This window comes from Streptomyces noursei ATCC 11455 (assembly GCF_001704275.1).
Taxonomy (GTDB): domain Bacteria; phylum Actinomycetota; class Actinomycetes; order Streptomycetales; family Streptomycetaceae; genus Streptomyces; species Streptomyces noursei.
Genome location: NZ_CP011533.1, coordinates 5978627 through 6036297, shown reverse-complemented (window position 1 = coordinate 6036297; position 57671 = coordinate 5978627). Strand labels below are relative to the sequence as shown.

Annotated in this window: 40 protein-coding genes (2 of these 40 running past the window's edge); 19 read left to right on the top strand and 21 right to left on the bottom strand. The window is 72.8% G+C overall.

What is annotated here, in order from left to right; translation table 11 throughout:
• Nucleotides 1-416, bottom strand: the 5' end (the start) of a protein-coding gene (locus SNOUR_RS25600) for an FUSC family protein (RefSeq protein ID WP_067351390.1). 1651 nt of this gene lie to the left of the window's left edge; the window shows 416 of its 2067 coding nt (coding positions 1-416); it begins with the start codon at nt 414-416; the stop codon falls past the left edge of the window.
• A 413-nt stretch (nt 417-829) separates the two neighbouring features.
• Here SNOUR_RS25600 and SNOUR_RS25595 point away from each other — a divergent pair, with 413 nt between their 5' ends.
• Entirely contained in the window at nt 830-1852 is a 1023-nt protein-coding gene (locus tag SNOUR_RS25595) for an alpha/beta hydrolase (protein ID WP_067351385.1), read from the top strand.
• A 79-nt stretch (nt 1853-1931) separates the two neighbouring features.
• Here the strand turns inward: SNOUR_RS25595 and SNOUR_RS25590 are convergent, their stop codons facing one another.
• From SNOUR_RS25590 to iolC, 9 genes are all read right to left on the bottom strand, one after another.
• Complete coding sequence (locus tag SNOUR_RS25590) at nt 1932-2369, bottom strand: hypothetical protein (protein ID WP_067351383.1); 438 nt, start codon at nt 2367-2369, stop codon at nt 1932-1934.
• A 148-nt stretch (nt 2370-2517) separates the two neighbouring features.
• Nucleotides 2518-3378 carry an ABC transporter permease gene (locus SNOUR_RS25585; RefSeq protein ID WP_067351380.1) on the bottom strand — a complete coding sequence of 287 codons (861 nt, stop codon included), beginning with the start codon at nt 3376-3378 and terminating at the stop codon, nt 2518-2520.
• Nucleotides 3375-6155: a CocE/NonD family hydrolase gene (locus tag SNOUR_RS25580; RefSeq protein ID WP_067351377.1), complete on the bottom strand. Its 2781-nt coding sequence runs from the start codon at nt 6153-6155 to the stop codon at nt 3375-3377. Before SNOUR_RS25580 ends, SNOUR_RS25585 begins: the two co-directional genes overlap by 4 nt.
• A 138-nt stretch (nt 6156-6293) precedes the next feature.
• Nucleotides 6294-7421 (bottom strand): hypothetical protein, encoded by a 1128-nt coding sequence (locus SNOUR_RS25575; RefSeq protein WP_312633657.1) that lies wholly within the window; start codon nt 7419-7421, stop codon nt 6294-6296.
• A gap of 205 nt (nt 7422-7626) precedes the next feature.
• On the bottom strand, nt 7627-9120 hold the full coding sequence (locus SNOUR_RS25570) for a CoA-acylating methylmalonate-semialdehyde dehydrogenase (protein WP_067351372.1): 1494 nt from the start codon (nt 9118-9120) through the stop codon (nt 7627-7629).
• Between the two features lie 36 nt (nt 9121-9156).
• Nucleotides 9157-11205, bottom strand: a complete 2049-nt coding sequence (gene iolD / locus SNOUR_RS25565) for a 3D-(3,5/4)-trihydroxycyclohexane-1,2-dione acylhydrolase (decyclizing) (RefSeq protein ID WP_312633655.1) — start codon at nt 11203-11205, stop codon at nt 9157-9159.
• Nucleotides 11202-12335 (bottom strand): 5-deoxy-glucuronate isomerase, encoded by a 1134-nt coding sequence (gene iolB / locus SNOUR_RS25560; protein WP_376738547.1) that lies wholly within the window; start codon nt 12333-12335, stop codon nt 11202-11204. Before iolB ends, iolD begins: the two co-directional genes overlap by 4 nt.
• 75 nt (nt 12336-12410) lie before the next feature.
• The gene (locus SNOUR_RS25555) at nt 12411-13298 is read right to left on the bottom strand and encodes a Cgl0159 family (beta/alpha)8-fold protein (RefSeq protein WP_067351366.1); all 888 of its coding nucleotides are present in this window, start codon (nt 13296-13298) and stop codon (nt 12411-12413) included.
• Between the two features lie 90 nt (nt 13299-13388).
• The gene (gene iolC, locus SNOUR_RS25550) at nt 13389-14381 is read right to left on the bottom strand and encodes a 5-dehydro-2-deoxygluconokinase (RefSeq protein ID WP_067351364.1); all 993 of its coding nucleotides are present in this window, start codon (nt 14379-14381) and stop codon (nt 13389-13391) included.
• Nucleotides 14382-14824: 443 nt separating this feature from the next.
• Between iolC and SNOUR_RS25545 the strand changes: the two genes are divergently transcribed.
• From SNOUR_RS25545 to SNOUR_RS25525, 5 genes are all read left to right on the top strand, one after another.
• Entirely contained in the window at nt 14825-15745 is a 921-nt protein-coding gene (locus tag SNOUR_RS25545; RefSeq protein ID WP_067351361.1) for a sugar phosphate isomerase/epimerase family protein, read from the top strand.
• A gap of 204 nt (nt 15746-15949) precedes the next feature.
• Nucleotides 15950-16987 (top strand): Gfo/Idh/MocA family protein, encoded by a 1038-nt coding sequence (locus tag SNOUR_RS25540; RefSeq protein ID WP_079143545.1) that lies wholly within the window; start codon nt 15950-15952, stop codon nt 16985-16987.
• A 580-nt stretch (nt 16988-17567) separates the two neighbouring features.
• The gene (locus SNOUR_RS25535) at nt 17568-19082 is read left to right on the top strand and encodes a sugar porter family MFS transporter (protein WP_312633653.1); all 1515 of its coding nucleotides are present in this window, start codon (nt 17568-17570) and stop codon (nt 19080-19082) included.
• Nucleotides 19083-19353: 271 nt separating this feature from the next.
• Complete coding sequence (locus SNOUR_RS25530; protein ID WP_312633652.1) at nt 19354-19833, top strand: peptidoglycan-binding domain-containing protein; 480 nt, start codon at nt 19354-19356, stop codon at nt 19831-19833.
• A 363-nt stretch (nt 19834-20196) separates the two neighbouring features.
• Nucleotides 20197-20391, top strand: a complete 195-nt coding sequence (locus tag SNOUR_RS25525; protein WP_067351358.1) for a MerR family transcriptional regulator — start codon at nt 20197-20199, stop codon at nt 20389-20391.
• A gap of 90 nt (nt 20392-20481) precedes the next feature.
• Here the strand turns inward: SNOUR_RS25525 and SNOUR_RS25520 are convergent, their stop codons facing one another.
• Nucleotides 20482-21564 carry a LacI family DNA-binding transcriptional regulator gene (locus tag SNOUR_RS25520; protein ID WP_067351355.1) on the bottom strand — a complete coding sequence of 361 codons (1083 nt, stop codon included), beginning with the start codon at nt 21562-21564 and terminating at the stop codon, nt 20482-20484.
• Nucleotides 21565-22084: 520 nt separating this feature from the next.
• On the opposite strand from SNOUR_RS25520, the gene SNOUR_RS25515 reads away from it, so the two are divergent.
• Both SNOUR_RS25515 and SNOUR_RS25510 read left to right on the top strand, forming a co-directional pair.
• Nucleotides 22085-23119, top strand: coding sequence for a Gfo/Idh/MocA family protein (locus SNOUR_RS25515; RefSeq protein WP_067351352.1), 1035 nt, complete (start codon nt 22085-22087; stop codon nt 23117-23119).
• Nucleotides 23120-23133: 14 nt separating this feature from the next.
• On the top strand, nt 23134-23985 hold the full coding sequence (locus SNOUR_RS25510; RefSeq protein WP_067358752.1) for a TSUP family transporter: 852 nt from the start codon (nt 23134-23136) through the stop codon (nt 23983-23985).
• A 131-nt stretch (nt 23986-24116) separates the two neighbouring features.
• On the opposite strand, the gene SNOUR_RS25505 is transcribed toward SNOUR_RS25510, so the two are convergent.
• Nucleotides 24117-24686, bottom strand: a complete 570-nt coding sequence (locus tag SNOUR_RS25505; RefSeq protein WP_067351349.1) for a GNAT family N-acetyltransferase — start codon at nt 24684-24686, stop codon at nt 24117-24119.
• 30 nt (nt 24687-24716) lie between these two features.
• On the bottom strand, nt 24717-25397 hold the full coding sequence (locus SNOUR_RS25500) for a DedA family protein (RefSeq protein ID WP_067351348.1): 681 nt from the start codon (nt 25395-25397) through the stop codon (nt 24717-24719).
• A gap of 254 nt (nt 25398-25651) precedes the next feature.
• Between SNOUR_RS25500 and SNOUR_RS25495 the strand changes: the two genes are divergently transcribed.
• Complete coding sequence (locus SNOUR_RS25495) at nt 25652-25939, top strand: heavy-metal-associated domain-containing protein (protein WP_067351346.1); 288 nt, start codon at nt 25652-25654, stop codon at nt 25937-25939.
• Between the two features lie 703 nt (nt 25940-26642).
• Here SNOUR_RS25495 and SNOUR_RS25490 read toward each other — a convergent pair.
• From SNOUR_RS25490 to SNOUR_RS25470, 5 genes are all read right to left on the bottom strand, one after another.
• A complete protein-coding gene (locus SNOUR_RS25490; RefSeq protein WP_067351343.1) occupies nt 26643-27932 on the bottom strand; it encodes a citrate synthase in 1290 nt (429 codons plus the stop codon).
• Nucleotides 27933-28108: 176 nt separating this feature from the next.
• The gene (recD2, locus tag SNOUR_RS25485) at nt 28109-30334 is read right to left on the bottom strand and encodes an SF1B family DNA helicase RecD2 (RefSeq protein ID WP_067351341.1); all 2226 of its coding nucleotides are present in this window, start codon (nt 30332-30334) and stop codon (nt 28109-28111) included.
• 70 nt (nt 30335-30404) lie between these two features.
• The gene (locus SNOUR_RS25480) at nt 30405-31280 is read right to left on the bottom strand and encodes a sugar phosphate isomerase/epimerase family protein (protein ID WP_067351338.1); all 876 of its coding nucleotides are present in this window, start codon (nt 31278-31280) and stop codon (nt 30405-30407) included.
• Nucleotides 31277-32404 (bottom strand): dihydrodipicolinate synthase family protein, encoded by a 1128-nt coding sequence (locus SNOUR_RS25475; protein WP_067351335.1) that lies wholly within the window; start codon nt 32402-32404, stop codon nt 31277-31279. Before SNOUR_RS25475 ends, SNOUR_RS25480 begins: the two co-directional genes overlap by 4 nt.
• Nucleotides 32401-33549: a Gfo/Idh/MocA family protein gene (locus SNOUR_RS25470; RefSeq protein WP_067351332.1), complete on the bottom strand. Its 1149-nt coding sequence runs from the start codon at nt 33547-33549 to the stop codon at nt 32401-32403. Before SNOUR_RS25470 ends, SNOUR_RS25475 begins: the two co-directional genes overlap by 4 nt.
• Nucleotides 33550-33758: 209 nt before the next feature.
• On the opposite strand from SNOUR_RS25470, the gene SNOUR_RS25465 reads away from it, so the two are divergent.
• Together SNOUR_RS25465 and SNOUR_RS25460 are read left to right on the top strand one after the other, a co-directional pair.
• Entirely contained in the window at nt 33759-34610 is an 852-nt protein-coding gene (locus tag SNOUR_RS25465; protein ID WP_067358750.1) for a sugar phosphate isomerase/epimerase family protein, read from the top strand.
• Nucleotides 34611-34835: 225 nt separating this feature from the next.
• Nucleotides 34836-36656, top strand: a complete 1821-nt coding sequence (locus tag SNOUR_RS25460) for a glycoside hydrolase family 3 protein (protein WP_067351329.1) — start codon at nt 34836-34838, stop codon at nt 36654-36656.
• 109 nt (nt 36657-36765) lie between these two features.
• Here SNOUR_RS25460 and SNOUR_RS25455 read toward each other — a convergent pair whose 3' ends face one another.
• Nucleotides 36766-38184 (bottom strand): S28 family serine protease, encoded by a 1419-nt coding sequence (locus SNOUR_RS25455; RefSeq protein ID WP_067351325.1) that lies wholly within the window; start codon nt 38182-38184, stop codon nt 36766-36768.
• Between the two features lie 676 nt (nt 38185-38860).
• Between SNOUR_RS25455 and SNOUR_RS25450 the strand changes: the two genes are divergently transcribed.
• Nucleotides 38861-40495 (top strand): ABC-F family ATP-binding cassette domain-containing protein, encoded by a 1635-nt coding sequence (locus tag SNOUR_RS25450; RefSeq protein WP_067351322.1) that lies wholly within the window; start codon nt 38861-38863, stop codon nt 40493-40495.
• 257 nt (nt 40496-40752) lie between these two features.
• Nucleotides 40753-41310: a CGNR zinc finger domain-containing protein gene (locus SNOUR_RS25445; protein WP_067351319.1), complete on the top strand. Its 558-nt coding sequence runs from the start codon at nt 40753-40755 to the stop codon at nt 41308-41310.
• A 33-nt stretch (nt 41311-41343) separates the two neighbouring features.
• Here the strand turns inward: SNOUR_RS25445 and SNOUR_RS25440 are convergent, their stop codons facing one another.
• Nucleotides 41344-45501: an ABC transporter ATP-binding protein gene (locus SNOUR_RS25440; RefSeq protein WP_312633644.1), complete on the bottom strand. Its 4158-nt coding sequence runs from the start codon at nt 45499-45501 to the stop codon at nt 41344-41346.
• A 120-nt stretch (nt 45502-45621) separates the two neighbouring features.
• The gene (locus tag SNOUR_RS25435; RefSeq protein WP_067351313.1) at nt 45622-48480 is read right to left on the bottom strand and encodes a discoidin domain-containing protein; all 2859 of its coding nucleotides are present in this window, start codon (nt 48478-48480) and stop codon (nt 45622-45624) included.
• A gap of 236 nt (nt 48481-48716) precedes the next feature.
• On the opposite strand from SNOUR_RS25435, the gene SNOUR_RS25430 reads away from it, so the two are divergent.
• The 6 genes from SNOUR_RS25430 to SNOUR_RS25405 all read left to right on the top strand — a co-directional run.
• A complete protein-coding gene (locus SNOUR_RS25430; RefSeq protein WP_067351309.1) occupies nt 48717-49475 on the top strand; it encodes an ATP-binding cassette domain-containing protein in 759 nt (252 codons plus the stop codon).
• A complete protein-coding gene (locus tag SNOUR_RS25425) occupies nt 49447-51774 on the top strand; it encodes a YhgE/Pip domain-containing protein (protein WP_067351306.1) in 2328 nt (775 codons plus the stop codon). The genes SNOUR_RS25430 and SNOUR_RS25425 overlap by 29 nt, the downstream gene beginning before the upstream one ends.
• Entirely contained in the window at nt 51771-52427 is a 657-nt protein-coding gene (locus SNOUR_RS25420; RefSeq protein ID WP_067351303.1) for a TetR/AcrR family transcriptional regulator, read from the top strand. The genes SNOUR_RS25425 and SNOUR_RS25420 overlap by 4 nt, the downstream gene beginning before the upstream one ends.
• A 205-nt stretch (nt 52428-52632) precedes the next feature.
• The gene (locus SNOUR_RS48480; protein WP_312633641.1) at nt 52633-53085 is read left to right on the top strand and encodes an SUKH-4 family immunity protein; all 453 of its coding nucleotides are present in this window, start codon (nt 52633-52635) and stop codon (nt 53083-53085) included.
• A gap of 216 nt (nt 53086-53301) precedes the next feature.
• Nucleotides 53302-53685 (top strand): WXG100 family type VII secretion target, encoded by a 384-nt coding sequence (locus tag SNOUR_RS25410; protein WP_067351300.1) that lies wholly within the window; start codon nt 53302-53304, stop codon nt 53683-53685.
• Nucleotides 53686-53888: 203 nt separating this feature from the next.
• On the top strand, nt 53889-57671 hold the 5' portion of the coding sequence (locus SNOUR_RS25405) for a toxin glutamine deamidase domain-containing protein (protein WP_067351297.1). 2109 nt of this gene lie beyond the right edge of the window; 3783 of the gene's 5892 nt are visible here — the first part of the coding sequence; its start codon is at nt 53889-53891; the stop codon falls past the right edge of the window.

Below are 57671 nucleotides of genomic sequence, written 5' to 3'. Positions count from 1 at the left end.
GGGAGGGTGACGGTGATCAGCATGATCGCCACGGTCTGGGTGCCGACGAGGCCGGAGACCGGCCCGATCGCCCAGGCCATGCCCGCCAGGAGGGTCCAGCCGGTGAGCAGCAGGACGAACCAGACGACGTGGGCGGCGGCCAGGTAGCCGAGGAAGGTGGAGATCGCCAGCGCGCCGGCGACGGCCAGTGCCAGGACCGGGCGGGGCCGCATGCTGCGCTGGAAGGTGACGATGCCGGCGGAGAAGGCACCGAAGGCGGAGGAGACCGCGAGGGCGGGGTTGCCGCGCCACAGGCACAGGCCGAGGACGACGGCCACGCCGACCGTGCCGCGGATCGCGATCAGCGGGGTGAGCTTGGCGCGTTCGATGGTCAGCCCGGAGCGGGTGGCTTCCTTCAGCGCACGCGACCAGGTCATAGCGAGAGGATACGGGCCGGGAGCGGGGGCGGCGGGGTGCCGGGCGACGGGTGCGGGAGGGCGACCCGGATGCCTTCGCGGCGCGTTCCCGAGGGGTCGCCGCGGACCCTCGAAGGGGCGTGCGGAGGGGTGCCGGAGGCGGCGGCCGGCGCCGGGGCGCGGACGCACGCCCGGTGTGCCGGAAGGGGGCGCGCGGGGGTCCGTCGGGCGCCCGCGTTGCGCCTCCACCAGGAAAATCACGGTAAACCGGATCTCCGTTGCGCGTAAACACCACAGGTCAGAGCCGGTCGGCGAGTTTCGTTCCCGAGAGTGCGAGCAAGCAGACACTCCGGGAGGGAAACCTGTGCCGGCCCCGCCCCCTCTTGTTGGCCGGTCGGGACAACTCCCGGCCCGTTCGCCAAGGAGAAGGACCCGTGCGCAAATCCCTTTTCAAACCGGTGATCGCCTTGATCGCCCTGACCGTACTCGGCACCACGGCCGGCTGTGGGACGAGCGACGACTCCCAGGGCGCGCCCGTACGGTTCAGCGGTCCGCGGTCGGGTGCCGCCATGCAGACCGCGCCGGCCGACAAGAACTCGCTGGTGCAGATGCCCACCCATCCGATCAACTTCCAGGAGACCAGCAAGGTCGGTGGGGCCGGTGGGAACACCCCGATAGCCGTGACCACCTACCACGGGAAGAAGTCCGGCTTCACGGGGAAGGTGTGGGTCTGGGCGCCGCCGGAGTACTACGAGAAGCAGAACGCGAACAAGGGCTTCCCGGTCATGGAGGCGCTGCCCGGCGCCTACGGCTACCCGGTCAACTACTGGATCGGCTCCGACCTCAAGCTGGAGGAGAGCCTCGCCACCTGGTCGAAGGCCGGCAAGAGCCTGCCGTTCATCGTGGTGATGCCGGTGCTCAACCCCAACGACAAGCAGTACTACGACGGCAGTGACATCCCGGGCCAGCCGAAGATCGGCACCTGGCTGAGCAAGGACGTCCCCGATCTCGTCCGGGAGAACTTCCGCACCCTGAAGACCCGCAACGCCTGGTGCATCATGGGCTCCTCGTCGGGCGGCTTCTCGGCGCTGAAGAACGTGCTGCAGAACCCGAACGACTTCAAGGTGGCGATCCCCAACGGGCCGGACATCGTCCCGGACTCGCCGCTGTGGCGGGGCCACCTCAAGGAGATGCGCGAGAACAACCCCGAGGTGCTGGCGCACCGGCTGATCGCCCGCGGGGGGCCGGAGGTCTACCTGGCCTTCCAGGACGGCTCCCGGGAGAACACCGTGCTGCCGAAGGTGCGGAAGTTCATCGCGCAGTACGGCCACGGGCCGGTGCGGACGCGGCTGCAGATCGTGCCGAACGGCACGCACAGCGGCCAGACCTACGTCACGGGCCTGGGCATGGGCACGATGCAGTGGGTCAGCGCCCACATGCAGGGGCCGACCGGCTGAGCACGGGCCGGCCGGCGGGCGGTCGCGGCGGACATCCGGTCCGCGGCGACCGCCCTCGTCGTATGTCGGGGCGGGCGGTTCACTGACCGCAGTCGACGTCCTGGAGCGTGATCGGGTGCGACTCCAGGCCGACGTAGGCGGTGAAGCTGCGGGTGGCGCCGCCGCCCCAGCCGGTGGTGACGGTGGCCCAACCGACGCCCGCGGACTGGGCGGTGGTGACCGTGCCGACGGTGATCGTCCGCGGGGTGTTCTGGGCGCAGAGCAGCAGCTCGTAGCCGTCGGTGTGGGCGGCGCGGTCCTTGAGGTAGGCGGAGACCTGGTGCGCGCGCTGGTGCGAGGTGGGGCCCTGCTGGCCGTAGAAGCCGGTCAGGAAGCGGTGGATCTCGGCGGCGGTGTGGCGGCCGGCGGGGTCGCTGCGGACGGTGGCGGCGGCGGGTGCGGTGGCGGCGAGGGTCAGGCCGAGGGCCGCGGCACAGGCGGCGACGGCGGTGACGGGACGCGATGCGGTACGGGACATGGCAGGTCCTCACCTTCAGGGCGTGTGACTGCGTAGACACACCGGTCCGGCGCATGGTTGCGGCGCCGGACAACCCGAACGAACGGGGACGGGTGTCCGCATCCGGCCGCGCCGCCCGGCGGCCCCGCGGCCCCTGTCCCCGCCCCGGTCAGGACACCACGTCCTTGCGGGCGAAGCCGCGGAAGGCCAGTGCGACGAGCACCAGCGCGTAGGACACCGACACCGAGGCGCCCTGGAGCATCCCGGACCATTCCAGCTGGGGTTGGAGGGCGTCTGCCCAGGAGTACTGCCAGTGCGCGGGCAGCACCGCGCGCCAGTCGCCGAGCGCGGTGACCTGGTCGAGGACGTTGCCGACGATGGTCAGTCCGACGGCGCCGCCGACCGCGCCCAGCGGCGCGTCGGTCACCGTGGACAGCCAGAACGCCAGCGCCGCGGTGACCAGTTGGCTGACGAAGACATAGCCGGTCACCAGCGCCAGCCGCAGCACCGCGTCGCCCGGGGCGAGCGCGCCCCCGGTGGGCAGTTGCAGCGGGCCCCAGCCGTACGCGGCGGTGCCCACCGCCAGCGCGACCAGCGGCAGCAGCAGCATCGCGGCGGCGCTGAACACCAGCCCCACGGTCAGCTTGCTCAGCAGCAGCCGGGCCCGCGGCACCGGTGCGGCCAACAGATAGCGCAGCGACGCCCAGCTCGCCTCCGAAGCCACGGTGTCCCCGCAGAACAGCGCGACCGGCACCACCAGCAGGAAGCCGGCGGAGACGAACAGCGCGGTGGCGGCGAAGTTGGCGCCGGAAGCGGTGGCGGTGGTCATCAGACTGATCCGGCCGGTGTTCCGGGTGCTGGGATCGCCTCCGATCGCGAACGCCGCGACCAGGACGAACGGCAGCAGCGTCAGGATCGCGCCGATCACCAGGGTGCGGCGACGGCGCAGCTGGCGGCGGGCCTCGACGCGCAGCGGCAGGGTGCGGCGGGCGCGGTAGCCGGGCGCCGCCGCCGGGGTGGTCGCGGTCATCGTCCGTCTCCTCCGATCAGGGTGAGGAAGGCGTCCTCCAGGCGGCGGTGCGGGCCGACGCGGTGCACCGGGACCTCCAGCCGGACGAGTTCAGCCAGCAGGTGCGGGGTGCCGTCCGGCGCGGCCAGCCGGACCAGCAGGCCCTCGTCGGCGCGGACCGCCGAGACCACACCGGGCAGCGCGTCGACCTTCTCCACCACCGCGTCGGACAGCGGCGCGGCGGCGCCGACGTCGATCAGCACGGTGTCGCCGGAGCCCACGATCTCGCCGACCGGGCCGGCCTGGACCAGCCGGCCGCGGTCCATCACGACCAGGTGGGTGCAGCTCTGCTCGACCTCGGACAGCAGATGGCTGGAGACGATGACGGTGCGCCCGGCCGCGGCGTAACGGATCATCACCTCGCGCATCTCGCGGATCTGCGGCGGGTCCAGGCCGTTGGTCGGCTCGTCGAGGATCAGCAGGTCCGGCAGGCCGAGCATGGCCTGGGCCAGGGCCAGGCGCTGCCGCATGCCCTGCGAGTAGGTGCGCACCGCGCGCTCCAGGGCGTCGCCCAGGCCGGCGATCTCCAGCGCCTCCTCGGTGTGCGCGTCGGCGGCGGGCCGGCCGGTCGCCTGCCAGTACAGGTCGAGGTTGGCCCGGCCGGACAGGTGCGGCAGGAAGCCGGCACCCTCGACGAACGCGCCGACCCGGGACAGCACCGGCGCGCCCGGCCGGACCGCCTGGCCGAACACCCGGACCTCCCCGCCGTCCGGGCGGATCAGCCCCATCAGCATCCGCAGGGTGGTGGTCTTGCCGGCGCCGTTGGGTCCCAGCAGGCCCAGCACCTGGCCGCGCTCGACCCGGAAGGTGAGGTCGCGGACGGCGTACCGGTCGGTGGACCCGGCGTAGCGCTTGCTCAGCTCGGTGATCTGCAGCGGGACGTCGGCCAGGGCCGGGTCGGGGGCGGGTGCCGCGGTCCGGCGGCGGGCGGTGAGCAGCAGCAGCGCGGCCACCACCGCGGCGACCGCGGGCAGCGCCCAGGTCCAGGCGGGCAGCGGGGCGGCGGCGCCGCGCACCTCGGGTGCGGTGGGCACGGTCAGCTCGCCCGTCGTGGCGGCGCTGCCGCCCCCGCCGCCGGCCAGGGAGACGGTGTAGGTGGCGGGCTCGACGGGGGTGGCGTAGCCCAGGTCGGTGGCGGAGAGCACCAGGCGCAGCCGGTGCCCGGCCGCGAAGTCATGGTCGACGGCCGGGAGTTGGAGCCGCACCGTGCGGCCCTCGCCGGCCCCTTCGATGCGGTACGGCGTGACCAGTTGGGACGGCAGCAGTTGGCGGCGGCCGTCCGGGGCGACGTCGTAGAGCTTGGCGAAGACCACCGCGTCCGGGGAGCTGGAGCGGATCCGCACGGTGGCGGTGGGACTGCCGGTGAGGTGGACGGCGGTGCGCAGCGGCGCCGAGTCGAAGTGCGCGTACTGGCCGGGGAAGTCCAGGGAGAGGCCGCCGCCGAGCGCGGAGAGGCTGCCGAGGGCGCCGGCGCCGGGGACCGCGGAGATCGCCGGCGGGGTGGCGCCGGCGGGGTTGGCGAAGCGCTGTTCCCGGCCGGTCAGCGGGATGTGGCGGGGGTCGCTGTCCAGGCCCGGGTAGTCGGCGGCGCCGGCGCCGCGCAGCCGTACGGTGCCGTCGGTGGAGTTCACTCCCCCGCTGCGGCTGATCCGGAACGCCGGCCCGGTGTCGGCGTGCGGGTCGCCCTTGAGATAGCGGTCGAACCACGCCGCCGTGCGGGCCGTGAGCCGGGGGGTCTCGCGGTCGCCGCCGTCGTGCCCTCCGGCGATCCAGTCGACGGCGACGGGCGCGCCGTTGTGGCGGAGGGCCCGCGCCATGGCGTCGGCCTGGCCGAGCGGGAACAGCGAGTCGGTCTGGCCCTGCATGAGCAGGGCGGGCACCTTGATGCGGTCGGCGACGGCGGAGGGGCTGCGGGCCGCCAGCAGTTGGCGGGCCGCGGCGTCCGGTGTGCCGCTGACCGCGACCCGTTCGTACATCGCGCACAGGGCGGGTTGGAACCGTCCGCAGCCGCCGGACGCGGCGGACGGGTCGGACGGACCCGATGCGTCGGACGAGGCAGAAGCGGCCGAAGGGGTCGAGGGGGCGGTCGGGGCGCCGGTGGCGGAACCGGCCGTGCCCGTGGTGAAGAAGATGCCGGCCCACAGCTTCTTGAACACCCCGTTGGGGAACAGGGCGTCGGCGAGGTTCCAGTAGGTGATCTGCGGGGCGATGGCGTCCACGCGCGGATCGTGCCCGGCGGCCAGCAGCGCGATCGCGCCGCCGTACGAGGCGCCGGCGATGCCCACGCGCGGGTCGCCGGGCTTGTCGAGCCGCACCTCGGGGCGCTTGGCGAGCCAGTCGATCAGCCGGCTGACGTCGGCGACCTCGCCGGTCGGGTCGTTCAGCCCGATCTTGCCGGTGGACTTGCCGAAGCCGCGCGCCGACCACGTCAGCACCGCGTAGCCGTCCCGGGCCAACTGCTCGGCCTCGGCGCGGACATCGGACTTGCTGCCGCCGAAGCCGTGGCCGAGGAGGACCGCGGGCCGGCGGCCGGCGGCGCCCTGGGCGGTGAAGAAGGAGGTGTCGATCCGCACCGTGCCCGGGCCGCCGGGCGTCTCGGGCATCGTCAGGAAGTGGTCCTCGCGGTGCACGGAGGGTGGGGCGTCCGAGGCGGCGGCCACCCAGGTGCCGCCTCCTATGAGGAGGGCCAGCGCGCCCACGGCGGCATGGAGCCGGCGCCCGCGCAGTCGGAGATCCATGGCTGAATCCTAGGTACCGGCCCGGGCGGGCGACCCGTCCCCGGGGCGGACCCGGGTGCCCTCCTCATGGAGTAGCGCCGTTCGGGCCCGTACCGCGTCCGTGGTACGGGCCCGAACGGCGCTGCGTCCCCGCCGCGGTCAGTACTGCGGCGGGCCGAAACCGCTCTGCGGGGGGTGCGGGGGCTGCGGCACGCCGGGCGGCATGGGCGGGCCGCCGACCGGGGGCATCGGCGGCGGGCCGGGCTGCTGCCAGCCGGCCTGCGGCGGGACCACGGGGCCCGGGACGAACCCGGGGGCGGCGAAGGCGAGGGCCGGGGACGGCGGTTGCCAGGCCGGCGCGACCGGCTCGCCGCGGACCGTCAGCGCGACCAGCGCCAGCGAGCCGAACAGATCGAGCGCCAGCTGGACGTAGATGATGATGCTCAGGCCCGGCATCGTCCTGCTCATCTCCAGGAACGTGCCGGAGGCGAGGAACGAGACGACCGTCAGCACCGCGTTGGGCAGCAGGGCGACGGCCAGGCCGAGGGCGAGACCGCGGGCCGCGCAGCCGCGGGTCAGGCAGTTCAGGCCGGCGATCGCGGTCAGCAGGAAGAACACCACCGCGTACCAGCCGGGCGCGAGCGCCAGCAGCGAGGACAGCACGCCCTTGCCCAGGTAGAGCATGGTGAAGGTCTCGGAGCCGCCCTGCACCAGCATGTAGACCTGGTAGACGACGTAGCACAGCGCCATCGCGCCGAGCACCAGACCGCCGAGCACACCGCCGGCCTGGCCCGGGCGGGCCGGCGGCCGGCTGGGGGCCGGGCGCGGCCAGGAACGCATCCCGGCGAGCAGCACGACGCCGGCGACCAGGGTCAGTAGGAACAGCGGCAGGCTGCTGAGGAAGACCCCGTCGAAGGTGGCGGTGCCGGTCTGGGCGGCGCGGAACCAGCGCTCGTCGCTGGTGTGGTTGCCCACGCTGACCAGGGCCTGGAGGGCGGTGGCGAAGGTGACGGTGGTGGCCACGGCCAGCAGTCCGCCGGCCGACCGGCGGCCGGTGAACGCCGCGCCCGCGGCGACCAGTTGGAGCAGTCCGAAGCCGAGTTGGACGGGGTTGGTGACCTCGTTGACGCCCGGTCCGCGGGCGCCGATCCAGCCGTCCCAGACGCCGGCCACGCCGAACGCGCCGATGTCGACGGCGAGCCAGTACGCCGTCCACAGGAAGAACAGCAGGCTGAGGATGCCCCCGGTGATCCGTGCGCCCTTGGCCAGCGCCATGCCTTGTGCCATCTCATCCCCCGTCGTGTCGGTGCCGCGCCGCCGGCCTCCGGCGGCGCGAGGAGCACCGTAGCAACGCCCGTCCGCACGGTCTCCCCCTGGGCGGCGGCCCGTTGGCCGGGGGCGGGGGACTCCCTGCCGGCGGGGGTCCGGCAGGGAGTCCGGACGGGAGCGCCCGTGAGGGGGGCGCCCCGCCGGCCGGGGTCCTGGGTGCCGCTCAGTGGTTGCGCGGGAAGCCCAGGTTGATGCCGCCGTCGGACGGGTCGGGCCAGCGGGTGGTGACGACCTTGCCGCGGGTGTAGAAGTGCACGCCGTCGTTGCCGTAGATGTGGTGGTCGCCGAAGAGCGAGTCCTTCCAGCCGCCGAAGGAGTGGTAGCCCACCGGGACCGGGATCGGCACGTTCACGCCGACCATGCCGGCCTCGACCTCCAGCTGGAAGCGGCGGGCCGCGCCGCCGTCCCGGGTGAAGATCGCGGTGCCGTTGCCCCACGGCGAGGAGTTCATCAGCTCGATGGCCTGCTCGTAGGTCTCGACGCGGACGACCGAGAGCACCGGGCCGAAGATCTCGTCGCGGTAGGCGTCCATCTCCGGCGTGACGTTGTCCAGCAGCGAGACACCGATCCAGTGGCCGTCCTCGTAGCCCTCGACGGTGTAGCCGGTGCCGTCGATGACGACGTCGGCGCCCTGGGCGGCGGCGCCGGTGACATAGGAGGCGACCTTGTCGCGGTGCACCTTGGTGATCAGCGGGCCCATCTCGGAGGCCGGGTCGTCGCCGGGGCCGATGCGCAGCTTGTCGGCGCGCTCCTTGATCTTGCCGATCAGCGGGTCGGCGGTGTCGCCGACGGCCACCACCACGGAGATCGCCATGCAGCGCTCGCCGGCCGAGCCGTACGCGGCGTTGATCGCGGAGTCGGCGGCCAGGTCGAGGTCGGCGTCCGGGAGGACCAGCATGTGGTTCTTGGCGCCGCCCAGCGCCTGCACGCGCTTGCCGTTGGCGGTGCCGGTGGTGTGGATGTAGCGGGCGATGGGGGTGGAGCCCACGAAGGAGACGGCGGCGACGTCCGGGTGCGCGAGGAGGGCGTCGACGGCCACCTTGTCGCCGTTGACGATGTTCAGCACGCCGTCGGGCAGGCCCGCCTCGGCGGCCAGCTCGGCGAGCTTGAACGCGGCGCTGGGCACCTTCTCGCTCGGCTTCAGGACGAAGGTGTTGCCGCACGCGATGGCGATCGGGAACATCCACATCGGCACCATGGCCGGGAAGTTGAACGGCGTGATGCCGGCGACCACGCCCAGCGACTGCCGGATCGAGGCCACGTCCACCCGCGTCGAGACCTGGGTGGACAGCTCGCCCTTGAGCTTCTCCGGGATGCCGCAGGCCAGCTCGACGATCTCCAGGCCGCGGGCGACCTCGCCGAGCGCGTCGGAGTGCACCTTGCCGTGCTCCGCGGTGATCAGCCGGGCCAGCTCGTCGCGGTGCGCGTCCACCAGCTCGCGGTACTTGAACAGCACCGAGGTGCGCTTGGCCAGCGAGCTCGTGCCCCAGCTGCGGAACGCCTCCTTGGCGGTGCGGACCGCGGCGTCCACCTCCTCGACGGAGGCGAAGGCGACCTGCTTCTCCTGGGCGCCGGTGGCCGGGTTGTAGACCGGCCCGAAGTTGCCCGAGACGCCCTCGACGGGCTTCCCGCCGATCCAGTGGTTGATGGTCTTCATGCGAGGGGCCTTTCGTACGGTGCGGCAGAGCGGATGTCAGAGGTGGCGGCGGCGCGCGGCGGCGTGCTCGTCGTACGCCTTGCGGGCCGCGACCGCCGCCGGACGCGTCGCGGTCTCGGCAACGGGTACATCCCACCAGGCCTGTGCCGGCGGCGCGCCCGGCACAGTGTCAGTCGTTTTGGTCTCGACGTAGACACATGTGGGCGCTTTTGCGTCACGCGCCTCGGCGAGCGCGGTGCGCAGCTCGGCGACCGTCGCGGCACGCAGCACCCGCATGCCCAGCGAGGCGGCGTTGGCGGCGAGATCGACGGGCAGCGGAGCGCCGGTGTACGTGCCGTCCGCGGCGCGGAAGCGGTAGTCCGTGCCGAAGCGCTCGCCGCCGGTCTCCTGGGAGAGACCGCCGATGGAGGCATAGCCGTGGTTCTGGATGAGGACGAGGGTGATGTTGATGCCCTCCTGGACCGCGGTGACGATTTCAGTGGGGTTCATCAGGTATGTACCGTCGCCGACGAGCGCCCACACCGGCCGGTCCGGAGCGGCCATCCGGACGCCGATCGCGGCCGGGATCTCATAGCCCATACAGGAGTAGCCGTACTCCAGGTGGTACTGCCTGCGGGACCGGGCGCGCCAGAGTTTGTGCAGGTCACCGGGGAGGGAACCGGCCGCGTTGAGGATGATGTCGGACGCGTCGACGACCGCGTCCAGCGCGCCGAGGACCTGGGTCTGCGACGGCTGCGCCGACGGGTCGGGGGCCTCGTAGGCGGCATCCACCCGCCGCTCCCAGTCCGCCTTCGCGGCGGCGTACTCCGCCTCGTAGGCCGCCGCGACCCGGTGGCCGGCAAGGGCCCCGCGGAGCGCGTCGAGCCCGGCGCGGGCGTCGGCCACCAGGGCCAGGGCGCCGAGCTTGTGGGAGTCGAACGCGGCGATGTTGAGGTTGACGAAGCGGACCCCGGGCTCGGCGAAGAGAGTGGCCGAGGCGGTGGTGAAGTCGGTGTAGCGGGTGCCGACACCGATCACCAGGTCGGCCCGCCGGGCCAGCCCGTCGGAGGTGGCGGTGCCGGTGTGCCCGATGCCGCCGACGTCCGCCGGGTGGTCGTGGTCCAACGAGCCCTTGCCCGCCTGGGTGGACGCCACGGGGATGCCGGTCGCCTCGACGAACGCCCGCAGCGCCTCCTCCGCCTCGCTGTGGTGGACGCCGCCGCCCGCGACGATCAGCGGTCGGCTGGCCGCCCGGACGGCCCGGACGGCGTCCGCCAGGGCGTCGGCGTCCGGCGCCGGGCGGGGCACCCGCCACACCCGGTCGGCGAAGAACTCCACCGGCCAGTCGTACGCCTCGGCCTGCACGTCCTGCGGCAGCGCGAGGGTGACCGCGCCGGTGTCGACCGGGTCGGCGAGCACCCGCATCGCCTGGAGGGCCGCCGGGATCAGCGCCTCGGGGCGGGTGATCCGGTCGAAGTAGCGGGAGACCGGGCGCAGCGCGTCGTTGACCGACACATCGCCCGCGAAGGGCACTTCGAGCTGCTGGAGCACCGGGTCGGCGGGCCGGGTGGCGAACACGTCGCCGGGCAGCAGGAGCACCGGGAGGCGGTTGACGGTGGCCAGCGCGGCACCGGTGACGAGGTTGGTGGCGCCGGGCCCGATGGAGGTCGTCACGGCCTGTGCGGAGAGCCGGTCGCACTGCCGGGCGTAGCCCACCGCGGCGTGCACCATGGCCTGCTCGTTGCGCCCCTGGAGATACGGGAGTCGCGGCGGCGCGCCGGCCGCCCCGCGGGGCGCCGCGCTGCCGGACTCCAGCAGCGCCTGCCCGATACCGGCGACGTTGCCGTGCCCGAAGATGCCCCAGCAGGCACTGATCAACCGGTGCCGGCGGCCGTCCCGCTCGGTGTACTGGTGGGCGAGGAACTCCACCAGCGCCTGCGCCACGGTGAGCCGCCGGGTGCCGCCGTCCGCCGCCGCGCCCTGCGCCGCGACGGCCGTCGGATCGCTCGTCGCACCATCGACGGGGACGGTGATCGGGGCGTTGCTCGGGGCGTTGCTCGGGGCGTGGGACGAGGCGTCGCCGGGGGTGTTGAGGGGGGCGGTCATCGCGGGTCTCCTGCCGGTGCTTCGTACAGAGGGAGTCGGGGGTCGACCGGCTGCTGCGGCCAGGTCGCGCGGATCCAGCCATGGTCGGGGTGGTCGCAGATCAGCCACTCGCGCTTCTCGCCGGGCCCCGCCATGACGTTGAGGTAGTACATGTCGTGCCCGGGGGCGGCGATGGACGGGCCGTGCCACCCGTCCGGGATCAGCACCGCGTCCCCCGTGCGGACCTCGGCCAGGACGTCCGTACCGCGCCCGCGCCCGGAGGGCGTCACCCGCTGATAGCCCAGCCCCTCCGTCCCGTGGGCGGCCGCGATCTCGAAGTAGTAGATCTCTTCGAGTTCGGACTCCTCCCCGGGGCGGCACTCGTCGTGCTTGTGCGGCGGGTACGAGGACCAGTTGCCGCCGGGGGTGAGCACTTCCACCGCGATCAGCCGATCGCACGCGAAACCCTGTCCGCTGTCGCCTCCGGCGGGGGCGGCCGCGCCGAAGTTGTTGACCTGCCGGGAGCAGGTGCCGGTGCCGCGCAGCTCCACGGGCACGTCGGACGCGGCGCCGTAACGGGCGGGCAGCCGGCGCTCGCAGCGCGCCCCGGTGAGCGCGAACCGCCCGCCGGCCCGGCTGTCGATCCGGACCTGCGCGTCCCGCGGTACGTAGGCGAAGTCCGTCACCCCGCTGAACACGCTCTCCCGCCCGGCCAGTTGGAACGTCCCGCCGGCGGGGACGCCCGCGTCGCCGGCACCGCCACTGCCCGCGTCGCCGGCACCGCCACTGCCCGCGTCGCCGTCGCCGTCCGCGGAGGCGTCCGTGCGGACCGTGCAGTCCACCGTGCAGCCGCCGGAGAGGGGCAGCACGATCCATTCGCTGTCGCCGGTGGCGAAGGCGTGGTGGCCACCCGGCGGCAGTTCGAGGATCCGCAGCGAGGAGTAGCCCCAACCGGCCTTCTCGGGCGAGACGTCCAGCGCATACGGCCCGTCGGCGCCGCGGCCCGCGACCAGGTGGAACCCACCGGCGGCCGCGGCCGCGCCTCCGGCGTCCACGGCACGCGCCGCATCCGCCCCGTCCGCCGCATCTGCCATACCTGCCATATCTGCCGTACCTGTCACATCCGCCGTATCCGCAAACTCAGCACTCATGACTGCAAGTCTCCCCCTCGCCACTGACAGTGAAGTCCTTCTTCGCGCGACGCCACGGCCGCAGCACGCCCACGGCTACAGAAGTCCCACGGCCGTATCGACCGCGGCGGCCACGTCGCCGTCCGCCGGGTAGAGCAGCGAGCGGCCGACGACCAGGCCGTGCACGGTCGGCAGCCGGAGCGCCTTGCGCCACTTCTCGTAGGCGGCCTCCTGCTCCGCCACGGTCCCGCCGATGTCGCCGCCGAGGAGAACGGCGGGCAGGGTGGACGTCTCGCAGACCCGGGCCATCGCGTCGGGGTCGTCGGTGACGGGGAGCTTCAACCAGGTGTAGGCGGAGGTGCCGCCGAGGCCGGAGGCGATGGCGACGGAACGGGTGACGGCCTCCGGGCTGAGGTCGTTGCGCACCACCCCGTCCACCCGTCGGGAGAGGAACGGTTCGACGAAGGTGGGGAGTTCTCGTTCCGCCATCGCGTCGATGGCTCGGGCGGTGGCCTCCAAAGTGGTCAGCGACCCGGGGTCGTCGTAGTCGATGCGCAGCAGGAGCTTGCCCGCGTCGAAGCGGAGCCGGGCGATGTCCTGGGGGCGGTGGCCGGTGAAGCGGTCGTCCATCTCGAAGGATGCGCCCGCGATGCCGCCCCGGTTCATGGAACCCATGACGACCTTGCCTTCGAGGGCACCGAGGAGGAGCAGGTCCTCCAGGATGTCGGCGGTGGCCAGCACCCCGTCCACACCGGGCCGGGACAGCGCCAGGACCAGCCGCTCCAGCAGGTCCAGGCGGTTGGCCATGGCCAGTTGGCGGTCACCCACGGCGAGCGCGCCCCGGGCCGGATGGTCGGCGGCGACGATCATCAGCCGGCCGTTGTCGCCGAGCAGCGGGCGCCGGGCGCGGCGGGCGGCGGCCTCCGCGACGGCTTCGGGATGCCGGGCCCGCAGCGTCGGGAGGTCACTGATCCGAGGAGTCAAGGCTCAACTCACCTTCTTGAGGACATGAGTGGGGGCGGGGCTTGGGGAAGGGGCAGGAGCAGGGGTGGGTGGGACGAGCGAGCGTCCCGTTCACCGCCCGGCAAGGAACTCCTCGACCTCGCCGGCCGTCGGCATCGCGGACGAGCACGCCAACCGGGAGGCGACGATCGCCCCGGCGGCGTTGGCGTAACGCATCATCGGGGCCAACTCCCAACCGGCCAGCAGCCCATGGCACAGCGCGCCGCCGAACGCGTCGCCGGCCCCGAGCCCGTTGACGACCTCGACGGGGGTGGGCGGCACCTCGGCGGTGCGCCCGTCCCGGTGGACGGCGAGCACCCCCTTCGGCCCCTGTTTGACGACGGCCAGTTCCACACCCATCTCCAGCAGCGCCTCGGCGCACGCCTTCGGGTCCCGGAGGCCGGTGGCGACCTCGGCCTCGTCGACGTTGCCGACCGCGACCGTCGCATGCTTCAGCGCGGCCTCGTAGTACGGCCGGGCGGCGGCCATCGCGGCGGCCCCGGTCGCCCCGCCGTCCCCGGAGGCACCCCCCTCCCCGCCCCAGAACATCGGCCGCCAGTCGAGGTCGAAGACGGTGATGCCCCTACGGCCCCGGGCCTGAAGCGCGGCCAGGGTGGCGCCGCGGCTCGGCTCCTCGCACAGTCCGGTGCCGGTGATCCAGAAGATCCCGGCCGCGGAGATCGCCTCCCGGTCCAGCTCCTCGGGGTGAATGACCAGGTCGGGGGCCTTGGGGCGGCGGTAGAAGTAGAGCGGGAAGTCGTCCGGCGGGAAGATCTCACAGAACGTCACGGGCGTGGGAAGGTCCGACACCGGGGTCACCCAGCGGTCGTCGACGCCGAAGTCGCGCAGCGCCTGATGGACGTACTCCCCGAACGGGTCCTGTCCGGTGCGGCTGATGACGGCGCTACGACGCCCCAGCCGAGCGGCCGCCACCGCCACATTGGTGGCGGACCCGCCGAGGAACTTCCCGAACGTCTCCACCTGGGCGAGCGACACCCCGGTCTGCAACGGGTAGATGTCCACCCCGATGCGCCCCATGGTGATCAGGTCGTACGGCTCGGTCATAGACGCCCCTTCGGGTCGCCCGGCGCGGCGGTGGGGTTCCCCGCTCGGGCGGATCCGAGGGTTCGGGGGAGGCCGGCGCGACGGGTCGGTCGATCGGAACCGGCTCTCCCCGCCGGTTCCAGCTCCGACCAAAGGTCTAACGGCCCGCCACAAACCCTGTCAACAGTTTGTCCTTACATTATGACGTCAGCCACCCCATCCCGGCCACCGAACCCGCCGCCCCGCCCGCACCAACCGGGACACCTGGGACACCTGGGACACCTGGACCCCGAGGGCCACTCGGGGCACCAGGGCCGCCCGGACCACCCTCACCTCCGTCAAGTCCTTAAGTCCTTATGTCAGGACGAAGTCTTGACACTCCCCAGGGCGGCAGAGAGGCTGTGCCCCACAACCCACCCCAGTGCCTCCCGGTCATCGCCGACCGGCGAGAGGAGAGCCGCAGCATGTCCGCACCCCGTGCCGCCTCGCCCGTTCTGGACCGCCTCCGCATCGGTTCCGCCCCCGACTCCTGGGGCGTCTGGTTCCCCGACGACGAGCAGCAGGTCCCGTGGCAGCGCTTCCTGGACGAGGTCGCCGAGGCCGGCTACGAGTGGATCGAACTCGGCCCCTACGGATACCTGCCCATCGACCCCGCCGCCCTACGGGAGGAGACCTCCCGGCGCGGCCTCAACGTCTCGGCCGGCACCATCTTCACGTCGATGCACCACGGCCCGTCCGTCTGGGACAAGACCTGGACCCATGTCTCCGAAGTCGCCTCGCTCACCCAGGCGATGGGCGCCAAGCACCTGGTCGTCATCCCCTCCTTCTGGCGGGACGACAAGACCGCCGAGATCATCGAGTCGCCCGAGCTGACCGTCGAGCAGTGGAAGCACCTGACCACCGGCATGGAGCGGCTGGGCAAGCGGGTCCGCGACGAGTTCGGCCTCGACATCGTCGTCCACCCGCACGCCGACACCCACATCGACACCGAGGAGCACGTCGGGCGCTTCCTCGACGTCACCGACTCCGACCTGGTCAACCTCTGCCTGGACACCGGCCACTACGCCTACTGCGGCGGCGACAGCGTCAAGCTGATCCGCACCTACGGAGAGCGCATCGGGTACCTGCACCTCAAGCAGGTGGACCCGGACATCCTCAGCGACGTCGTCGCCAAGGGCACCCCGTTCGGCCCGGCCGTCCGGCAGGGCGTGATGTGCGAGCCGCCCCTGGGCGTCCCGGCGCTGCCGCCCGTCCTGGAGGCCGCCCAGGAGCTGAACGTCGACCTCTTCGCCATCGTCGAACAGGACATGTACCCCTGCCCGCCCGACCAGCCGTTCCCGATCGCCCAGCGGACGCGCCGCTTCCTGCGGTCCTGCGGGGCGTGAGCGACACCCTGCGCTCCACCGCACACGGGAGGCCGGGGAGAAACGGGAGAAGGGGAGAACGGGAGGACGGGGAGGCGAGCCGCAGTGAGCGCAAAGCGCACAAGGGCGCGTAGTGCATGACCCCGCGTGGCGCAGGACGACGCGTGGCACATGGACAGGGACGACGAGATCGATGAAGGGCGTGAGGGACGGATGATGGGCGAGATGGGCGAGACGGGTTCGCAGGGTTCGCGCGGGACGCTGGGCGTGGCGGTCATCGGGACCGGGCGCATGGGGGCCGACCATGTGCGACGCATCAATGACGTGATCAGTGGGGCCAGGGTGGCGGCCGTGGCCGACATCGACGCCGACCGGGCGGAGCGGCTCGCCCACGGCATCGAGGGAGCCACCGCGTACACCGAACCGGCCGCCGCCATGGACGATCCCGGCGTGGACGCCGTGCTGATCGCCTCGCCCGGCCCGGCCCACGAGGCGGCGCTGCTCGACGCCTTCGCCCGCGATCTGCCGGTGCTGTGCGAGAAGCCGCTGACCCCCGACGCCGCGTCCGCGCTGCGGGTCCTGGAGGCCGAGCAGAAGCTGGGCCACCGGCGGGTCCAGGTCGGGTTCATGCGCCGCTACGACGCCGGCTACCGCACCCTCAAGTCCCTCCTGGACAAGGGCGCTTACGGCCGCCCGCTGATGCTCCACAACAAGCACCGCAACGCCGACACCCCGCCCGGCTTCACCAACGCGATGATGATCAACGACTCGGTGGTGCACGAGATCGACGTGACCCGCTGGCTGCTGGACGAGGAGATCACCGCCGTACGGGTACTGCGGCCGGCACCGACCGACAACGCGCCGGAGGGGCTGAGCGACCCGCAGCTGGTCCTCTTCGAGACGGCGGGCGGCCAGGTCGTGGACACCGAGCTCTTCGTCAACTGCCGCTTCGGCTACCAGGTCAGCTGCGAGGCGGTCTGCGAGACCGGCACCGCCCGGATCGGCGACGACCACGGGGTGCACGTCAACGCCGCGGGCCACTGGGGCGGCACCATCACCCCCGGCTTCGTGGAGCGCTTCGAGGACGCGTACGACCGGCAGGTGCAGCACTGGGTGGACGCCACCCGGCGCGGCGAGGTCGAGGGCCCCAGTTGCTGGGACGGCTATGCGGCGGCCGCGGTGTGCGAGGCGGGGGTGCTGGCCCAGGCCACCGGCGACCGGGTCGTCGTCGAGCTGATCGAGCGGCCGGACCTCTATCGATGAGCGGTCGACGCAACCGCGTCATGGCCGTGGACGAACTGCGACTCGGAGGCGAGATGAGGCTCGAAACGGGGCTCGAAACGAGGCTCGTGGACGAGTTATGAAGCGCGGCGGAGCCATGACTCCGGAAGGGACCCCGGAAGGGACTCCCTAGCGGAGCGGTTCGTACGGCCGGCGAGCGTGGTCCGACCGGCCCCGCTCGCCCCCCGTTGTGTGTTTCCAGTTCGCCGGCGATCAATTGCCGCGCGCCGTTGGCGCTTTCTGCGTGGGCCCTCCGCTCCTTACGCGCGCCGTCCGCGCCCACGCGGCCACGTCGGTCGATCGTCGGGCGGTGCCGGTGCGTCGGCGCGCCGCCCCTTCGGTCCCCCGGGATCCCTTCGTCCGCCGCGCCGGCGGCGCTGCGTTCGGCCGAGCCTTCGCGCCCACCCGACGCACACATACGAGCAAACAAGCCACCGAAAGGCCGCACCATGTCTACTGCGCACGGTCCACGCACGCCCGAAAGGGCAGCGTTTTCGCAAACCGCGCCCGAGCCGCCCGTCACACTGTCGGCGCGTGACGCCATGGCGATCGGGGGCTGACGATGGCAGCTCCGACCAGTCGGCCCGCGTCCACCGCCGGGCCCGAAGCGCAGGGGAACGCCACAGGGCAGGATCACGGCCGCCCCGGCTCCCCGTCCCGCACCGCCAAGCGGTTCATCGTCGCCATCGCCGCCATCGCCGCGCTCGGCGGCGCCCTGTTCGGCTACGACACCGGGGTGGTCTCCGGTGCGCTCCCCTTCATGGAGCAGCACTTCGGCCTCACGTCCCTCAGCGAGGGCGTCATCACCAGCGCGCTCCTGATAGGCGCGGCGTTCGGCTCGCTGATCGGCGGTCGGATGTCCGACGGGCTGGGACGACGCAACTCGCTGCTGTGGGCCGGTGCGGTGTTCATCGGCGGGGCGGTGGCGGTCGCGGTGGCGCCGACCGTGCCGTTCATGACCGTGGCGCGCTTCGTGCTGGGCCTCGCCGTCGGCAGCGCCTCCGTCATCACCCCGCTCTACCTCTCCGAGATCGCACCGTCGCACATCCGCGGTCGGCTGGTCTCGTTCAACTCCCTGATGATCGTCAGCGGTCAGCTGCTGGCGTACCTCGTCAATGCCGTACTGGCCCACTGGGAGGCGTGGCGCTGGATGCTGGGCCTGGCCGCGCTGCCCGCGGTGGCGCTGTTCCTCGGCGTCCTCTTCCTGCCCGATACGCCGCGCTGGTACATCAGTCGCGGTCGGCAGGACGAGGCTGCCGCGGTGCTGCGCCGTACGTTGGCCGCCGACGACGTCCCCGACGAGCTCGCCCGTATCGCACAGGCCCGCAACCTGGAGGCCGACGCGCGAAGCGGCGCCTGGCGGGAACTGCAGCTCCCCTGGGTGCGACGGCTGCTGCTGGTGGGCATCGGCCTGGCGATCGTCCAACAGATCACCGGCGTCAACGCGGTCATCTACTTCGCGCCCAAGATCCTGGCGACGACCGGCCTGGGCACCAACGCCGCGATCACCGCCACCATCGCGGTCGGCGCCGTCTCGGTCGTCGCCACCGCGATCGGCATGTCCCTGATCGACCGGGTGGGCCGGCGCCCCATGCTCCTGTGGGGACTGTCCGGGATGACGGTGTCGCTGGCCCTGCTGGGGGCGGCGTTCCATCTGCCGCACTCCACCGCCGTCAGCTACCTGGTCCTCGGTCTGATGGTCCTGTACATGGGCTTCATGCAGGCGACCCTCAACACCGGCGTCTGGCTGCTGCTCGCCGAGATGTTCCCGCTGAAGGTGCGTGGACTGGCCATGGGCGCGGCGGTGTTCGTGATGTGGCTGGTCAACTTCGCGGTCGCGCTGGTCTTCCCGGTACTGCTCGACGCGGTCGGCGCCGGGGTCACGTTCTGGCTCTTCAGCGCGATGTGCGTGCTCTCGCTGATCTTCTGCAAGCGGTACGCCCCGGAGACGAAGGGGCTGGCGCTGGAGGACCTGGAACAGGAACTGCGCAGGACAGCGCAAGGAACCGACCCGGAGAACACCCCCGAGAACACCTCAGAGAACGCCCCGGAAAGCACCCCGGGCGCATCCCGCTGAACAACCCGACCGGACGACAGCACGACGGCACAACGGCACGACATGCAGGGCACGAAGGGAAGCAAGGGAACCAAGCGAGCACTGAAGTGGCGGAAGCAACGGAAGTGATGGAAGCGGTGGAAGCGATGGAAGACCAGAATGAACGGAACTGACGGTTCCCAGGGCACTTCCGGCCAATCCCCGCACCTTTCGGAACCACTCTTCGTCCTCCCCGCGTGCAAAGGGGTGCGCTCACATCCAACGCATCCAACGGGGGGAAGCAATGGAATTCGTGAAAGCCAACACAACGGGCTTCAAGGAAGCCACTGACGAAGCCGCAAGCAAAGCCACGGGCAAAGCCACAAGCAATGCCACGGGCGCCGCGACCGGCACGGGAGCCCTGCGGGGCGTCGGCCGGGCCCTCCGGCGCACGGGAACCCTCGCGGCGACTGCGGGACTGCTGACCGCCGGACTGCTCACCGGCCCGGCGGTCGCCGCCGGGCCGGCCGGGCGGGCCGACTCCACGCAACCCGCCGCGTTTGCCGCCTGCGCGTTCTACAGCGGGAACGCCCTCACCGTCTACGGCCAGCACGGTGACCGCGTCAAGCAGGCCCAGTGCCTGCTGGCGAACCGTCACTACCTGACCTGGAAGGACGTGACCGGCAACTTCGGCGCGAAGAGCCGGTCCGCGGTGAAGAAGTTCCAGACCGCACACCACCTGGACGCCGACGGCAAGGTCGGCAAGGGGACGTGGCGGGCGCTGTATTCCTGATCGTTCCCGCCCGTTCCTGATTCCCGAGGCGTCCCTGTTCCCGAGGCGTCCCTGACGCCGTACCACGAGGTGGCGGTCGGTCCCTGACGGGGATCGGCCGCCACCTCGCCGCGTGGCGGCCGACGTTCGGGCCGGCGGGCGGCGACGGCCCGTCCGGTTCGTCCCGTTGAGATTAATTCCGTCCCACCCCTGTCACGGCTGTCACCGTTGCGCGGGCCTTCCGTCACAGCCCTTCAACAGCCCCTCGCCGACGATCACTCACCGTCGTTGTCCCGGCACAGGGTGAGTGATCGCCCCGCCGTACGCAGCCCTCCGCCGGCTCGCCGGGCCGACCTGCGTGCGGCGCCAAGGAGGTGCGCAGAGATGACCGATCGAAGGCTCTGGTCGTACAAGGAGATCGCCGCCCATATCCAGGTGCAGCCGGACACCGTGCGTTCCTACCGCAAGCACGGCTTGCTACCGGATCCAGATCTGGTGGAGGGCGGCAAACCGTACTGGTTCGCCGATACCGTCAGAGCCTGGGTGGCGCAGCGCCCGGGCTATCGCGGACGGCAGTGAGCGCCTGAGTCGGCGGGCACGGCCCGGCATCCGCCAGGACCGCCGGGCTACGCCCGGGCCCCGCCGGCCCACGCCCCGCCACCTGCTCTGTTACGGCGCCGCCTCGACGCCGTCCCACGGCGGCGCCGTCGAGCCCCTGATCTCCAGTTCCGGGGTGACGAGTTGATGGTCGGCGGGTGCGTCGGGGTGCGCCATCCGGTCCAGCAGGCAGCGTGCGGCGCGACGGCCGACCTCATGGCTGGCGTTGTTCACGGAGTTCAGCCAGAGGTGGCGGATGCGGGAGAGGTAGGTGTTGTCGTAGCCGACGAGGGAGAGGTCGGCGGGCACGTCGAGGCCCAGTTCCCCGGCGGCGGACAGCACGCCGATGCCGGAGAGGTCGTTGAACGCGAAGACCGCGGTGGGGCGGCGACCGCCACGGGCCGGGCTGAGCAGTCGTACGGCGGCGCGGTAGCCGCCCTCCTCCGTCCCGTCGCCGCTCTCCACCACGGCGTGCGCGGCCAGCCCGTGGTCGCGCATCGCGGCCTCGAAGCCACGCCGGCGCAGCTCGCCGACCAGCCCTTGACCTGCGAGATGGGCGATTTTGCGGTGCCCGAGGCCGATGAGGTGCTCGGTGGCGAGGCGGGCGCCGCGCTCGTCGTCGTTGGCGACGATGTCGGCCCGCGGCAGCCGGGGTTCGTGGTTGCCGGCGATGACGGTCGGCAGCCGCTCGGCGACCTCGGCGAGCCCCGTGGTGTCCGGGAGGGTGCCGACGACCACCAGGCCGTCGACCCGGAGCTCCTGGAAGGCGCGGGCGAACTCCTGGCCGGTACGCCGGTCCAGCCGGCCGTCGGCCATCAGCATCCGCAGGCCGTGGGCGTGCAACAGGGAGTTGAGGCCGTCGAGGACGTCCACGAACCACGGGTTGCGCATGTCGTTCAGCAGGACGCCGATGGTGTGCGTGCGCCGGGCGACCAGACTGCGGGCGGCGGCGTTGGGCCGGTAGCCCAGTTCGTCGATGGCCTCCAGGACGGCCTGCCGCTTGGCGTCGCTGACCCGGGGTGAGCCCTGGAGGACGAGCGACACCAGCGATTTGGAGACACCGGCGCGCTCGGCGACACCACGGATCGTCGGAGGCCGGTCTGCACCGGAGCGCTCCTTGGGAGGCTCGCCCGGCGAGTCATTGGACCGTTCCATGACTGGAAATCCTTCCACTGGGTCGAGTGGCCGTCAATGCGAGCACCTTCACCTTCAGCACCGCCATCACCATTGCCATCACCACGGCCACCACTGGCGCCACCATCGCCAGCGCCAGCGCCGGTGCCGGTGCCGGTGCTGGCGCTGGCGCTGGCGCTGGCGCTGGCGGTGGCGGTGGCGGTGGCGGTGGCGCTGGTGCGCAGAGTTGGCTGCCGCCGAGGGGTTGACATCCGGACATACGGACATGCAGGGTGCCGGAGACGCAGCACTTGGACCGTTCCAACTCCTACGCCCGGATCCCGACCGCCCCCGTTCGCTGCCCCACCCCTTGCTGCCCCACCCCTTCCGGAAGCCCGCCCGCCCCACCCGCGGCACCCCCTCCGGACACGGCCCCCGACGCTGCCCCGGCCGGCCCCCTTAACCCCGGCCCCTCGGCACTCCCCCTCCCCCTCCCCCTCCCCCTCCCCACCCGCCTCCCACCTCCCGCCACCCCGCCACCCCGCCACCGAAGGGAACCCCCATGAAGATCGGCCTCATCGGCACCGGGCGCATCGGTGCGTTCCATGCCGCGACCCTGCTGAAGGTCCCCGGTGTCACCGGGCTCGTGGTCGCCGACGCGGACCCCGCACGGGCCACCGCACTCGCCGACAGCCTGGGCGTACGGGCCGCCGACAGCATCGAGGCGATGTACGCCGCGGGCGTGGACGCGGTGGTGATCACCGCCGCGACCAGCGCGCACGCCGCACTGATCCACCAGGCCCTGGACGCCGGTGTGCCGGTCTTCTGCGAGAAGCCGGTGGCGCTGGACGTGCCGGGCACCCGCGCCGTCGTGGAACGCGCCGAAGCCGGCACCGTGCCCGTGCAGATCGGCTTCCAGCGGCGGTTCGACGCCGGGTATCGCGCCGCCCGTGAGGCGTTGCGCTCCGGCGAACTGGGCTGGCTGCACACCCTGCGCGCCTGCACCAGCGACCAGTCGCCGCCGCCGGCGGCCTTCATCCCCACCTCCGGCGGGCTGTTCCGGGACTGCAGCATCCACGACTTCGACATCATGCGCTGGCTGACCGGCCGCGAGGTGGTCTCGGTCTACGCCCAGGGCGCCAACCGCGGCGCGGACTTCTTCGCCGAGGGCGACGACGTCGACACCTGCGCCGCGCTGCTGCGCTTCGACGACGACACCCTGGCCACGGTCACCGCGACCCGCTACAACGGCGCGGGCCATGACGTCCGACTGGAGGTCTGCGGCTCCAAGGGCGCCCGGTACGTCGGCCTGGACGACCGGGCACCGCTGCCGTCCGCGGAGACCAGGCTGTCCTGGCAGCGGGCGGACGCCCCGTACGCCACGTTCATGGAGCGGTTCCACGACGCGTACGTGACCGAGCTGGCGGTCTTCGTCGAGGTGGCCGCGGGCCATGCGCCCAGCCCCTGCACCCCGGCCGAGGCGCTGGAGGCGCTGTACGTCGCGGAGGCGTGCGACCGCTCGCGGCGGACCGGTCGGCCGGTGGCCGTCGCGGACGTCCGGGCCTGGGAGGACGGCGGGGCGGCGCCCGCGGCGTGACCGGCGCCGGCGTCATGGCGCAGCGGCTGGCGGCCGGCCCCGGGGCGGAGTTGGGCGTGCTGCCGTTCGTGGCACTGGTGCTCGCCGCGCTGCTGGTGGGGGTCTCCAAGACCGCCGTCAGTGGCGTGGCGACGCTGAGCGTGGCCCTCTTCACGGCCGTGCTCCCGGCCAGGGAGTCCACCGGTGTCCTCCTTCCACTGCTGCTCGTGGGCGATGTGCTGGCCGTCCGTGCCTATCGCGGGCACGCCGACCGGGCCGTGCTGCTCCGGCTGCTGCCGTCGGTGGCGGCCGGGTTGGTGCTCGGGGTGGTGTTCGTCGCGCGGACCAGCGATGTGGTCATGCGGCGCACCATCGGCGTGCTGTTGTTGACGGTCGCGGTGCACCACGGGTGGCAGCGGGCCCGGGCCCGCTGCCGCTCCCGGGCTCGGGCGCCCGAGCAGGGGTCGGAGCAGGGCGAGGACCGGCGGGACCGGGGGCGGCCAGGCGGCGCCGAGGGCCCTCCGACGGTCCGTCGACATCGTTTGCGGACGGTGTTCTTCGGGCTGGTCGCCGGGTTCGCCACCATGGTCGCCAACGCCGGGGGGCCGGCGATGTCGCTGTACCTCCTCTCGTCCGGTTTCGGGGTGCTCGGGTTCCTGGGCACCGGTGCGTGGTTCTTCCTGATCGTCAATCTCGTCAAGGTGCCATTCAGCGTGGGACTGGGGTTGATCACGGCGGACGGGCTCGCGCTGGACGGGTTGCTGGCGCTCGCCGTGGTCGCCGGTGCGGGTGTCGGGCGAGCGCTGGTGCACCGCATCGACCAGGGCGTCTTCGAGCGGCTGGTGCTCGTCTTCACGGCCCTGGCCAGTATCGACCTGCTGCGCTGAAGAGGACGCGCCATACGGACGGGGCGATATGGACGGGCGATGGGGACGAGCGATGCGGGTGGGGCGATGGGGACGGGGCGACGAGGACGAGTAGCGCGGACAGCGCGACGAAGACGAGTGATGCGGTGGCGTCAGCGCGCCCTGGCTCCACCCGCCCCCTCCGGCAGCGCCGTCCGCCACTCGTTGGCCCGTATGAAATGGCCCTTGGGGTACTCGACGTCGCACTCCCCTCTGAGGGTGAAGCCGGCCTTGCGGCACACCGCGTTCGACGCGGCGTTGGCCACGGAGGGGAAGGCGTGGACGGTGCGGTGCCGGCCTTCGGCGGCGGCCTCCGCGAGGACCTGCCGGACCGCGGCCACGGCGATGCCACGGCCCTGGAACCCGGGGAGCACACCCCAACCCGCCTCGTAGACCGCCTCGCCCTGCCATTGCGTCTCCCAGAAGCCGACCGTGCCGACGGCCTCGCCCTCCGGCAGGAGCAGGACGCGGTACATCCGGCCCGGTCCTTCGCCGGCGAGGTAGCGGCGATGGCGCCGGGCGACTTGCTCCTCGGCCTCGGGGCCGCCCAAGTGCCGGGTCATCTCGGGGGCGTTGGCCCGGCGCAGCAGGTCGAGGCCGGCGTCCGTCCAGGGCTCGATCCGCACCTGCGGTGCGGCCTGCCGTGCGGCGTGCGGCGCTTGGGACTTCCGTTCCGTCGTCATGACCCCAACGCTAGGCGCGACCACTGACAGTCACACCGCCGCGGTGGATGACGCCTGGTCATCGCCCTCTTCCCGTCCGACCTCGCAGCCGACCTCGCAGCCGATTCCGCGGTCGGGGCACGGCGGTTCGCCGCGGGCCCGGTGGCCGGCTCTGGTGTGCAACGCGCGACGGTGGGTGACCCATTGGACCGCGGCGCCGGCGGCGGCGACGAGGGCGGAGACCGAGAGGCCGATGCCGGCGGCGCAGAGGCGATTCCCGGCGGCGGCGCTGCCGAGGTAGCCGAGGCCGATCGAGTAGGCCGTCCACAGCGACTCGGCGAGACCGGCGCCGATCAGGTATTTGCGCAGCGGGTAGCGCAGTACTCCGGAGGCCAGCGCGCCGGCGATCCGCCCACTGGGCAGGAACCGTACGGCGACCACGAAGGGCGCCCCGTAACGCCGGATCCGCCGGGAGGTCCATTCGAGTGCCGCCCGGCGGTGCGGGCGGCGCGACATCCAGGCGCGGACGGGGCCGCCGAACCGCCGTGCGGCGAGGTACATCAGCACGTCACCGAGGAAGGCACTGCCGGCGACGGTCGCCAGGATGAACGGGAGGGAGGCACGCCCGTCGGAGGCGAGGACGCCGGCGGAGACCAGCAGGCCGGAGTTGGGGACCAGTGGCGGCAGGGTGGTGAGCGCCAGCAGGCCGTAGAGGGCGAGTATGCCGTCCATCCGGCCGCCTCCTCGGATCCGCTCCCCGAGTCCGTATCCAGGCTGACGCGTGACGGGATGGGCGGCAACGCGTGCGGTTCGGGACACCCGGGACTGGATCTATACCCCTAGGGGGTATAGAGTGACGAAAGTCGGAAGGACGACACCGGCCGCCATCGCGCTCCCACGGGCCACTTGGGCACCACACTGAGCGCAACGGCCACATCGCCCATACCGGCGCATGGCGGCATATACGGCACCACGAGGAGAATCCCATGGCCGAGAACAGCTCCTGCTGCACCCCTGAAGGCTCCTGCAACAGCAGTGGCGGCACCGCCGTCCAGGTCGGCGCGGTGACCACCACCTACAAGGTCACCGGCATGACCTGCGGACACTGCGAGGGCGCGGTGTCGTCCGAGATCGGCGAGATCGCCGGGGTGAGCTCGGTGCAGGCGGTCGCGGCGACCGGCCTGGTGACCGTCACCTCGCAGGCCCCGCTGGACGAGACTGCGGTGCGCGCGGCGGTGGACGAGGCGGGCTACGAGCTGGTGGGTCGGGCCTGATTCCGGCCCGGCGGCTTTCGCGATACCTTCACGAGGCGCAGGACGTGCCCGCTCCGGCGGGACGACCTGCGCCTCGCGCGTTTCGAGGAGGGCGGCCGCCCCACCGCGGACACCGACGGTAATCGCCGCAGACCGGACGATCAGCGGCGAACGGCCACAACTTCGGGGGGCGGCCACGAAACTTCACATCGCTTTTACAACCGACACAACACCCATACCTCAGGGCGCCGATCTACAAAAGGAAGCCCTTGACCGCATTCGCCCCCATATGGCATGAGACTCAGATCACACTCTTCGGAACGTAACCATTGAGGGGGGTGGCGAGTCTAACCGGGCAGTGCAGGCACCCCGGCGGGGCTTGCACTGCGACAGCCGTGCAAGGTCTTGGGGGACCGCGCCCGGCTCCGCGTTGGCCGGGGCGACGCGCCCGGGGAGCTTTGAGCGGCCCTCCCGAATGTGCGCGTCCCGGCAGAGCGCGGTGCAACCCGGAACGCCCGGCCGGATCCCGTGGGGGGAATCCGCACCGGGACATGGGAAGCGCCCCGCACTCTGGACCCGTGGGGGGATCCGGAGGCGGGGCGCTTTCGTCTGTCCGCACGCGCCGCGGCGCAGGTCGCACAGGGCCCGGCGATGCGTTTACGCGATTATCGATCACCAGTGGGCAGCGGTCGGCGCTGATCCGACCGCTCCGTGGTGGCCGGGGTCAGCGCTCCTGGACGGGCACGAAGTCGCGCTCGACGACGCCGGTGTAGACCTGCCGCGGACGGCCGATGCGGGAACCGGGCTCGGTGATCATCTCGTGCCACTGGGCGATCCAGCCGGGCAGCCGGCCGAGCGCGAAGAGCACGGTGAACATCTCGGTCGGGAAGCCCATCGCCCGGTAGATCAGACCGGTGTAGAAGTCGACGTTCGGGTAGAGCTTGCGCTCGACGAAGTAGTCGTCGGCCAGCGCGTGCTCTTCGAGCTTGAGGGCGATGTCGAGGAGCTCGTCCTCCTTGCCCAGCGCCGAGAGGACGTCGTGCGCCGCCGCCTTGATGATCTTCGCCCGGGGGTCGAAGTTCTTGTAGACGCGGTGCCCGAAGCCCATGAGCTTCACGCCGTCTTCCTTGTTCTTCACCTTGCGGATGAAGGTGTCGACGTCGCCGCCGGCGTCCCGGATGCCCTCCAGCATCTCCAGCACCGACTGGTTGGCGCCGCCGTGCAGCGGGCCCCAGAGGGCGTTGATGCCGGCCGAGATCGAGGCGAAGAGGTTCGCCTGCGAGGAGCCGACCAGGCGCACGGTGGAGGTCGAACAGTTCTGCTCGTGGTCCGCGTGCAGGATCAGCAGCTTGTCGAGCGCGCTGACCACGACCGGGTCCAGCTCGTACTCGGCGGCGGGGACCGAGAAGGTCATCCGCAGGAAGTTCTCGACGTAGCCGAGGTCGTTGCTCGGGTAGACGACCGGGTGGCCGACCATCTTCTTGTAGGCGTAGGCCGCAATGGTCGGAAGCTTGGCCAGCAGGCGGATCGTGGAGATGTGCCGCTGCCGCTCGTCGAACGGGTTGTGGCTGTCCTGGTAGAACGTCGACAGTGCGCTGACCACGGACGACAGCATCGCCATCGGGTGGGCGTCCCGGGGGAAGCCGTCGTAGAAGCGCTTGACGTCCTCGTGGAGCAGGGTGTGGTACGTGATGTCCTGCTTGAAGTTCGCCAGCTCGTCGACGGTGGGCAGCTCACCGTTGATGAGGAGGTACGCGGTCTCGACGAACGTGCTGCGCTCCGCGAGCTGCTCGATCGGGTAGCCGCGGTAACGAAGGATGCCCTTTTCACCGTCGAGATAGGTGACCGCGGATTTATATGCCGCGGTGTTGCCGTAACCGGAATCCAGGGTCACCAGACCGGTCTGGGCGCGCAGCTTCGAGATGTCGAAGCCCTTGTCGCCGACCGTGCTGTCGACGACCGGGTAGCTGTATTCGCCGTCCCCGTAACGCAGTACTACAGAGTTGTCGCTCACGTCATCCCTCACCGACGTTGTGCCTCTTCTTCGAGGTGCCCTGACTGCCTATACCTTCCCCCATTTGGACGTTGGATGTGCACTCGGGGTCGGCCATAGGGCCTTATCGCGGCACTCAGTGCCGCGTTGGAGTCCATCCTGCTCCCCTTCGCCCCGATTGGGAAAGAGGGGCGACCTCAGATCGCTCCGGCGAGCCGGTGATCCAACGCGGTGTGCCTCCGACCGGCGGATACCGTGCGTACGGCCTGCCCGAGGGCCCTGCGGGAGCCGACCAGCACCACCAGGCGTTTCGCCCGGGTCACGGCCGTATAGAGCAGGTTGCGCTGGAGCATCATCCAGGCGCTGGTGGTGACCGGAATCACCACCGCCGGATACTCGCTCCCCTGGGAGCGATGGATCGTCACCGCGTAGGCGTGGGCGAGTTCGTCCAGTTCATCGAAGTCGTACGGCACCTCCTCGTCCTCGTCCGTGAGGACCGTCAGGCGCTGCTCGACGGTGTCCAGGGCGGTGACCACCCCCACCGTGCCGTTGAAGACGCCGTTGAGGCCCTTCTCGTAGTTGTTCCGGATCTGGGTGACCTTGTCGCCGACGCGGAAGACCCGGCCGCCGAAACGGCGCTCCGGCAGATCCGGGCGGGCCGGGGTCACCGCCTGCTGGAGCAGGCCGTTGAGCGCCCCCGCGCCGGCCGGGCCGCGGTGCATCGGGGCCAGCACCTGGACGTCCCGGCGCGGGTCGAGGTCGAACTTCGCCGGGATGCGGCGCGCGACCACGTCCACCGTCAGCCGGGCGGCCTCCTCCGCGTCCTCCTCGGGGAACAGGAAGAAATCGGCAAGACCGCTGGTCAGCGGGGGGACGCCGGAATTGATGCGGTGCGCGTTGGTGACCACGCCGGACTGCTGGGCCTGGCGGAAGATCTTGGTCAGCCGGACGGCCGGCACCCGGCCGCCCCGACCGGGCCCCGACTCGGCCAGCAGATCGCGCAGCACCTCGCCGGCGCCCACCGACGGCAGCTGGTCGACATCCCCCACCAGCAGCAGATGGGCGCCCGGCGGCACCGCCTTGACGAGCTTGTTCGCCAGCAGCAGGTCGAGCATCGACGCCTCGTCGACCACCACCAGATCGGCGTCCAGCGGGCGGTCCGCGTCGTAGGCGGCGTCCCTGCCCGGTTTGAGCTCCAGCAGGCGGTGGACGGTGGAGGCGTCCGCCCCGGTCAGCTCCGCCAGCCGCTTGGCCGCCCGGCCCGTGGGCGCCGCCAGCACCACCGTGGCCTGCTTGGCGCGGGCCAGCTCGACCACCGAGCGGACGGTGAACGACTTGCCGCAGCCCGGACCGCCCGTGAGCACCGCGACCTTGCTGGTCAGCGCCAGCCGGACGGCGGCCTGCTGCTCGGGGGCCAGCTGCGCCCCCGTGCGCCGCGCCAGCCACGCGAGCGCCTTGTCCCAGTCCACGTCCTGGAAGGCGGGCATCCGGTCCTCGTCGGTGCGCAGCAACCGGGTCAGCCGCCCGGCCAGGGAGAGCTCGGCGCGGTGGAACGGCACCAGATAGACCGCGGTGAGCGGAGCACCGTCCTCCGGGCCGGGAACCTTCTCCCGCACCACGCCCTCCGGGTCCGCGGCCAGCTCGGCCAGGCAGTCGATGACCAGGCCGGTGTCCACCTGGAGCAACTTCACCGCATCCGCGATCAGTTGCTCCTCGGGAAGGAAGCAGTGGCCCTGGTCCGTGGACTGCGACAGGGCGTACTGGAGGCCGGACTTGACCCGGTCCGGGCTGTCGTGCGGGATGCCCACCGACTGGGCGATGCGGTCGGCGGTCAGGAAGCCGATGCCCCAGACGTCGGCGGCCAGGCGGTAGGGCTGGTTCTTCACCACGGAGATCGACGCGTCGCCGTACTTCTTGTAGATCCGCACGGCGATGGAGGTGGACACGCCGACGCCCTGGAGGAAGACCATGACCTCCTTGATGGCCTTCTGCTCCTCCCAGGCGGCGCCGATCAGCTTGGTGCGCTTGGGGCCCAACCCGGGAACCTCGATCAGCCGGCCGGGGTCGCTCTCGATCACGTCGAGGGTGTCGATGCCGAAGTGCTCGGTGATGCGGTCGGCGATCCGGGGGCCGATGCCCTTGATGAGGCCCGAGCCCAGATAGCGTCGGATGCCCTGGACGGTGGCGGGCAGCACGGTGGTGTAGTTGTCGACCGTGAACTGCTTGCCGTACTGGGGGTGGGAGCCCCAGCGGCCCTCCATCCGGAGCGACTCCCCCGGCTGCGCCCCCAACAGGGCGCCGACGACGGTCAGCAGCTCCCCGGAGCCGCGGCCCGTGTCGACCCGGGCGACCGTGTAACCGTTCTCCTCGTTGGCATAGGTGATCCGCTCGAGGACCCCTTCCAGCACGGCTGCGTTGACCATGCCCCGACGGTACCGCCGAGGGGTGACAGCGCGACGGGCGCGGCGGGGGCCGCACGGCGCGCGGCACGGGTCAGGCGACGTGGGCGGTGAAGCGGGCGATGACCTCCGTGAGGACCTCGGCGCCGTCGCGGGACCACAGGGACGGGTTGAAGATCTCCACCTCGATCGGGCCCCGGTAGCCGGCCGCGTCGACGCGCGCACGGAACCGGCGCAGGTCCACCGCGCCGTCGCCCAACTGCCCCCGCCCCAGCAGGACGCCCTCCGGGAGCGGCGTGATCCAGTCGGCGAGCTGGAAGGCGGCGATCCTGCCGGGCACGGCCTCCGCGCCCGTGGTGGGGGCCGTGCCGCCGGCCCGGGCGAGCTGGGCGTCGAGGGTGTCGTCCCACCACAGGTGGTAGGTGTCCACCACCACGCCCACCTGGTCGGCGGGGAACCGCTCGGCCAGATCAAGGGCCTGGGCGAGGGTGGAGACCACGCACCGGTCCGCCGCGTACATCGGGTGCAGCGGTTCCAGGGCCAGCCGGACGCCCCGTTCGGCGGCGTACGGGGCCAGTTCGGCGAGCGCGTCGGCGACCCGCTCCCGGGCGCCGGGGAGGTCCCGGCTGCCGGGCGGCAGCCCGCCCGAGACCAGGACCAGGGTGCCGGTGCCGAGGGTCGCGGCCTCCTCCACGGCGGCCCGGTTGTCCGCCAGGGCCGCCCTGCGCTCCGCCGGGTCCTCGGCGGTGAAGAAGCCGCCCCGGCACAGGCTGGTGACGGCCAGCCCGGCGTCCCGTACGAGGCGGGCGGCGGCCCCCGGCCCGTAGGCGCGCACCGGTGCCCGCCACAGGCCGACGCCCCGCAGGCCCGCCCGGGCGCAGCCGTCGGCCAGTTCGGGCAGTGACCACTGGCGGATGGTCTCCTGGTTGAGGCTCAGGCGGGCGAGGAGGGGCGCCTCGCTGCTCGTCACGGGGCGCTCGCCTCCTCGGCGCCGTGGACGGCCAGCAGGGCGCGCATCCGCGCGGCGGCCAGGTCCGGGTCGGGGAACAGGCCGAGGGCGGCGGCGAGTTCGTGGGCGCGACGCAGGTGGGGCAGGGAGCGGGCCGCCTGCAGGCCGCCGACCATGGTGAAGTGGGACTGGTGCCCGGCCAACCAGGCGAGCAGCACCACGCCGGTCTTGTAGTAGCGGGTGGGGCGCCGGAAGAGGTGACGGGCCAGGGGGACGGTCGGGTCCAGGACGGCGCGGAAGCCGGCCGGGTCGTCGGCGTCCAGGCGGCGGACCGCCGCGGCGGCCAGCGGGGCGAGCGGGTCGAAGACGCCCAGCAGGGCGTCGCTGAAGCCGTGGGCGTCGCCGGCGATGAGTTCCGGGTAGTGGAAGTCGTCGCCCGTGTAGCAGCGCACTCCTCGGGGGAGCCTGCGGCGCAGCCGGACTTCCCGGGAGGCGTCCAGGAGGGAGACCTTGACGCCGTCCACCGCACCGGGGTTGTCGGCGATGATGCCGAGGAGCGTCTCGGTGGCGGCGTCGAGGTCCGGGCCGCCCCAGTAGCCGGCCAGCGCCGGGTCGAACATCGGGCCGAGCCAGTGCAGGATCACCGGTCGGGTGGTCTGGCGCAACAGGTGCCCGTAGAGGTCGCGGTAGGTGTCCGGGCCGGCGCCGAGCGCGGCGAGCTGACGGGAGGCCAGCAGGACGGGCTGGGCCCCGGCGTCCTCGGCCAGGGCGAGCTGTTCCTCGTAGGCGGCCCGGACCTCCGCCAACGTGGCTCCGGCCGCCGGGAGTTGATCGGTGCCGGTGCCGCAGGCCAGGCGTCCGCCGACCGCGCGGGCCTCGGCGGCCGTGCGGCGGATCAGTTCGGCGGCGCACGGCCAGTCCAGGCCCATGCCGCGCTGCGCGGTGTCCATCGCCTCGGCCACGCCCAGCCCGTGCGCCCAGAGGTGGTGGCGGAAGGCGAGGGTGGCCTCCCAGTCGAGGGCGGCCGGGCCGTCGGGGGTGGTGTCGGCACGCGGGTCGGCGACCACGTGGGCGGCGGCGAAGACCCTGCGGGAGCGCGGCTGCGGGGTCCTCCCGGAGGGGGCCTGGGGTGCCGGGACGGTCACCGGGTCAGCTCCGGTACGGGCAGCCGGCGGCCCTCCGCCGAGGAGCACAGGCCCAGTTCGGCGAGTTGGACGCCGCGGGCGCCCGCCCAGAGGTCCCAGTGCCAGGGACCGTCGGCGACCACGTGCCGGAGGAAGAGCTCCCACTGCGCCTTGAAGGCGTTGTCGAACTCGGCGTTGTCGGGCACCTCCTGCCACTGGTCGCGGAACGGCTCGGTGGACGGCAGGTCGGGGTTCCAGACGGGTTTGGGGGTGGTGGCGCGGTGCTGGACGCGGCAGCGGCGCAGCCCGGCGACGGCGGACCCCTCGGTGCCGTCGACCTGGAACTCCAGCAGTTCGTCGCGGTGCACCCGGACCGCCCAGGAGGAGTTGATCTGGGCGAGGACGCCGCCGTCGAGTTCGAAGAGGGCGTAGGCCGCGTCGTCGGCGGTGGCCTCGTAGGGGGCACCGGACTCGTCCCGGCGGCGCGGGAGGTGGGTGGCCACCCGGGCCTGGACGGCGCGGACCGGCCCGAACAGCTCGTGCAGCACGTACTCCCAGTGCGGGAACATGTCGGACGCGATGCCGCCGCCGTCCTCGGCGCGGTAGTTCCAGGAGGGGCGCTGGGCCGGCTGCCAGTCGCCCTCGAAGACCCAGTAGCCGAACTCGCCCCGCACGGACAGGACCCGGCCGAAGAAGCCGCCGTCCAGGAGGCGGCGCAGTTTGCGTAGTCCGGGCAGGAAGAGCTTGTCCTGGACGACGCCGTGTTTGACGCCGGCCTCCTGGGCGAGCCGGGCGAGGGCCAGGGCTCCGGCCAGGCCGGTGGCGGTGGGCTTCTCCACGTAGAGGTGCTTCCCGGCGGCGATCGCTTTCCGCACCGCCGGCTCGCGGGCGGCGGTGACCTGGGCGTCGAAGTAGATCTCGATGTCGTCGTCGGCGAGGACGGCGTCGAGGTCGGTGCTCCAGGTGAGGCCGTGCCGGTCGGCCAGCGCCCGGACCCGCGGCGCGGAACGACCGACGAGCACCGGTTCCGGCCAGATCACCGTGCCGTCGTCCAGCGGGAGTCCGCCCTGGTCGCGTAGGGCCAGGAGGGAGCGGACCAGATGCTGGTGGTGGCCCATGCGCCCGGTCACGCCGTTCATGGCGATGCGTACGGTCCTGCGGGTCACGGCCCGACCTCTCTCGCGCTCGGCGGGTGGGATGGGTGCGGGGCAGTACGGCGGAGGGGTGCCTGTGGACGGTGAGCGCTTTCCCCGAGAGGGACGCTAGCCTGCGTGGCAGGTCGCCAACAAGGGTGCCGCTCGGCGGTCGTTGAGGCGTTCGGGAGGGTGTGATGGCGGTGGCGGAGCGGGAGTGCGTCGTCGACGCCCCGAGGGGGATGCGGCCGGCGTTCGCCACCCTCGGGGTGCCGGGGATGCCGGTGGGCGACGTGGTGCGGCTGGCCGTGGCGTGCGGCTATCAGGGGGTGGAGCTGCGGGCGCACCCCGAGGAGCCGGTGCATCCGCTGCTGGGTGTACGGGAACGGGCGGCGGTGCGCGGCCAGTTCGCCGACGCGGGCGTGGAGGTCCTGACCGTCGCCGGGTACGCGAAGGTCGCGGCGGAGTGTTCCGACGCCGCGGCGGAGGCGGAGCTGGCGCACGAGCTGGCCGAACTGGTGCTGCTGGCCGCCGATGTGGGGGCCCGGTACGTCCGGGTCTTCCCCGGTGGCGGCGGCCGTCCGGCGGAGCGGGCGGAGGCGGACGCGGTCCGGCGGCTGGCCGCGGTGGCGCCGCTGGCCGCGGAGCGCGGGGTGCGGGTGCTGCTGGAGACCCATGACTCGCACCGCACCGGTGTGGCGGCGGCCCGGATCCTGGAGGCGGTGGACGATCCGCACGTGGGGGCGGTGTGGGACGTGCTGCACAGCTGGCTGGGTGGGGAGGCGCCCGCGGTGACCCGGGCCGCGCTGGGCCGGCATCTGGGGTATGTGCAGGTCAAGGACGTGGCGTCGGCAGCTGATCTGACGCCGCTTCGGCTGGGGGCGGGGGTGCTGCCGCTGCCGGAGGTGGTGGCGGCGCTCGGGCCGGGGGCCGGCGGGTGGCTGTGCTGGGAGTACGAGAAGCGGTGGTATCCGCGGGCGGCGCAGCTCCCGGGACTGCTGACGGCGGGCCGGGCCTACCTGGCGCGGCTGCTCGACGGGACCGACGGGCGGGACGGGCACGGCAGCCGGGGCGGGGCCGCGGGCGGCGGCTGACCGGCCGGGCGCCCCTCCGGCGGACGTCCGGGGCGGCTTTCGCCCTCGCCCCGGCCGGGCCCCGGCCGCCGCGCCGCGGGGGCCCGCACCACACCGCGGCCCGGCCCGCAATCGCTGGGCGGCGCCGTGCTGCGCCGTCGTTGACCGGCAGGTGTTTTCCGGCTATCCGTGTCTCCTTGGAAGTTTCCTTCACATGTTCGAGGAAGCCCCCCGGAAGGAGCGCAGATGCACTCCAGACGTACCGTCCTGACCACCGCCGCCGCGGCGGCCGCGGCCGCCACCCTGGGCACCGACGCCGCGCACGCCGCCCCCTCCCCCACCGCACCGCCCTCGCGCGCCACCCTGGACCGGCTGCGCCGGCTCGTCTCCCGGATGACACCGGAGGAGAAGGCCGGGCAGCTCTTCGTGATGCGGGTCTACGGGCACTCCGCGACCGACCCCGACCCGGCCGACGCCGAGGCCAACCGCAAGGAGCTCGGCGTCTCCAACGCCGCCGAGCTGATCGCCGCGTACCACGTCGGCGGGATCATCTACTTCGGCTGGGCGCACAACACCCGCGACCCGTACCAGGTCGCCGAGCTGTCCAACGGCATCCAGGAGGCCGCCGCCGACCTGCGGGTCCCCGTCCCGGTGCTGATCTCCACGGACCAGGAGCACGGGATAGTGGCGCGGATCGGGGCGCCGGCGACGCTGCTTCCCGGGGCGATGGCGCTGGGCGCCGGCGGCTCCGTCGAGGACGCCCGCACGGCCGGGCGGATCTCCGGGCAGGAGCTGCTCGCGATGGGCGTCCGGCAGGACTACGCGCCGGACGCCGACGTCAATGTGAACCCCGCCAACCCGGTCATCGGCGTACGGTCCTTCGGGGCCGACCCGCAGGCCGTGGCCCGTATGGTCGCGGCCCAGGTGCACGGCTACCAGGGCGCGGGCGTGGCGGCCTGCGCCAAGCACTTCCCCGGGCACGGCGACACCGACACCGACAGCCACATCGGGCTGCCGTACATCCACCACTCCGCCCAGGAGTGGGAGCGGCTGGACGCGCCGCCCTTCAAGGCGGCGATCGCCGCCGGGATCGACTCGGTGATGACGGCGCACATCGTGGTGCCGGCCCTCGACCCCAGTGGCGACCCGGCGACCCTGTCCCGTCCGATCGTGACCGGGATCCTGCGGGAGCGCCTCGGTTACGACGGGGTGGTGGTGACCGATTCGCTGGGCATGGAGGGCGTCCGGGTGAAATACGGGGACCACCGGGTGCCGGTGCTGGCGCTGAAGGCCGGGGTGGACCAGCTGCTGAACCCGCCGGACCTGTCCGTCGCGCACGGCGCGGTCGTCCGGGCGCTGCGGGACGGGGAGCTGGACGAGCGGGAGATCGACGCCAAGCTGCTGCGGATCCTGCTGCTGAAGGAGCGCCGGGGGCTGTTCGCCGCCCCGTACACCTCCCGGCAGCAGGTGGACCGGGTGGTGGGGGTGCGGGCCCACCGCGCCGCCGCGGACCGGATCGCGGACCGCACCACGACGTTGTTGCGGAACGACGACGGGCTGCTGCCGCTGTCCCGGCGGCGGACCGGCCGGCTGCTGGTGGTGGGGGTGGACCCGGACGCGCCGTCCGGCACCGGCGGCCCGCCCACCGGGGTGCTGGCCGAGGAGCTGACCCGGCTGGGCTTCGAGGCCACCGCGCTGTCCACCGGGATGGCGCCGTCCCGGGCGGTGATCGCCCGGGCGCGGCGGGCGCTGGCCGGGCGGGACGCGGTGGTGGTGGCCACGTACGACGTCACCGCGTCGTCGGCGCAACGGACGTTGGTCGCGGAGCTGCTGGCCACGGGGAAGCCGGTGGTGCAGCTGGCGGTCCGCAATCCGTACGACATCGCCCTGTTGGACGAGGTGCCGGCGGCGCTGGCGAGCTACTCGTGGACCGATGTGGAACTGCGGGCGGCGGCCCGGGTGATCGCCGGGCGGCGGGCTCCGGTGGGCCGGCTGCCGGTGCCGATAATGCGCGCGGACGCGCCGCAGACCGCGCTGTACCAGATCGGACACGGGCTGCGGTACTGAAGCCGGGGCATCGGGGCCCGGTGGGTGTGCGCCCTCCGCTCGGACGGAGGGCGCACACCCGGCGCAGCACGTCGCACACGGGGCGCCCCGGATGCGACGCGGTACGGGCCTACGGCCGCAGGGTCATGTGCGGGGAGAGCTCGGGCCGGTCGAGGGCGTTGTTGTCCGGGGCCTGGGCGACGGCCCGGCCGCCCGCGGGCACCGGCAGGCCGGCCCAGCCGAGGAGTTCGGCGGTGGCCTTGGTGCGGTCGGCGTCCTTGAGCTTGGCGATGTTGGCGCCGTGGTTGCCGCCGGGGACGGTGAAGAGGTACGAGTCCTTGGCGCCGCGGCCGAGTTCGAAGTGCTTGGCGCTCCACGGGTCGAACTGCCCGTTGACGAACATCATCTGCGTGGCGTGGTGCCGGACCCAGCGGTCGACGTCCGGCATGGCGCGCCGGTCGAACCGCATCGGGATCTCGCGGGGCACGAAGCTGCGGGAGTTGTTGATACCCGGGTAGCGCAACAGGCCGCGCAGGTTGGGGTAGTGGTACTTGGGCTCACCGAGCTGGGTGCCCGCCTGGTAGTAGTACGGCTGGAACTTCTCCATGCCCTGGTCGGTGTAGGAGTCGAAGCCGCCGACCTTGTCGATCCAAGTCCACAGGGCGTCGGTGGTGACGGTGGGCGCGGGCACCTCCGCGCAGGCGGTCTCGGCGGGCTGGTACTGCCAGAAGCCGAAGACCAGGTCGGTGACGAGGACTTCGTAGGCCCGGTCGGCGTTGCCGACGAGGGTGAAGGTGCGCTTGTTCTCGCCGGCCCACTTCTCGTAGCGGTTGACCATCTCGTCGCGGCGGAGCAGCGCCTCGCGCTCGACCTTCCCGACGGCGGCGCGGCACTCGGGGGTGCCGACGGTCGCGAAGAAGCGGTCGTAGGCGGCGGTGTCGTCGCGGTCGGTGTTGTTGGGGGCGACGTAGGCGACGGTGCCGTTCATGTCGTGCGGGAAGAAACGGCGGTAGTAGGTGGCCGTCATGCCGCCCTTGCTGCCACCGGTGGCGATCCAGTTCTTGGGGTAGAGCGTGTGCAGCGCCTGGAAGATGCGGTGCTGGTCGGTGGCGGCCTGCTGGATGTCCAGCTTCTTCCAGTCGGTGGGCACCGGGCGGGACGGGGTGAAGTAACGGTACTCCAGGGAGACCTGGTTACCGTCGACGATCTTGGTGGGCTCGCTGCGGGACGGGGTGGTGCTGACGTTGTAGCCGGAGGTGAAGAACACCGTGGGGCGGTCCACCGACTTGTGCAGCAGGGTCAGCCGCTGCTGGAACGTGCCCTTCTCCGGGTGCCGGTGGTCGACCGGCTGGGTGTAGTCGAGGACGAAGTAGCGGTAGCCGTCGACCGGCTTCTCCTCGATCAGGCGCATCCCGGGGATCGCGAGGATCCGGTCCTTGATGTCCGGGCCGCCCGGTCCGGCGGCGGTGGCCGCCCCTGCCGGTGCGCTGACGCTCGTCGCACATAACAGTACGGCGAGCGTCAGCAGTCTCCTCTTGCCCTTGCGCATGGGCCCTCCCCTTGGGTGTCGAAAGGTCGGGCCGAACCTATCTGCGCGGCGGGGCCGCCACCAGCCCCCATTGGGGCGCAGCGGATCATCCGCGGTCATGCCGCCAGAAGGTTCTCCGCGGCCTCGCGCAGTGCCGCCCTGATGGCGCGGGGGTCGTCGAGGGACCCGGAGCGCGACGCCGGCACCGCCGGGGCCGGGGAGATCCTCACCTGCCTGGCGTGGGACATGGTGCTCTGAAGCGCGCCCGCCGCCGCACGGGGCCACGGGCCCTCGCGGCGGCGGAAAACCCTTTCGGGCGGCCTCGCGGTGCCTGGTACGGTGGCCGCGGCAGTGATCCTTCGCAGAGGAGTCCAGACATGGTGGGTGACGACGACATCTCCGGGTGATCCCCGGATCCGATCGACCACCGGCAGGCGCACCGTTGGCAGTGCGGCCGTTGTGGTCATCTCGCCGTCCCCTTTTCCCTGTCTCCGGCGCAGTGCCCTTCGCACGGCGGTTTCCGTATCTCGGTGATTTCCGTATCTCGGTGGTCTCCGCATCACGGTGGTCTCCGCATCACGGTGGTCTCCGAATCACGGTGGTCTCCGAATCACGGTGATTTCCGTATTGCGGCGGTCTCCGTATCGCGGTCGCCCCATGGAGCGCCCTGCCCGCTTTTCCTCATGAGGTCATCTCCATGTCCGACGCTTCCGTCATCTGCTCCCAGCTGACCTTCTCCTGGCCCGACGACACCCCGGTCTTCGCGGGCCTGTCCTTCACCGTGGGCGCCGGCCGTACGGGCCTGGTGGCGCCCAACGGCTCCGGCAAGAGCACCCTGCTGAAGCTGATCGCCGGTGAACTGCACCCCGCGGCAGGGTCGTTGAGCGTGCACGGCACGATCGGCCACCTCCCGCAGACCCTGCCCCTGACCGGCGAACCGACGGTGGCCGAGGTCCTGGGCGTCGACGCGGTGATCCGCGCCATCGACGCCGTCGAGTCCGGCGACGTGCGCGAGGAGCACTTCACCACCATCGGCGACGACTGGGACATCGAGGAGCGCACCCGCGCCCAGCTCGACCGGCTCGGCCTCGCCCACCTCGCCCTCGACCGGACCCTGGGCACGCTCAGCGGCGGCCAGATCGTCAGCCTCGGTCTGGCGGCGCAGCTGCTCAAGCGCCCCGACGTGCTGCTGCTGGACGAACCGACCAACAACCTCGACCTGGAGGCCCGCCACAAGCTCTACGACGTGCTCTCGGAGTGGAACGGCACGCTGCTGCTCGTCAGCCACGACCGGGCCCTGCTGGACCGCATGGAGCGCATCGCCGAACTCGACCGCGGTGAACTGCGGCTGTACGGCGGTGACTTCACCCAGTACGAGCAGGCCGTACGGGCCGAGCAGGAGGTCGCGGAGAAGAACGTGCGCAACGCCGAGCAGGAGCTGAAGCGGGAGAAGCGCGAGCTGCAGCAGGCCCGTGAGCGGGCCGACCGCCGCGCGAGCAACGCCGCCCGCAACCTCAAGAGCGCCGGCCTGCCGCGCATCTTCGCCGGGAACATGAAGCGCGGCGCCCAGGAGTCCGCCGGCCGGGCGGGCCAGATGCACGCCACCCGCGTCCACGAGGCGCAGGCCCGGCTCGACGAGGCGGGGCGCGCCCTGCGGGACGAGCAGCGGCTCGTCCTGGAGCTGCCCGACACCGACGTCCCCGCCGGACGCACCGTCGTCCTGGGCGAGCGGATGCAGATCCGCCGCGGCGGGCGGGAACTGTTCGCGGCGGACGGCGTGGACCTCACGATCCGCGGGCCCGAGCGGATCGCGCTCACCGGCCCCAACGGCGCGGGCAAGACGACCCTGTTGCGGCTGCTCTCCGGCGACCTCGTCCCGGACGGCGGGAACATCAGGCGCGCCGACGGACGGATCGCCGTCCTGTCGCAGCGGCTGGACCTGCTCGACCCGGACCGCACCGTGGCCGAGAACTTCGCGGCGTCCGCCCCGCACCGGCCGGAGGCGGAGCGGATGAACCTGCTCGCGCGCTTCCTGTTCCGCGGCCCCCGGGCACATCTGCCGGTGCGCGTGCTCTCCGGCGGCGAACGCCTGCGCGCCACGCTCGTCTGCGTGCTGTGCGCCGAACCCGCCCCGCAGCTGCTGCTGTTGGACGAGCCGACGAACAACCTCGACCTGGTCGGTGCGGGCCAGTTGGAGAGCGCCCTGGCGTGCTACCGCGGCGCGTTCGTGGTGGTCAGCCACGACGAGCCGTTCCTCGAACGGATCGGCGTCGACCGGTGGCTGCGGGTCGCCGACGGCGAGTTGACGGAGACCGGGGCACCGCACGCCTGAGCCGCCGCCGTGCCGCCCGCGCCCACGCCCGAGGTTTCGCACCCGGTGGGCCCAGAGACGACCACGACGGACGGATCGCCATGCACCCCCCTGCGCGGAACTGCTAGGGCCTGGGGCCGGCGTGGCGGCCGGCCACGACCGCTGGCTGCGGCGGCGCTGGGCGGGCCGCGAGATCCGGTTGAGTGCCGCTAAGGGCGGGCCCGGCGGCCCCGACGGCGCTCCTTGCGAGCACCCGGGTCACCCGTCAAGATGGTGACGTGAACCTGGATCATGTCTTTGTGTGCGGCAACCCGGCGCTGGACTTCGCGGCCACGCTCCGGGCCCGCCGCACGGCACGGTTCGAGATGTTCGCGACGCCGGACCTCCTGGACATGTGGTACCTGGAGTCCGGCCTCGTCGACTCCGTCTCGCCCGCCCGGCGGGCCGACGTGGAACGGGCCACGACCGTACGGGAAGCCGTCTACCAGCTGATCACGGCCCGGCGCCGCGGCACCGACTTCGACGACGAGGCGCTGGCCGTGGTCAACGACGCGGCCCACCGGGCCCCCGCGGCGCCCCGGTTGACCCACTCCGGCCGCTGGACGGCGGCGACGCAGCGCGAGGCGCTGTCCGCCGTCGCCCGGCACGCGGTGGAACTGCTGAGCGGCCCGGACGTCCCCCTGCTCAAGGAGTGCGGCAACCCCGAGTGCACCCGCGTCTACATCGACCGCTCGCGCGGCAGCCGGCGCCAGTGGTGCGGCATGGAGTCCTGCGGCAACAAGATCAAGGCCGCCGCGTACCGCGCCCGCAGGAAGACCGCCGCCACCACGGGGTGACGGCGGACCCGACCATGACCCGTCGGGCAGGGCCTAGGACACCGTGACCGGCTCGCCCCCTGCCTTCGGCGGGGGTGCCCCCATCTCGCCGGTGAAGGTCCGCCACAGCTCGGCGTAGCGGCCGTCGCGGGCGAGGAGTTGGGCGTGTGTGCCGTCCTCGATGATCCGGCCGCGGTCGAGCACCACCACCCGGTCGGCGCGGGCGGCCGTGCTGAGGCGGTGGGCGACGATCAAGGTGGTGCGGGCGCCGGAGCCCGCCGTGGAGCGACGGGCAGTGCGCGCGTGAGCGCTCGATGAGGGGTGGTGGTCGGGTGACGGGTGGGCGGCGCGGCGGCCGGCGAGGCGGTCGGTGGCCTGGTTGACGACGGCCTCGGTGGCCAGGTCCAGGGCGGCGGTGGCCTCGTCGAGCAACAGCACGTCGGGGTCGGTGAGTTCGGCCCGGGCCAGGGCGAGCAGCTGGCGCTGGCCGGCGGAGAGGTTGCGGCCGCGCTCGGCGACCTCGTGGAGGTAGCCGCCGTCGAGGGTGGCGATCATGGCGTGCGCGCCGACGGCCCGCGCGGCGGCCTCCACCTCGGCGTCGCTGGCGTCCGGGCGGCCGTAGGCGATGGCGTCGCGGACCGTGCCGGGGAAGAGGTAGGACTCCTGGGGGACGACGCCGAGCCGGCGGCGGTAGCCGGTCAGGTCCAGCTCGCGCAGGTCGGTGCCGTCGATCCGGACCGCGCCGGAGGTCGGGTCGTAGAAGCGGGCGACGAGCTTGACGAGGGTGGACTTGCCGGCGCCGGTCTCGCCGACGAAGGCGACGGTCTGCCCGGCGGGGATGGTGAGGTCGATGGCGGCCAGGGCCTGCTCGTCGTGGTCGCCGTAGTGGAAGTGCACGTCGTCGAAGGCGAGGTCGCCGCGCAGCGCGGTGACCGGGCGGGGCTGCTCGGCGGCCGGGGTGGACGTGGGCTGGGCGAGGAGTTCGCGGATCCGGCCGAGCGAGACGGTGGCCTGCTGGTAGCCGTCGAAGACCTGGGAGAGCTGCTGGACGGGGGCGAAGAACAGGTCGATGTAGAGGAGGTAGGCGACCAGCGCGCCGACGGTGAGGGTGTGCCCGCCGATCCGGTCGGCGCCGACGATCAGGACCAGGGCGGACGCCACCGACGACAGCAGCTGGACGAACGGGAAGTAGACGGATATCAGGAACTGGCCGCGCACCCGGGCCTGTCGGTAGGCGTCGCTGTGCGCGGCGTACCGCTCGGCGCCGCGCCCCTCGCGGCGGAACGCCTGGACGATCCGCAGTCCGGCGACGCTCTCCTGGAGGTCGCCGTTGACGGTGCTGATCCGCTCGCGGGCCAGCTCGTACGCCCGGACGCTGCGCTTGCGGAAGACGTACGTGGCGAGGACCAGCGGGGGGAGGGTGGCGAAGACGACCAGGGCCAGCTGGACGTCGAGGGCGAGCAGGGCGAGCAGGATGCCGAAGAAGGTGAGCACCGAGACGACGGCGGTGACCAGGCCGGTCTGGAGGAACGTGGACAGCGCGTCCACGTCGGTGGTCATCCGGGTCATGATCTTGCCGGTCAGCTCGCGCTCGTAGTAGTCCAGGCCGAGGCGCTGGAGCTGGGCGAAGATCTTCAGGCGGAGGGAGTACAGGACCCGTTCGCCGGTGCGGCCGGTCATGCGGTTGGCGCCGATCTGGGCGACCCACTGGGCGGCGACCACGGCCAGCGCGAGCCCGGCGGCGGTCCAGACGCCGGCCAGGATGCCGCGCCGGACGCCGTCGTCGATGCCCTGCCGGATGAGGACCGGCAGCAGCAGCGAGGCGACCGCGTCCACGGCGACCAGCAGCAGGGCCAGGACGAGCGGCCGGCCGAAGCCGTGCAGCAGCCGGCGCAGGCCGTAGGAGCGCTCGGCGCGGACGGCGGCGGCCTCGTCGACGTCCGGGGTGTCGGTGGCCGGCGGCAGCGCGGCGACCTGGGCGAGGAGTTCGGGGGTGGCCGGGCTGCCGGCCAACGCGGCGGCGATGCCGGGGCCGGCGGCGGTGGCGGCGCGGGCGGCGGTGCCGGCCGCGCCCTGCTCGGCCTCCTGCTCGCGGCGGACCCACAGCTCGGGGGTGATGCCGCCGGTGGCGGCGGTGGCGAGGGTGGGGTCGACGGGCTCGTCCTGGTCGACGTCGACCAGGGCTTCGCGGCGGTGCGGGACGGCGTCGCCGGGGTGCGGCCGGTCGCCGACCGGGCCCGGCGTCAGCAGGCCGGTGGTCCCGGACGCGGCGTACTCGCCGTCGAAGTGCCCCGCGCTCTCGGCTCCTCCCCCGCGTTCCGCTCCGTCCGAGCGGGGGGACTCCCCCGCGCGGGGGCGATTCCATCCGGCGAGTTCGCCCGCCGGGTCGTGCGGGACGCCGCCCAGTTCCTCCGGGTCGGTCAGCAGCCGGCGGTAGAGGGCGCAGCGCTCGGCCAGCTCCTCCTGGGTGCCGAGGTCCACCAGCCGGCCGCCGTCGAGGACGGCGACCCGGTCGGCGAGCGCCAGGGTGGAGGCGCGGTGCGCGATCAGGAGCGTGGTGCGGCCGGCCATGACGCCGCGCAGCGCCTCGTGGATCTCGTGCTCGACCCGGACGTCGACGGCGGAGGTGGCGTCGTCCAGGACCAGCAGCCGGGGGTCGGTGAGGATGGCGCGGGCCAGGGCGACGCGCTGGCGCTGGCCGCCGGAGAGGGTCAGGCCCTGTTCGCCGACCTTGGTGTCGTAGCCCTGGGGCAGCTCGGATATGAAGCGGTCGGCCTGGGCGGCGCGGGCGGCGGCGCGGATCTGCTCGTCGGTGGCCTCGGGGTGGCCGTAGGCGATGTTGTCCCGTATGGAGTCGGAGAACAGGAAGCTGCTCTCGGGGACCAGGCCGATGGCGGCGCGCAGCGATTCCAGGGTGAGGTCGCGGACGTCGTGGCCGCCGACCAGGACGCGGCCGGCGGTGACGTCGTAGAAGCGGGGCAGCAGCAGCGAGACGGTGGACTTGCCGCTGCCGGAGGTGCCGATCACGGCGACCGTCTCGCCGGCGTCGATGCGCAGCGAGAACGCGTCGAGCACGGGGCGGACCGGCCCGCGGGCGGGCCCCTCGTCCGGGGCGGCATCGCCGGCCGCCTCGCCGCCGGCCGGGGCGTGGTGCGGGCCGTAGCCGAAGGTGACCCGGTCGAAGACGACGGTCGCTGGGGCGTCGGCGGGGAGGGCGTGCGCGTCCGGGTGCTCCTCTATGGTCGGCTCGGTGTCGATGAGCTCGTAGACCCGCTCGACTCCGGCGCGGGCCTGCTGGCCGACGGTGAGCATCATGGCCAGCATCCGGACCGGGCCGACCAGCTGCGCGAGGTAGGTGGAGAAGGCGACGAAGGTGCCGAGGGTGATGTGGCCCTGGGTGGCCATCCAGCCGCCGAGCGCCAGCATCGCGACCTGGCCGAGGGACGGGACGGCCTGGAGGGCGGGGGTGTAGCGGGAGTTCAGGCGGACCGTGCGCAGCCGGGCGGCGAACAGCCGGCGGCCGACCTCGCGGAGCTTGCCGGTCTCCTGCTCCTCCTGCCCGAAGCCCTTGACGACCCGGACGCCGGAGACCGCGCCGTCCACGACGGAGGCGACCTCGGCGGCCTGCCCCTGGGCGTACCAGGTGGCAGGGAAGAGGCGGGTGCGGCTGCGCCGGGCGATGAACCACAGGGCCGGGGCGACGGCCAGCACGATGACCGTCAGCAGCGGGGAGAGGATCGCCATCACGGCCAGCGAGATGACGAAGAGGAGGACGTTCCCGATCATCATCGGGAGCATGAACAACAGGCTCTGGATGAGCTGGAGGTCGCTGGTGGCGCGGCCGACGACCTGGCCGGTGCTCAGCTCGTCCTGCCGTCGCCCGTCGAGTCGGGCTATCGCGTCGAACATGCGGGTGCGCAGGTCGTGCTGGACGTCCAGGGCGAGCCGGCCGCCGTAGAAGCGCCGGAGGTAGGTGAGGGCGTAGACCACGACGGCGGCGACGATCAGGAGGGTCGCCCAGGGGGCGAGAGACCGCTCGTGCCGGACGATCACGTCGTCGATGATCAGCTTGGGGATCAGCGGGACGAGGGCCAGGACGGCCATCCCGGCGAGCGAGGCGCCGAGTGCCAGCACCACGTCCTTGCGGTACCGCGAGCAGTCCCGGGTCAGTCGCCGGGCCCAACCCTGTCGTGCCGTGTCCGTCCCCGCCACCCGATGCCTCCCATGCGTCGTCTGCCGCATGGAACCAACACCGGGGGCGGCCGATTTCATCCCGCCGTAACAAATCGGCGGGATGAAATCGGCCGCCCCCGGTGCGGGACCAAGCCAGGGTCAGGGCGTCGCCCTGGTGACCTCCAGCTCACTGAGGCCCGGACGGGGGGCGGGCTTGCCGCCGGGGGCGGGCCGGGTGTCACCGTGGACCACGACGCGGACGTAGCGGGCGGGGCTGCGGCCCGCGCCGCCGGTGCCGGTCCAGTGCCGGCCGTCCCGGGAGACCTGGACGGCGTAGGACGTCGGGCGGGTGGCGGTCCAGTGCGGGGTGATCCGGCCGACCGTGACGGTGCGGCCGAGGTCGACGGTGAGGGTGCCGTCGGCGGCGTCGGGGACCCAGGCGGTGGTGGCGTTGCCGTCGACCGCGGCGCCGGCGTACAGGCCGGGCTCCTCGGAGGTGGCGGTGGCGGTGGCGCACCGGGCGACGTCGGTGGTCGCGGCGAGGTCGGGGCGGCGGGTCTTGAGGACGGCCGGCACGCCGCGGCTGACCAGCTTGTCGCCCTCGGGGGTGGCGAGCGGCAGGGCGGGGCCGGCGGTGAGCCGGACCGTGGTCTGGTGGGCGCCGAGCGCGACGTCGAAGGTGCGGCCCTGCCAGTGCAGGCCGCGCAGGGTGACGCCGGCGGACAGCTGCGGCGGCAGCATCGGGTCCAGGCGGACCCGGTCCTCGGTCATCCGCAGGCCGGTCAGGCCGTGCGTGAAGACCTGGAGGAAGCCGCCCTTGCCGGTGAGGAAGTCCTGGGCGGGGCGGCCGGCGTGCGGGTCGCCGGCGCCGGCCTTCGCGCCGCGGGCCTCGGAGAACTCGTCGAACGGCCCGCGGACGAACGGCCTGATGGCGCGCTGGAGGTAGGTGTACGTGGCGCAGCCGGGTTCGCCCAGGGCGGCGGCGTCGATGGCGTGCACCGAGTCGGTCATGGCCGGGCCGTCGGGGTCGGTGCGGGCCGCGTAGTAGTCGAGGGTGGCGGCGGCCTGCTGCCGGGTCATCGGCCACTGCAGGGGGTACATCAGCAGCACCGTGTCGGCCTGCTTGATGGTCGTCCCCTTGTACCCGGCGTACTGCTCGAAGATCTTGCGGTTGCCGTCGTAGGGGATCCGCAGCTTGTCGGCGACGGTCCGCCAGGCCGCGGGGACCGGTTCGCCCAGGAGGGTGGCGGCGCGGGCGGCGTCGCGCAGGGCGGTGGCGGCGCCGGCGTTGGTGAAGACCGCGTCGTCGACGCCGTTGCTGTACTCGTCCGGGCCGGCCACGTTCTTGATCGAGTAGCTGCCGTCGGCGTTGCGGGTGGCGCGGGAGGCCCAGAAGTCGGCGATGCCCGACAGGACGGGCCAGCCGCGGGACTTCAGCCAGGCGGTGTCCTTGGTGGCGAGGTAGTACTGCCAGGCGGCCAGCGAGATGTCGCCCATGAGGTGGTTCTGGGTCTTGCAGTGCGGCGGGTCCCAGCTGTGGCACTCGGTCCACAGGTCGCCGCTGCCGCCGCTGGTCCAGGAGTAGAAGAGCCCCTGGTAGCCGAGGCGGCGGGCGTTGGCGCGGGCGGCGTCCCGGGTGCGGTAGCGGTAGTCGACGATCGACCGGGCGAGGTCGGGGTGGGTGGCCAGCAGCCCCGGGTACATCCAGGTCTCGGCGTCCCAGAAGATCTCGCCGGCGTAGTTGTCGCTGGTCAGGCCGGTGGGGCCGATGCTGTTGGTGCTGCCGGGGCGGGTCGCGGCCAGCAGTCCGTACTCCGCGGAGCGGACCCAGGACCGGAGCTCGGGCTGCCCGGCCACCTCGATGTCGCTGCGCCACAGCTGCTGCCAGGCGGCGCGGTGCCGGGCGGACAGCGCGGACCAGCCGCGGTCGGCGGCCCGGCGGGAGGCGGTCTCGGCGGCGGCGCGGGGGCCGCGGGAGGTGAGCGCGGTGTCCACGCCGACGTACTTGGTCAGCTCGTAGGAGTGGCCGCGGCGGACCGGGAAGGTCAGCCGCTGGTGGGCGCTGAGGGACTCGGCGGCGGTGGCGGCGGAGCCGGTGGCCCCGGCGCGCGGCCGGACGTCGGGGACGCCTGGCCCGGCGCGCAGGGTGGAGGCGACGGCGCCCGCGGTCCCGGTGCCGTCGGTGCGGAAGCCGACGGAGACCGTGCCGGGTCGCTCGGCGCGGGCACCGGGGGCCGGGCCGTCGGGGCGCAGCCGACGGGCGCCGCGGCCGTCGAGGGTGTCGGTGACGGTGCTCTCGCCGCTCCAGTGGGGCGTCATCCGCAGGCGGACCGCGGCGGTGTGCGCGTCGGCCCGGTCGGCGAGCACGTCGTAGACCAGGTCGGTGGCCCGGCCGTCGGCGGCGGTCCAGGTCAGCGAGGTGCGGACGAAGCCGCAGCGCAGCGAGAGGGTCTGCCGGTAGTGGCTGATCCGGCCCGGGGCGGTGGCCGAGGAGAACGTCTCGGCGTGCGGGCCACCGGCGGTGACGTCGAGGGTGGTCCAGGTGGGGAGGGCGGCTATCGCCTGGCGGCCCTGGAGGTCGGCCGGGCCCTTGGCGTAGAGGCCGGAGACGAAGGAGCCGTCGTACTCGGGGGTCTTCAGGGGCCAGCCGGTGGTGCCGCCGGGGGCTGCGTAGCCCATGCCGTTGGGCGGGACCCGCTGGCCGAGGTAGCCGTTGCCGACGTAGGCGTGGTGGCTGTCCTGGGGGTCGATGGCGGTGGCGGTGGGGGCCCAGCCGTCGGCGGTGCAGGAGGGCTGCGGGGCGGCGTCCGGAGCGGGCCGGGCGTCCGCGGCGGTCGCGGTGGCCGGGGCCAGGGCCGCTATCAGCGTGCCGGCGAGCAGGGCGGCGAGCGGCCCGCGCGGGCGGCGGGCGCCGCGCGGGCCGTCGGGAGGGCCGTCGGGAGGGGCGCTGGGTGGCTCGTGGCGTTCCGCGCCGTCGTGTCGCGCGGCCCGCTGCGGCGTCCGCTCCGTCTGATCCATGGTTGCTCCGTCCCCGCGCGGCCGGTACCGCGCTCCCAGGCACGGACCCAGCCTCGGCTCTGTCCAACGTCTGCGCACGCTACGGGCCGAAGATCCCCGCGTCACCGTTAAATGCACGATCCATCGATTTCCGGCCGCGACCATCGCTTTCCGGCCCTCCCGGAGCCCCGATTGGTCAAGACGGGCACGCGTACGGCACACTTTTAGACTGACCAGTCAGATCAAAAGGAGGGCTTGTGGAGACCACCCGCCAGGGGGCGGCCGTCAACGCCCGGGGAATCGGAGTGAAGGGCCCACGTGGGTGGGCCTTCAGAGGCGTCGAGATCGCCGCGGACCCGGGGTCGCTGATCGCGGTGGAGGGCCCGTCGGGCTCCGGCCGCACCTGCCTGCTGCTCGCGCTCACCGGACGGATGCGGATCACCGAGGGCCACGCCACGGTCGCCGGCCTCCCGCTGCCCAAGCGGATGGGAACGATCCGCGGTCGCACCGCGATCGCGCACGTGCCCGGCATCGCCGACCTCGAACCGGCCCTCACCGTCGCCGAGCACCTCCAGGAGCAGGCCCTGTTGGGCCACGGCACCCCGCTGTGGGGCCGCCGCCGCAAGGAGGCCACCCGGGCCCGGGTCGACGCCGCGCTGGCGACCGCCGGACTCGACCCGGACACCCTGCCCAAGGGGCTGCGGACCTGCGTCCGCGACCTGGAGCGGCTGGAGGCGCTGCGACTGTCGGTGGCGCTCGCGGTGATGCACCAGCCGCTCCTGCTGGCCGTCGACGACCTCGACCTCAAACTGTCGACCGACGAGCGGGCCGCGGCCTGGCAGATGCTGCGGGACGTGGCGCTGACCGGCACCACCGTGGCCGCGGTCGCCTCCGACGCCCCGGCGGACGCGCTGATCGTCTCCACCGCCGCGCCCGCCACCACCCCCCACACCCGCCAGCCCGAAACCCACGAGGAGGAAGCGGCGCATGCGTTCGCCAAGACTGGCCGCGCTTGAGCTCAGGCGCTTCGGCCGGGGGAAGCTCCCCCGGCTGGGCCTCGTCGCCCTGATGCTGATCCCGCTGCTGTACGGAGCGCTCTACCTCTGCTCCTTCTGGGACCCGTACAGCCGCCTGGACAAGATCCCGGTCGCCCTCGTCAACGAGGACCAGGGCGCCACCTCCGACGGCAAGAAGCTGACCGCCGGCGCCGACCTGGCCCGCAACGTCAAGGACAGCAAGACCTTCGACTGGGAGGAGGTCAGCGCCACCGACGCCGCCAAGGGTCTGGAGAAGGGCGACTACTACCTCTCGCTGACCGTCCCCAAGGACTTCAGCGAGCGGATCGCCTCCAGCGGCGGTGACGACCCGCAGACCGGTGCCCTCCAGGTCCGCACCAACGACGCCAACAACTACATCGTCGGCTCGATCTCCAAGACCGTCTTCTCCGAGATCCGCGCCAAGACCTCGTCGAAGTCCACCCGGGCCTTCCTCGACAAGATCTTCGTGTCCTTCTCCGACCTGCACGACGAGACCGCCAAGGCGGCCGACGGCGCCGGCAAGGTCGACGACGGCCTGGGCACCGCCCGCGAGAAGACCGGCGAACTGGCCGACGGGCTCGGCAAGTTGAACAAGGGCGCCGGGGACCTCAGCAACGGCGCGGGCAAGCTCGACAAGGGCGCCGGCGACCTCAGCAACGGCGCCGGCAAGCTCGACAAGGGCGCCGGCGACCTCAGCAACGGCGCCGGCAAGCTCGACAAGGGCGCCGGCGACCTCAGCAACGGCGCCTCTCAGGCCGCCGCAAAGGCCAAGGAGCTCAGCCAGGGCGCGAGCCAGGTCGCGGACGGCACCCAGCAGCTCGTCGACCAGATCGGCGGCCTCGCCAAGAAGGACCTGCCCTACCTCAAGCAGCACGGCCAGGAGATCGCCGACGGCGCGCGGTTCGTCGTCAAGGTGACCGAGGACGTGGACGACCTGCTGTCCAAGCTCCCGGCGAACTCGTCCAAGGCCGCCACCCAGACGCGCAAGAACGCCGACGACGCCCAGGCGCTGTACGAGGCGCGGTGCACCGGTGGGAACACCGACGCCGACTGCGCGCGACTGAAGGGGGTCGCGACCGGCGCCGTCGCCGGGGCCGACCTGGCGGAGAAGGTCGACAACGCCATCGCCCACGCGGACTTCGGCCAGCTGCGCGCCAAGCTGCGCGAGGTCCAGCAGGGCGCCCAGATGGTCGCCGACCAGGTGCCGGACATCGTGAAGAACGCGGACGGCCAGCTCGCCAAGCTCAACCAGCTCAACGACGGCGCCCACAAGGTCGCCCAGGGCGCCGGTCAGTTCGCCGGCGGTCTCGGCACCCTCGCCAACGGTGCCGGCCAGCTCGCCGACGGCGCCGGCAAGCTCCACAACGGCGCCGGCGACCTCGCCAACGGTGCCGGCCAGCTCCACAAGGGCGCCGGCGACCTCGCCGACGGCGCCGGTCAGCTCGCCGACGGTGCCGGCCAGCTGCACAACGGCCTCGGTACCGCCCACGACGGTGCCGAGAAGCTCAGCGGCGGCCTGTACAAGCTCAAGGACGGCGCCAACCAGCTGGCCACCGGGCTGCACAACGGCGTCGCCAAGATCCCCGACTACGACAAGAAGGACCGCGACACCCGTACGGACGTGATGGCCGACCCGGTCAAGCTGGCCGCCAAGTCGATGCACAAGGCGCCCAACTACGGCACCGGACTCGCCCCGTACTTCATCCCGCTCTCCCTCTGGGTCGGCGCGATGGTCGCGTTCATGCTGCTGGCGCCGCTCGGCAAGCGGGCGCTGGCCGCGGGTGCGCCCGGCTGGCGGATCGCGCTCGGCTCCTGGCTGCCGGCCTTCGCCATCGGCGTCGTCCAGGTGCTGGCCCTGATGGCCGTGCTGCACTGGGCACTGGGCCTGGAGATGGAGCGCGCGGGTGCCACCATCGGCTTCCTGATGCTGGGCACCGCCTGCTTCACCGCCCTCATCCAGCTGCTGAGCGCCTTCTTCGGGCCGGCCGGCCGGGTGTTGACGCTGGTCGTCCTGATGCTCCAGCTGACGTCGGCGGGCGGCACCTACCCGGTGCAGACCAGTCCGGGCTTCTTCTCCTGGATCCACCCGTTCCTGCCGATGAGCTACGTCGTCGACGGCCTGCGCCGGCTGATCACCGGCGGTGACCTGGACGTCGTCTGGCAGGGCAGCATCGTGCTCGCCGCGTTCACGCTGGGCGCGCTGGCCCTCACCGCCCTCGCGGCCCGCAGCCGCCAGGTCGTGCGGATGAAGGACCTGCACCCGGAGCTCAGCCTGTGAGCACCCGCTCCGGCAAGGGGGGCGGCGCCATCTCCGGCGCCGCCCCCCGCCGTACCTCCACCCCCCGCCGCACCTCCACCCGCCGCCGGCTCTTCGACGCCGCCGTCACGCTCATCGCCGAACAGGGCTTCTCCGCCACCACGGTCGAGGAGATCGCGGACCGCGCCGGCGTCGCCAAGGGCACCGTCTACTACAACTTCAGCAGCAAGAACGTCCTCTACGAGGAGCTCCTGCGGGACGGCGTCGACCTGCTCGCCGACTCCCTGCGCACCGCCGCCGACGACACCGTCGCCCGCGGCGGCACCCGGGTCGACGCGCTCGACGCGATGATCCGCGCCGGCCTGGACTTCATCGCCGGCTCCCCCGCCCTCACCCAGCTCTACGTCGCCGAGCTCTGGCGCACCAACCGCAGCTGGCGCGCCACCCTCACCTCCGTACGGGGCCGCGCCCTGGCGGTCGTCGAGTCGGTGCTGCACGACGCCGTGCGCACCGGGGAGCTCAGCGACGAACTCGACGTCCCGCTCACCGCCTCGGCGCTGCTGGGGATGGTGCTGGTCGCCGCGCTGGACTGGCAGTCGTTCCAGCCGCAGCGGTCCGTCGAGGAGGTGCACGCCGCGCTGTCCCAGCTGGTGCAGGGACGGGTCGCGACGTGACCTGACGGGGTCGGTCCGCCAGGTGCCCGGGGGCCGCGCTTTTTCCCCCGGGTCCCCCTGCCCTCTCCACAGGCGAACCCACTACGCTTCCCCGACGTCGGTGAAGTCGACCGGAACGCGCGGCCCCGGCCCGGCCGTGCCGCGGCTATGACGACACGCCAGAACGGCGGGCACGGCCCGGCGACGCGACACGGAAGGGACCTCCATGACGGACTCCGCAACCGGCACCCCGAACGGGAACGCGGGCGCCGACCCGGGCGGCACCACGGGTGCCCCGCACAGTGCCGCGGGCGGCCAACCGCCGCTGCCGCCGCCGTACCCGCCGAGCACCGTCCCCGGCCGGCAACCCGGCGCCGAGGCCCCGCCCAAGGTGGTCCCGACCTCCGCCGACCACGCCCTGGAGATCGGCCGCGCCTACTTCCCGCCGGTCGGCTCCCCGGGCGGCCCGGTCTCGCTCCTGGTCCACGAGTTCGACGAGGGGTACCTCGTCCACGCCGGCTGGCCCGCTCCCGAGGACCCCACCGCACCGCCGGTCAGCCCGGGCGGCACCAACATCGTGATCACCAAGAGCAACGGCGACGTGACCACGGTCCCCAACTTCCCCCCGGAGTCCGCCATCGCGGTCTACCGGCAGTGGTACCGCCCCGGAACGGCCTGACGCACCGGGATCACCGGGATCGCCGGGATGCCGCCCCTCGCCCCCTCGCCCGTCGCCGCGGGCCGGGCGCCGGGGGCCGGGCGCCGGGGGCCGACCACGGTCCTCACCATGACAACCTTGTGACAGTAGGCATCTTGATGAAGAACCGACCCACGCGACTAGAATTCGCGTGAGGTCGCACATCATGTGACGAGCGTTGATCGGGGGGAAGAGGCCATGGCCGGCGATGGATTGCAGGCGGACATCCCGTCACTCAAGACGGGTGGCAGCAGCTTCACCGACATCGGCGAGCGCTACCAGTCCGCGGTCGACAGCCTCAAGAACGGCCTGACCGGCCTGGAGGGGACCGGCACCCCGCCCTGGGGCGACGACGACATCGGCTCCAAGTTCGGCGTCGTCTACGAGGGCCTGCGCGACGGCATGTACGAGTCGATGGGTCATCTCGCCGCCAAGCTCCAGGAGATCGGCGGCGCGCTCAACACCATGGCCGACAACCACGACGGCAACGAGGACTTCACCAACTCCTTGATGCAGCAGCACGTGGCCAACGCCGAGGCCGAGAGCCAGATGATCAGCAACTTCAAGGGACCCAACGTCTAGTCCGCGCACCCGGCCCGCGGCTCGGGCGCCGTCCGCCCGGCCCGCGGTCCCGTCCGCACCCCGCGCGTCCACGTCCCACGCGTCCACGTCCAGCGCCCTGTCTTCCGCTTCCCGCTCGCGGCCCGGCTGCCCTGCTGCCCTGTTCGCTTGTTGCCTCGCCGCCTCGCCGCCTAGTCGCCTAGTCGTCCTACGGGGGATTCCCAATGTCGCTCATGCTGCCGGACTGGCTGGAGTGGGTCCTCCAGATGCTCGGGTATGACTGGCCGACGGGCGACGAGGACAAGATGATCGAGTCCGCCGACCAGTGGCGGGCGTTCGCGAACGCGGTGGAACAGCTCCAGTCCGAGGGCGTCACCGCGGCCGGCAACGTCCTGTCGGCGAACACCGGCGACGGCATCGACGGCTTCGGCAAGACCTGGGAGAAGTTCTCCGACGGCGGCCACGGCTACCTCAACGACGCCCGCGAGGCCGCCGAACTGATCGCCTTCGCCATGGACGCCGGATCGGGGGTGATCATCGGGATGAAAGTCGCGGTGATCGCCCAGTTGGCGATCCTCGCGGCAGAGATCATCGCGGCCCAGGCGGCCGCGCCTTTCACGCTCGGCCTGTCCGAAATCGGGGCCGCGGGCGCGACCCAGGCCACCCGCCTCATCGTCCGCCGCATCCTCAAGGAGGCGCGGGACGCCCTGGTCGAAGCGATCATGAACACCGTCAAGCAGCCAGCCATGGACGCGCTGCAGGCGATGATCTCCGACGCCATCGCCCAGGGCGTCAACATGTCGTTCGGCGCCCAGAACGGCTTCGACGTCAACCGCAGCCTCAAGACCGGCGCCGAGACGGCCACCAACTCCCTCAAGAACACCGGCGAGAACTTCGGTACCAACTTCCGCGACGCGCTGGGCGGCAAGGCCGGACACCACGCCCGCGGCGGGCTGGACCACGCGGCCGGCCACGGTGGCGAGCACGGCGGCAGCGGGGAACACGGGAGCGGCGGCGAGCACGGGAGCGGCGGGGAACACGGGAGCGGGGAGCACGGCGGCTCCGGAAGCGGTTCGGAATCGGGGTCCGGTGAGCACGGCGGCTCCGGCTCCGGACGTCACTCCGACGCGGGCGAGGGCTCCGGCAGCAGCTCGGACGGCAGTTCCGGCTCGGGCTCCAGGCCGGGTGAACACGGCAGCGAGAACGGCTCCGGTTCCGGCTCCGGTTCGGGTTCGGGTTCGGGTGCCGGCTCGGATTCCGGTGGCGCGTCCCATACCCCGCGCCCCGGCGAAAGCCCCTCCACCACCCCCGACCACGCCAGCCCGCCCACGGATTCCGGCTCCGGCTCCCGTTCCGACTCCGGCCTCGGAGGCGACCACCCCAGGCCCACCGCCCAGCCCCTCCCGGATCCGGCGCACCGCTCCCCCTTCGACGAGGGCTACCAGGGCGGCCACGACTCGAACGGGGCGTCCCACACCCCCGATTCGGGCACCACCCCGGACTCCGGCCACACCCCGAGCTCCCACCGCCCCGACGGGGTGAGCACCCACCCGACGGCCGACCACACGCCCGACTCCGCACGTCCGGACTCGATCAGCACCCGGCCGACCGCCGACCACACGCCCGACGCGTCACCGTCGCACCCGGACGGGGTGAGCACGCACCCGACGCCGGACACCGCCCGGCCGGACTCCGTCAGCACCCACCCGACGCCCGACCACACCCCGGACGCGGCCGGTGCCCAGCCGGCACCCGAGCACCACGCCCCGGGTCCGTCCAACTCCCCGAGCCACGACGGGACTCCACACGGCGACCAGGGCTCCGGCGGCCCGCAGCCGTCCCCCTCCCCCGCGCCGTCCCCGTCACACGACGGTGACTCCGGCAGCAGCAACGGCCACGGCGACCCGTCCGGTTCCTCCGGCTCGTCGGGCGGCTCGGGCATGAGCGGCCGCCCCGCCATGCCGCACGCGAACGCGCCCGCCGCCCAGGGCGCACCCGTTCAGCACTCCGCGGGCCAGCCGTCCGTCCAGCACCGCGATCCGGCACCGGGCGACCCCATGCCGCGCGTCGGCGACGACCACGACCCGACCATGCGCACCCAGTCCGCCGACACCATGACCGCGCCACCGCCCACCCAGCACAACGCCGCGGACTCCGGAACCAACAGCACCGCCTCCCCCAACTCCCCGCACTCCGGGGCGACTTCACCACAGGGATCCCAGGGCACACCGCAGGGCACACCGCAGGGCGCCGGCCCGGCGATGGGCATGCCCACCGCCATGCCCTCCCACGGCGGCGGCGCGCCCGCGGCCGGTTCGGGCACCCCCAGTGCCGCCCCCTCCCGCCCGACCGCCGACGGTGGCGGCGGCGCGCCGAGCAACCGTCGCCCGGACGGGTCCCAGGCGATCCGCGACGTCACCCAGCAGCGCACCCCGGACCGCCCGGCCTACAACCCGCGACTGGACGGCCCCCGCCCCAACGCCACCGCGCCCGGCCCCAACCGCCGCCCGGACGGCACCCAGGCCGTCCACGACGCCACCCAACACCGCGCCCCGGACCGCCCGCCGTACAACCCGCGGCTGGACGGCCCCCGCCCCAGCACCGACCATCCGGACGCCCGGCACCCGAGCGACAACCACCCGGACAACCAGCGGCCCACCGACACCCACCGCCCGCAGGACCAGCGGCCGGAGGCCGGCCACGGCCCGACCCAGCGGCCGGAGGCCGGCCACGGCCCGAACCAGCGGCCGACCGACCCCACCCACCCACACCCGGACGCCAACCAGCCGCACCCCGACGCCGCTCACCCACGCCCGGACGCCAACCAGCCCCATGCGGACGCTCCGCGCCCGGACACCCACCGCCCGGACTCCCACTCTCCCGAGCGCCAGCAGAACCCTGGGCACCCGCAGAACCCCAACCCCCAGCACCCACAACAGCCCCACCAGCAGCAGGCCGCCCCTCACCAGCAGCCGCATCCCCAACAGCAGCCGCACCCTCAGCAGCACCAGCCTGCACCACAGCACCAGCCCCACCAGCCCACACCCCAGAGCCACCACCCACAGCAGCAGAATCAGCAGCACCACCCGCAACAACAACACCAGCCACAGCACCACCAGCAGCCCCAGCACCAGGCCCCGCAGCAACACCCCCACCAGAACCAACAGCAGCAGCACAACCAGCAGCAGCCGCAGGACCACCACCAGCAGCCCCAGCACCCGCAACAGCACCACCAGGACCCGGCCGCACCTCACCAGCAGCCGAGCATCCACGACGTCCGGGCCGGCCTGAACCACCACCCGGGCGGCCTGTATTCACCGTTCCCGCACGACCAGCAGGCGCTGGAACACCACTTCCCGCGGAACCCGGACGGCACCCCGCAGGTCCACGCCGACCCGTTCCAGCCATGGGCCAAGTACCAGAACGACGGCGGCCCGACCGTGCCCGGCCGCTCCAACAACTGTGCCGACTGCACCCGCTCCTTCATGGAGTCCTGGTACGGCAACCCGCAGGTCTCCGCGCCCCGTACGTACGACACCGACGCGCACGGCAACCTGGACCGCGCCAGCGGTGAACGGGACGGCACCCACAACATCCAGAACTGGGCGGGCACCAACTTCCGCAACTCGGGCCAGAACGCCCACGACAGCTACCACAACATCGCCCACGAGCTTCAGCAGGCGGGCCACGGCGCGGCCTCGGCCGTCCTGGTGACATGGCCGAAGAACCCGGACGGCTCGGGCGGCGGCGCCCACGTCTTCAACGCGGTCAACCACAACGGCAAGGTCGTCTGGGTGGACAGCCAGACGGGCCAGATCAGCCACCAGCCCATCCACACCCATGCCGCCGGCGTCTGGCACCTCACCCTCGACGGCGACCGCAAGCCCTTCGACCCCACCGCCGCCCAGCACAACCAGGGCCAGGGCCAGGCCCACCCCCAGCAACAACACCAGAACCAGCCCCAGCAGCAACCGCACCAGAGCCAGCACCCGCAACAGCACCAGCCG

Excerpts from the sequence above, each read along its gene's own strand:
- SNOUR_RS25590 (WP_067351383.1), bottom strand. The coding sequence starts at position 2,369 with ATGTCCCGTACCGCATCGCGTCCCGTCACCGCCGTCGCCGCCTGTGCC.
- SNOUR_RS25585 (WP_067351380.1), bottom strand. The coding sequence starts at position 3,378 with ATGACCGCGACCACCCCGGCGGCGGCGCCCGGCTACCGCGCCCGCCGC.
- SNOUR_RS25580 (WP_067351377.1), bottom strand. The coding sequence starts at position 6,155 with ATGGATCTCCGACTGCGCGGGCGCCGGCTCCATGCCGCCGTGGGCGCG.
- SNOUR_RS25575 (WP_312633657.1), bottom strand. The coding sequence starts at position 7,421 with ATGGCACAAGGCATGGCGCTGGCCAAGGGCGCACGGATCACCGGGGGC.
- SNOUR_RS25570 (WP_067351372.1), bottom strand. The coding sequence starts at position 9,120 with ATGAAGACCATCAACCACTGGATCGGCGGGAAGCCCGTCGAGGGCGTC.
- iolD (WP_312633655.1), bottom strand. The coding sequence starts at position 11,205 with ATGACCGCCCCCCTCAACACCCCCGGCGACGCCTCGTCCCACGCCCCG.
- iolB (WP_376738547.1), bottom strand. The coding sequence starts at position 12,335 with ATGAGTGCTGAGTTTGCGGATACGGCGGATGTGACAGGTACGGCAGAT.
- iolC (WP_067351364.1), bottom strand. The coding sequence starts at position 14,381 with ATGACCGAGCCGTACGACCTGATCACCATGGGGCGCATCGGGGTGGAC.
- SNOUR_RS25545 (WP_067351361.1), top strand. The coding sequence starts at position 14,825 with ATGTCCGCACCCCGTGCCGCCTCGCCCGTTCTGGACCGCCTCCGCATC.
- SNOUR_RS25540 (WP_079143545.1), top strand. The coding sequence starts at position 15,950 with ATGGGCGAGACGGGTTCGCAGGGTTCGCGCGGGACGCTGGGCGTGGCG.
- SNOUR_RS25535 (WP_312633653.1), top strand. The coding sequence starts at position 17,568 with ATGGCAGCTCCGACCAGTCGGCCCGCGTCCACCGCCGGGCCCGAAGCG.
- SNOUR_RS25525 (WP_067351358.1), top strand. The coding sequence starts at position 20,197 with ATGACCGATCGAAGGCTCTGGTCGTACAAGGAGATCGCCGCCCATATC.
- SNOUR_RS25520 (WP_067351355.1), bottom strand. The coding sequence starts at position 21,564 with ATGGAACGGTCCAATGACTCGCCGGGCGAGCCTCCCAAGGAGCGCTCC.
- SNOUR_RS25515 (WP_067351352.1), top strand. The coding sequence starts at position 22,085 with ATGAAGATCGGCCTCATCGGCACCGGGCGCATCGGTGCGTTCCATGCC.
- SNOUR_RS25510 (WP_067358752.1), top strand. The coding sequence starts at position 23,134 with ATGGCGCAGCGGCTGGCGGCCGGCCCCGGGGCGGAGTTGGGCGTGCTG.
- SNOUR_RS25505 (WP_067351349.1), bottom strand. The coding sequence starts at position 24,686 with ATGACGACGGAACGGAAGTCCCAAGCGCCGCACGCCGCACGGCAGGCC.
- SNOUR_RS25500 (WP_067351348.1), bottom strand. The coding sequence starts at position 25,397 with ATGGACGGCATACTCGCCCTCTACGGCCTGCTGGCGCTCACCACCCTG.
- SNOUR_RS25495 (WP_067351346.1), top strand. The coding sequence starts at position 25,652 with ATGGCCGAGAACAGCTCCTGCTGCACCCCTGAAGGCTCCTGCAACAGC.
- recD2 (WP_067351341.1), bottom strand. The coding sequence starts at position 30,334 with ATGGTCAACGCAGCCGTGCTGGAAGGGGTCCTCGAGCGGATCACCTAT.
- SNOUR_RS25465 (WP_067358750.1), top strand. The coding sequence starts at position 33,759 with ATGCGGCCGGCGTTCGCCACCCTCGGGGTGCCGGGGATGCCGGTGGGC.
- SNOUR_RS25460 (WP_067351329.1), top strand. The coding sequence starts at position 34,836 with ATGCACTCCAGACGTACCGTCCTGACCACCGCCGCCGCGGCGGCCGCG.
- SNOUR_RS25455 (WP_067351325.1), bottom strand. The coding sequence starts at position 38,184 with ATGCGCAAGGGCAAGAGGAGACTGCTGACGCTCGCCGTACTGTTATGT.
- SNOUR_RS25450 (WP_067351322.1), top strand. The coding sequence starts at position 38,861 with ATGTCCGACGCTTCCGTCATCTGCTCCCAGCTGACCTTCTCCTGGCCC.
- SNOUR_RS25435 (WP_067351313.1), bottom strand. The coding sequence starts at position 48,480 with ATGGATCAGACGGAGCGGACGCCGCAGCGGGCCGCGCGACACGACGGC.
- SNOUR_RS25425 (WP_067351306.1), top strand. The coding sequence starts at position 49,447 with ATGCGTTCGCCAAGACTGGCCGCGCTTGAGCTCAGGCGCTTCGGCCGG.
- SNOUR_RS48480 (WP_312633641.1), top strand. The coding sequence starts at position 52,633 with ATGACGGACTCCGCAACCGGCACCCCGAACGGGAACGCGGGCGCCGAC.
- SNOUR_RS25410 (WP_067351300.1), top strand. The coding sequence starts at position 53,302 with ATGGCCGGCGATGGATTGCAGGCGGACATCCCGTCACTCAAGACGGGT.